Source organism: Billgrantia bachuensis (assembly GCF_011742165.1).
Lineage (GTDB): Bacteria > Pseudomonadota > Gammaproteobacteria > Pseudomonadales > Halomonadaceae > Halomonas > Halomonas bachuensis.
This window is the reverse complement of the sequence record NZ_JAAQTO010000016.1, coordinates 1-46,710: the sequence shown is the minus strand read 5'-3', so window position 1 is coordinate 46,710 and position 46,710 is coordinate 1. Positions and strand designations below refer to the sequence as shown.

General features: G+C 65.2%; 41 protein-coding genes and 1 pseudogene. 25 read left to right on the top strand and 17 right to left on the bottom strand.

What is annotated here, in order from left to right; genetic code table 11:
- Window positions 1-205: 205 nt before the first annotated feature.
- Together accA and tilS are read left to right on the top strand one after the other, a co-directional pair.
- A complete protein-coding gene (gene accA / locus HBJ55_RS06825) occupies window positions 206-1,159 on the top strand; it encodes an acetyl-CoA carboxylase carboxyl transferase subunit alpha (RefSeq protein WP_167112402.1) in 954 nt (317 codons plus the stop codon).
- A complete protein-coding gene (gene tilS / locus HBJ55_RS06820) occupies window positions 1,143-2,447 on the top strand; it encodes a tRNA lysidine(34) synthetase TilS (protein ID WP_167112399.1) in 1,305 nt (434 codons plus the stop codon). Before accA ends, tilS begins: the two co-directional genes overlap by 17 nt.
- A 22-nt stretch (window positions 2,448-2,469) precedes the next feature.
- On the opposite strand, the pseudogene ppx reads toward tilS, so the two are convergent.
- Window positions 2,470-3,426 (bottom strand): annotated as a pseudogene (ppx, locus tag HBJ55_RS06815) (exopolyphosphatase); the annotation flags it as partial.
- A gap of 446 nt (window positions 3,427-3,872) precedes the next feature.
- Here ppx and rho point away from each other — a divergent pair.
- From rho to HBJ55_RS06780, 8 genes are all read left to right on the top strand, one after another.
- Complete coding sequence (rho, locus tag HBJ55_RS06810) at window positions 3,873-5,132, top strand: transcription termination factor Rho (RefSeq protein WP_167112395.1); 1,260 nt, start codon at window positions 3,873-3,875, stop codon at window positions 5,130-5,132.
- Window positions 5,133-5,205: 73 nt separating this feature from the next.
- Window positions 5,206-6,705, top strand: a complete 1,500-nt coding sequence (ubiD, locus tag HBJ55_RS06805) for a 4-hydroxy-3-polyprenylbenzoate decarboxylase (RefSeq protein WP_167112393.1) — start codon at window positions 5,206-5,208, stop codon at window positions 6,703-6,705.
- A complete protein-coding gene (locus HBJ55_RS06800) occupies window positions 6,702-7,481 on the top strand; it encodes an NAD(P)H-flavin reductase (RefSeq protein WP_167112391.1) in 780 nt (259 codons plus the stop codon). Before ubiD ends, HBJ55_RS06800 begins: the two co-directional genes overlap by 4 nt.
- Window positions 7,478-8,191, top strand: a complete 714-nt coding sequence (gene folM / locus HBJ55_RS06795; protein ID WP_167112389.1) for a dihydromonapterin reductase — start codon at window positions 7,478-7,480, stop codon at window positions 8,189-8,191. The genes HBJ55_RS06800 and folM overlap by 4 nt, the downstream gene beginning before the upstream one ends.
- 40 nt (window positions 8,192-8,231) lie before the next feature.
- Entirely contained in the window at window positions 8,232-8,357 is a 126-nt protein-coding gene (locus tag HBJ55_RS22535; protein WP_277345592.1) for a hypothetical protein, read from the top strand.
- Window positions 8,358-8,677: 320 nt separating this feature from the next.
- Complete coding sequence (locus HBJ55_RS06790; RefSeq protein WP_167112387.1) at window positions 8,678-8,842, top strand: hypothetical protein; 165 nt, start codon at window positions 8,678-8,680, stop codon at window positions 8,840-8,842.
- A 2-nt stretch (window positions 8,843-8,844) separates the two neighbouring features.
- Entirely contained in the window at window positions 8,845-9,927 is a 1,083-nt protein-coding gene (locus HBJ55_RS06785; protein WP_277345591.1) for a 3-deoxy-7-phosphoheptulonate synthase, read from the top strand.
- A 76-nt stretch (window positions 9,928-10,003) separates the two neighbouring features.
- Window positions 10,004-10,516, top strand: a complete 513-nt coding sequence (locus tag HBJ55_RS06780) for a DUF3087 family protein (protein ID WP_167112383.1) — start codon at window positions 10,004-10,006, stop codon at window positions 10,514-10,516.
- A 2-nt stretch (window positions 10,517-10,518) separates the two neighbouring features.
- Here the strand turns inward: HBJ55_RS06780 and hemB are convergent, their stop codons facing one another.
- Window positions 10,519-11,517 (bottom strand): porphobilinogen synthase, encoded by a 999-nt coding sequence (hemB, locus tag HBJ55_RS06775; RefSeq protein ID WP_422674173.1) that lies wholly within the window; start codon window positions 11,515-11,517, stop codon window positions 10,519-10,521.
- A 241-nt stretch (window positions 11,518-11,758) separates the two neighbouring features.
- On the opposite strand from hemB, the gene elbB reads away from it, so the two are divergent.
- Window positions 11,759-12,421 carry an isoprenoid biosynthesis glyoxalase ElbB gene (elbB, locus tag HBJ55_RS06770; RefSeq protein ID WP_167112378.1) on the top strand — a complete coding sequence of 221 codons (663 nt, stop codon included), beginning with the start codon at window positions 11,759-11,761 and terminating at the stop codon, window positions 12,419-12,421.
- An 81-nt stretch (window positions 12,422-12,502) separates the two neighbouring features.
- Here the strand turns inward: elbB and tatC are convergent, their stop codons facing one another.
- The 13 genes from tatC to HBJ55_RS06705 all read right to left on the bottom strand — a co-directional run bounded on the left by tatC (window position 12,503) and on the right by HBJ55_RS06705 (window position 24,864).
- Window positions 12,503-13,288, bottom strand: coding sequence for a twin-arginine translocase subunit TatC (gene tatC, locus HBJ55_RS06765; RefSeq protein WP_167112376.1), 786 nt, complete (start codon window positions 13,286-13,288; stop codon window positions 12,503-12,505).
- A complete protein-coding gene (gene tatB / locus HBJ55_RS06760) occupies window positions 13,285-13,722 on the bottom strand; it encodes a Sec-independent protein translocase protein TatB (RefSeq protein WP_167112374.1) in 438 nt (145 codons plus the stop codon). Before tatB ends, tatC begins: the two co-directional genes overlap by 4 nt.
- A gap of 6 nt (window positions 13,723-13,728) precedes the next feature.
- Window positions 13,729-13,998: a Sec-independent protein translocase subunit TatA gene (gene tatA / locus HBJ55_RS06755; RefSeq protein ID WP_167112371.1), complete on the bottom strand. Its 270-nt coding sequence runs from the start codon at window positions 13,996-13,998 to the stop codon at window positions 13,729-13,731.
- Between the two features lie 46 nt (window positions 13,999-14,044).
- A complete protein-coding gene (locus tag HBJ55_RS06750; protein WP_167112369.1) occupies window positions 14,045-14,380 on the bottom strand; it encodes a phosphoribosyl-ATP diphosphatase in 336 nt (111 codons plus the stop codon).
- Between the two features lie 30 nt (window positions 14,381-14,410).
- Complete coding sequence (gene ubiB, locus HBJ55_RS06745) at window positions 14,411-16,033, bottom strand: ubiquinone biosynthesis regulatory protein kinase UbiB (RefSeq protein ID WP_167112406.1); 1,623 nt, start codon at window positions 16,031-16,033, stop codon at window positions 14,411-14,413.
- The gene (locus HBJ55_RS06740) at window positions 16,033-16,671 is read right to left on the bottom strand and encodes a ubiquinone biosynthesis accessory factor UbiJ (RefSeq protein ID WP_167112367.1); all 639 of its coding nucleotides are present in this window, start codon (window positions 16,669-16,671) and stop codon (window positions 16,033-16,035) included. Before HBJ55_RS06740 ends, ubiB begins: the two co-directional genes overlap by 1 nt.
- Before the next feature lie 7 nt (window positions 16,672-16,678).
- A complete protein-coding gene (gene ubiE / locus HBJ55_RS06735) occupies window positions 16,679-17,446 on the bottom strand; it encodes a bifunctional demethylmenaquinone methyltransferase/2-methoxy-6-polyprenyl-1,4-benzoquinol methylase UbiE (RefSeq protein ID WP_167112365.1) in 768 nt (255 codons plus the stop codon).
- 105 nt (window positions 17,447-17,551) lie between these two features.
- On the bottom strand, window positions 17,552-17,932 hold the full coding sequence (locus HBJ55_RS06730) for a gamma-butyrobetaine hydroxylase family protein (RefSeq protein ID WP_167112363.1): 381 nt from the start codon (window positions 17,930-17,932) through the stop codon (window positions 17,552-17,554).
- Window positions 17,933-18,054: 122 nt separating this feature from the next.
- Window positions 18,055-19,377 carry an ATP-dependent protease ATPase subunit HslU gene (gene hslU / locus HBJ55_RS06725; protein WP_167112361.1) on the bottom strand — a complete coding sequence of 441 codons (1,323 nt, stop codon included), beginning with the start codon at window positions 19,375-19,377 and terminating at the stop codon, window positions 18,055-18,057.
- An 11-nt stretch (window positions 19,378-19,388) separates the two neighbouring features.
- The gene (gene hslV / locus HBJ55_RS06720) at window positions 19,389-19,907 is read right to left on the bottom strand and encodes an ATP-dependent protease subunit HslV (RefSeq protein WP_167112359.1); all 519 of its coding nucleotides are present in this window, start codon (window positions 19,905-19,907) and stop codon (window positions 19,389-19,391) included.
- A gap of 166 nt (window positions 19,908-20,073) precedes the next feature.
- Window positions 20,074-20,799, bottom strand: a complete 726-nt coding sequence (locus tag HBJ55_RS06715) for an SPOR domain-containing protein (protein ID WP_167112357.1) — start codon at window positions 20,797-20,799, stop codon at window positions 20,074-20,076.
- Between the two features lie 3 nt (window positions 20,800-20,802).
- Window positions 20,803-22,488, bottom strand: coding sequence for an arginine--tRNA ligase (gene argS, locus HBJ55_RS06710; RefSeq protein WP_167112355.1), 1,686 nt, complete (start codon window positions 22,486-22,488; stop codon window positions 20,803-20,805).
- Between the two features lie 138 nt (window positions 22,489-22,626).
- Window positions 22,627-24,864 carry a primosomal protein N' gene (locus HBJ55_RS06705; RefSeq protein WP_167112353.1) on the bottom strand — a complete coding sequence of 746 codons (2,238 nt, stop codon included), beginning with the start codon at window positions 24,862-24,864 and terminating at the stop codon, window positions 22,627-22,629.
- A 183-nt stretch (window positions 24,865-25,047) separates the two neighbouring features.
- On the opposite strand from HBJ55_RS06705, the gene rpmE reads away from it, so the two are divergent.
- Together rpmE and HBJ55_RS06695 are read left to right on the top strand one after the other, a co-directional pair.
- On the top strand, window positions 25,048-25,263 hold the full coding sequence (gene rpmE / locus HBJ55_RS06700) for a 50S ribosomal protein L31 (protein WP_167112351.1): 216 nt from the start codon (window positions 25,048-25,050) through the stop codon (window positions 25,261-25,263).
- Window positions 25,264-25,527: 264 nt separating this feature from the next.
- On the top strand, window positions 25,528-26,799 hold the full coding sequence (locus HBJ55_RS06695) for a malic enzyme-like NAD(P)-binding protein (RefSeq protein WP_167112349.1): 1,272 nt from the start codon (window positions 25,528-25,530) through the stop codon (window positions 26,797-26,799).
- Between the two features lie 87 nt (window positions 26,800-26,886).
- Here HBJ55_RS06695 and HBJ55_RS06690 read toward each other — a convergent pair whose 3' ends face one another.
- Complete coding sequence (locus HBJ55_RS06690; protein ID WP_167112347.1) at window positions 26,887-27,636, bottom strand: DUF481 domain-containing protein; 750 nt, start codon at window positions 27,634-27,636, stop codon at window positions 26,887-26,889.
- Between the two features lie 109 nt (window positions 27,637-27,745).
- Window positions 27,746-30,268: a penicillin-binding protein 1A gene (locus tag HBJ55_RS06685; RefSeq protein ID WP_167112344.1), complete on the bottom strand. Its 2,523-nt coding sequence runs from the start codon at window positions 30,266-30,268 to the stop codon at window positions 27,746-27,748.
- A 276-nt stretch (window positions 30,269-30,544) separates the two neighbouring features.
- Between HBJ55_RS06685 and pilM the strand changes: the two genes are divergently transcribed.
- The 12 genes from pilM to kdsA all read left to right on the top strand — a co-directional run.
- On the top strand, window positions 30,545-31,606 hold the full coding sequence (pilM, locus tag HBJ55_RS06680) for a type IV pilus assembly protein PilM (RefSeq protein ID WP_167112342.1): 1,062 nt from the start codon (window positions 30,545-30,547) through the stop codon (window positions 31,604-31,606).
- A complete protein-coding gene (locus tag HBJ55_RS06675; protein ID WP_167112340.1) occupies window positions 31,603-32,178 on the top strand; it encodes a PilN domain-containing protein in 576 nt (191 codons plus the stop codon). The genes pilM and HBJ55_RS06675 overlap by 4 nt, the downstream gene beginning before the upstream one ends.
- Window positions 32,175-32,798, top strand: a complete 624-nt coding sequence (locus tag HBJ55_RS06670; RefSeq protein ID WP_167112339.1) for a type IV pilus inner membrane component PilO — start codon at window positions 32,175-32,177, stop codon at window positions 32,796-32,798. Before HBJ55_RS06675 ends, HBJ55_RS06670 begins: the two co-directional genes overlap by 4 nt.
- Entirely contained in the window at window positions 32,795-33,319 is a 525-nt protein-coding gene (locus HBJ55_RS06665) for a pilus assembly protein PilP (RefSeq protein ID WP_167112337.1), read from the top strand. Before HBJ55_RS06670 ends, HBJ55_RS06665 begins: the two co-directional genes overlap by 4 nt.
- Window positions 33,320-33,375: 56 nt before the next feature.
- Entirely contained in the window at window positions 33,376-35,487 is a 2,112-nt protein-coding gene (locus tag HBJ55_RS06660) for a type IV pilus secretin PilQ (RefSeq protein WP_167112334.1), read from the top strand.
- On the top strand, window positions 35,487-36,029 hold the full coding sequence (gene aroK, locus HBJ55_RS06655) for a shikimate kinase AroK (RefSeq protein WP_167112332.1): 543 nt from the start codon (window positions 35,487-35,489) through the stop codon (window positions 36,027-36,029). The genes HBJ55_RS06660 and aroK overlap by 1 nt, the downstream gene beginning before the upstream one ends.
- 3 nt (window positions 36,030-36,032) lie before the next feature.
- Complete coding sequence (gene aroB / locus HBJ55_RS06650) at window positions 36,033-37,145, top strand: 3-dehydroquinate synthase (protein WP_167112330.1); 1,113 nt, start codon at window positions 36,033-36,035, stop codon at window positions 37,143-37,145.
- A gap of 474 nt (window positions 37,146-37,619) precedes the next feature.
- The gene (gene gltB, locus HBJ55_RS06645) at window positions 37,620-42,071 is read left to right on the top strand and encodes a glutamate synthase large subunit (RefSeq protein ID WP_167112328.1); all 4,452 of its coding nucleotides are present in this window, start codon (window positions 37,620-37,622) and stop codon (window positions 42,069-42,071) included.
- Between the two features lie 23 nt (window positions 42,072-42,094).
- Window positions 42,095-43,516 carry an FAD-dependent oxidoreductase gene (locus HBJ55_RS06640; protein WP_167112326.1) on the top strand — a complete coding sequence of 474 codons (1,422 nt, stop codon included), beginning with the start codon at window positions 42,095-42,097 and terminating at the stop codon, window positions 43,514-43,516.
- Window positions 43,517-43,637: 121 nt separating this feature from the next.
- Window positions 43,638-44,192 carry a cupin domain-containing protein gene (locus HBJ55_RS06635; RefSeq protein ID WP_206022292.1) on the top strand — a complete coding sequence of 185 codons (555 nt, stop codon included), beginning with the start codon at window positions 43,638-43,640 and terminating at the stop codon, window positions 44,190-44,192.
- A gap of 113 nt (window positions 44,193-44,305) precedes the next feature.
- Window positions 44,306-45,961, top strand: a complete 1,656-nt coding sequence (gene pyrG / locus HBJ55_RS06630; RefSeq protein ID WP_167112324.1) for a CTP synthase — start codon at window positions 44,306-44,308, stop codon at window positions 45,959-45,961.
- A gap of 5 nt (window positions 45,962-45,966) precedes the next feature.
- Window positions 45,967-46,710 (top strand): 3-deoxy-8-phosphooctulonate synthase (kdsA, locus tag HBJ55_RS06625; protein WP_167112321.1); only part of this gene is annotated, 744 nt, incomplete at its 3' end.

Here is a 46,710-nt window from a genome sequence, read left to right as displayed (position 1 = left end):
GTCTTTTGCCATGGATGGCAAAAGTAGCGCCCAGGGATGGGTTCACAGCGCCTCCGCAGAGACCTGTCGCCGGAAAAGCCGCTGTTCCGCGCCTTGCGCCGTGCGTTGAGGGTGCGATAATGCCCGACACTCGATTTTATGGCTTCCGGGGCGAACAGCGTTCATCATGCCCCGGCGACAGCAAAGACAAGGCGGCCCAGCCACTATGAATCCAAATTACCTCGATTTCGAACAGCCCATCGCCGAACTCCAGGCCAAGATCGAAGAACTGCGCCTGGTCGGCAATGACAGCAAGCTCAACCTCAGCGATGAGATCGGTCGCCTGGAGGAAAAGAGCCGCAAGCTCACCGAGTCGATCTTCAAGGACCTGAGCCCCTGGCAAGTGTCGCAGCTCTCGCGCCACCCCCAGCGCCCCTATACGCTCGACTACCTAGAGCATGTCTTTACCGATTTCGATGAGCTGCACGGTGATCGCCGCTTCGCCGACGACCCGGCCATCGTCGGCGGCATCGCCCGCCTCGACGACCGTCCGGTAATGATCATTGGCCACCAGAAGGGCCGCGACGTGAAGGAGAAGGTGCGGCGCAACTTCGGCATGCCGCGTCCCGAGGGCTATCGCAAGGCGTGCCGCCTGATGGAGATGGCCGAGCGCTTCAAGATGCCGGTACTCACCTTCATCGACACGCCGGGGGCCTATCCTGGCATCGACGCTGAGGAGCGCGGCCAGTCCGAGGCCATCGCCTACAACCTGGCGGTGATGTCGCGGTTGAAGACTCCGATCATCTCCACCGTAGTGGGAGAGGGCGGCTCCGGCGGGGCGCTGGCCATCGGCGTATGCGATGAGCTGGCCATGCTGCAGTACTCCACCTATTCCGTGATTTCCCCGGAAGGCTGTGCGTCGATCCTGTGGAAGAGCGCCGAGAAGGCCGCCGAGGCTGCCCAGGCTATGGGCATCACCGCTGAGCGCCTGCAGGAGCTGGGCTTCGTCGACACTCTCATCGAGGAGCCGCTGGGGGGCGCCCACCGTCACCCGCAGACGACGGCAGAGCGGGTCAAGGAGGCGCTGCTGGCAAGCCTCGAGCGGCTCGAGGCGATGGATACCGAAGCGCTCCTGGAACGTCGCTATGAGCGCCTGATGAGCTATGGCGCCCCGGCATAAGAGAGAGTCACTACAAGCTCTGATCGATCGCGCCCTGGCGGAGACCCCGCCGGGGCGTGTCGTCTGGGTGGCGCTCTCCGGCGGGCTGGATTCGAGCCTGCTGTTGACGCTGGCGGCCGAGGCGTGTCGCCGCCATCCCCGCCCGCTACATGCGCTGCATATCCACCACGGGCTGCAACCTGCCGCCGCCGGCTTCGAGGTTCACTGCCGCCGGCTCGCCTCGCGGCTCGGCGTGCCGCTGTTCGTCGAACGTGTGGCGGTCGACCGCGACGCCGGGCTGGGGCTGGAGGGGGCGGCCAGGGAGGCGCGCTACGCCGCCTTCTCCCGCCGCGTGGTGCCGGGCGAGACGCTGTGGCTGGCCCAGCACCGCGACGATCAGGCCGAGACCTTCCTGCTGGCCGCGCTACGTGGCAGCGGCGTGCGTGGCCTGGCAGGCATGCCGCCAGGCCGCGAATGGCAGGGCAGACGCCTGGAGCGCCCCCTGCTGTCACACGCCCGCACCGAACTCGAAGCCGAGGCCGAGCGGTCAGGACTCGCTTGGATCGACGACCCCTCCAACGCCGACGAAGCGCTCGATCGCAACTTCCTGCGTCATCGCGTGCTGCCGCTGCTGGCGCAGCGCTGGCCGCATGCGGCCGAGGCGCTGGCGAGCAGCGCGCGCTACGCCGCCGAAGCCGACACACTGATCGAAACGCTCGCCGAAAGCGACCTGGACGCCCTCGGTGGCGATCCCGCCCGCGTGCCGCTGACGGGACTCGTGGCGCTTGCCCCGGAACGCCAACGTACCCTGGTTCGCCATGTCTGCCGCCGGCTGGGGCTGGCGGGGCCGCCAGCGGTGCGTCTCGCCAGCCTGTTGGCACAGCTCGAGGCTCGTCCGGACGCCCGGGTGCGGGTCGACTGGGGAAATGCCGAGGCACGGGTATGGCGAGGCTGCCTCTATCTGCGGCCGAAGAGCACCATCATGGCGTCGGATTGGCGTACCGAGTGGAATGGCATGGCACCGTTGCCGTTGCCCGGGGGAGAGCTGCACGCTGCATTGGCTCCAGCCGACGGCCGCCCGGTAGCACTGACCCTGGCGGTACGACAAGGGGGAGAGTGGCTGCGTCTGGCGGGGCGGGGAGGACGGGATCTCAAGCGCCTGTTGCAGGAGATGAGCGTGCCGCCCTGGGAGCGTGAGCGGCTGCTGGTGGCCTGGTACGACGATACGCCCGTTGCGGCGTTTCAGCCCGATTCGGCCCGCTGGCTGGCGGTGGCTGAAGGTTGGCGAGCGTCGGTAGGCGAGGAGTGAGGGCTCAGTACTGGCGTAAGAGGTCGCGGGCCAGCATGTCGTACAGCACGCCTTCGCGCAGCGCGCCATCGGCATAGCGCATCGTGGTCAGCTCGAGGGCCTCGAAAATCGCTCCGAGAATCGCCACGCCGGCGGGAAAGATACGCGCGCGGTCGGGCTTGAGCCCCTCCAGGGCGACCCGATCGAGATGCCCGCATTCGATCAAACGCTGACGCAGCTGCAGCAAACCGTTCCGGCTGATCTCACCGGGAGTGCCGCCACTGGCGGCAAGCACCGAGGCGGCCGCCTTGATGGTGCCGCTGGAGCCTAGCGCCTCGTCCCAGCCCAGTTCACTGTAACTCATCCGGAGTGACGCAAGCTGTGCCAGAACGTCCGCTTCGGCCTGGTCCATGCGCGCTTCGCTCAGCTGGCCATCGGCGAAATGACGCTGGGTATGAGTGACGCAACCGATGTCGAGGCTTTCCAGCTTCAGCGGTTTCAGCTGCTCGCCGACGATGAACTCTGTGGAGCCACCGCCGATATCGACGACCAGGCGACGGCCGTTCTCGGCCAGGGCGTGAGCCGCGCCCAGGTAGATCAGGCGGGCTTCCTCCTGCCCGGGGATCACCTCGATACGACAGCCCAGCAATGCTTCGGCACGCTCAATGAAAGTTTGACGATTGCGAGCCGTACGCAGCGCACTGGTGCCTACCACGCGCAAGCGCTCGGCAACCACGCCCTCCAGCAGCGGGGCGAAGCGGGAGAGACATGCCATGGCGCGCTGCATCGAGGCTTCGTCCAGATGGTTGGCGGCATCCAGGCCGGCGGCCAGCTGTACCTTCTCGCCCAGTCGGGCTACGACCTCAAGCCGATCGTCCCGGTAATGCGCCACCAGCAGATGAAAACTGTTGGAACCCAGATCGATTGCGGCCAGGCGCTGTTCCTGGTGCACACCGGAGGCGTCGCTGACGAGGTTGGGCCGTTCCGTGGGTGAGTTCATCGAAGCATCCTGATAGCGAATGGCTAAAGGGTGCGGCGACTCACGGAGCGTGTCAATCGCACAAGGTTGATCTACGGGGTTGCGTTCCTCGCCGGCCTTGACTAACATCGGGTCGTTCGCCTGTTCCGAATGCTTTCCGACCGCGTCGCGGTCAACATCAAGTCGTCAGACAGCCCCTTCTTGTCGCTCGTTGTCATGTGCCGTAGCCATGGTGGCACCTGAAACGCACCAGGCGATGAATTCAGGTGACAAAGAAGCGCTGCTCCCTCGAACACGATACCGTGCGACGATCCCTTCGCAGAGTGGTCGTACAGCCACGAGCATCGCTCATGAGCGGCAGCTCTCCCGGGCTCTGAACGCACCCAAGCGGCGCACCGTTCTTTTTTCGCAACACTCCCACGGCCGCCGTGCCGCCACGCTGACATGAGCAACTTCCGAACGCACCGATGAATCTTACCGAACTCAAGCAAAAATCCGTGCCGGACCTTCTGGAGATCGCCCGTGAAATGGGCATCGACAACCTGGCCCGCTCGCGCAAGCAGGACATCATCTTCGCCATCCTCAAGAAGCACGCCAAGAGCGGCGAGGACATCTACGGCGATGGTGTACTGGAAATCCTCCAGGACGGCTTCGGCTTCCTGCGCAGTGCCGACAGCTCCTACCTGGCCGGCCCCGACGACATCTACGTCTCACCGTCGCAGATACGTCGCTTCAACCTGCGCAAGGGCGATTCGATTTCCGGCAAGATTCGTCCGCCGAAGGAAGGGGAGCGCTACTTCGCGCTGCTCAAGGTCAGCCAGATCAACTTCGACAAGCCGGAAAACGCCAAGCACAAGATCCTGTTCGAGAACCTCACGCCGCTGTTCCCCCAGGAACGGCTACGCATGGAGATCGGCAACGGCTCCACCGAGGATCTCACCGCACGCATCATCGATCTCACCGCACCCATCGGCAAGGGCCAGCGCGGCCTGATCGTCTCGCCGCCCAAGGCGGGCAAGACGCTGATGCTGCAGAACATCGCCACCTCGATCACGCGCAACAATCCCGAGTGCCACCTGATCGTGCTGCTGATCGACGAGCGCCCGGAAGAGGTAACCGAGATGTCGCGCACCGTGCGCGGCGAGGTGGTCGCCTCGACCTTCGACGAGCCGCCGGCACGCCACGTGCAGGTCGCCGAGATGGTCATCGAGAAGGCCAAGCGCCTGGTCGAGCACAAGAAGGACGTGGTGATCCTGCTCGACTCCATCACCCGCCTGGCACGCGCCTATAACACCGTGGTGCCGAGCTCCGGCAAGGTACTCACCGGCGGTGTCGACGCCCACGCCCTGGAAAAGCCCAAGCGCTTCTTCGGTGCCGCACGTAACATCGAGGAAGGCGGCAGCCTGACCATCATCGCGACCGCGCTGGTCGACACCGGCTCGAAGATGGACGAGGTGATTTTCGAGGAGTTCAAGGGCACCGGCAACATGGAAGCCCATCTCGACCGCAAGCTTGCCGAGCGCCGCGTCTATCCGGCCCTCAACATTCGCCGCTCGGGTACCCGCCGCGAGGATCTGATCGCCTCCGAGGACGAGATGCAGCGCATGTGGATCCTGCGCAAGCTGCTCAACCCGATGGACGACACCGCGGCGACGGAATTCCTCATCGACCGCTTGAAAGATACCAAGACGAACCTGGAATTCTTCGAGGCAATGAAGCGCCGCTAGGCAGGATCGGGCGGTGCGCAAAGGGGCGGCATGCTATGCTGCCCCTTTCGTCGTTCCGGAAACGGGAAATCGAATGAAGTACAACGACCTGCGCGACTTCATGAAGGCCCTGGAGGCCCAGGGCGAGCTGATACGCGTGACCGCCGAGGTGGATCCGTACCTCGAAATCACCGAGATCTGCGACCGCACCCTGCGCGCCGGCGGCCCGGCGCTGCTGTTCGAGAACGTCAAGGGCCACGACATGCCGCTGCTGGGTAACCTGTTCGGCACGCCGAAGCGGGTCGCCATGGGCATGGGCCAGGACTCGGTCTCGGCTTTGCGCGAGGTAGGCGAACTGCTTGCCTTCCTCAAGGAGCCCGAACCGCCCAAGGGCTTCCGCGACGCCTGGGACAAGCTGCCGATCTTCAAGCAGGTGATGAGCATGGGGCCGAAGACGGTACGCTCGGCGCCGGTGCAGCAGGTGGTGCTCGAAGGCGACGACGTCGATCTCGATCGCCTGCCGATCCAGCACTGCTGGCCGGGCGATGCCGCCCCGCTGATCACCTGGCCGCTGGTGGTCACCCGCGGGCCGCACAAGAAGCGCCAGAACCTGGGGATCTATCGCCAGCAGAAGCTTTCCAGGAACCGCTTGATCATGCGCTGGCTATCCCATCGCGGCGGGGCGCTCGACTTCCAGGAATTTCAGCAGACGAACCCCGGCGAGCCCTTCCCGGTGGCGGTGGCGCTGGGCGCCGACCCGGCCACCATCCTCGGCGCGGTGACCCCGGTGCCGGATTCGCTCTCCGAGTACGCCTTTGCCGGGCTGCTGCGCGGTTCACGCACCGAGCTTGTCAAGTGCGGGCATGCCGACCTCGAAGTGCCGGCCTCGGCCGAGATCATCCTCGAGGGTTTCATCTACCCCGACGACATGGCACCGGAAGGGCCCTACGGCGATCATACCGGCTACTACAACGAGGTCGATGAGTTCCCGGTGTTCACCGTGACGCGCATGACCATGCGCCGTGACGCCATCTACCACTCGACCTACACCGGGCGACCGCCCGACGAGCCGGCGATACTGGGCCTCGCGCTCAACGAAGTGTTCGTGCCGATCCTGCGCAAGCAGTTCCCCGAGATCGTCGACTTCTACCTGCCGCCGGAGGGTTGTTCCTACCGCATGGCGGTGGTGACCATGAGAAAGCAGTACCCAGGCCACGCCAAGCGCGTGATGATGGGCGTGTGGAGTTTCCTGCGCCAGTTCATGTACACCAAGTTCGTGGTGGTGCTCGACGACGACGTCGACGCCCGCGACTGGAAGGACGTGATCTGGGCCATTACCACCCGCATGGATCCGGCCCGTGATACCGTACTGGTCGAGAACACACCCATCGACTATCTCGACTTCGCCTCGCCGGTGGCGGGGCTTGGGTCCAAGATGGGGCTGGACGCCACCGGCAAGTGGCCCGGCGAGACCGATCGAGAATGGGGCACGCCCATCGTCATGGACGAGGCCGTCAAGGCCCGTGTCAGCGAACGCTGGAACGAGCTGGGTATTCGCCTGTCCCCACACCCTGACGACAAGAGGCCTGCATGACCCCGAGGACCCTGAGCTGCCAGGTAACGGCAGTGGAGGACCTGACCCCCGATGTGTTCCGCGTACGCCTGGAAGGGCGCGCCGAGGCCATGGCCCACGATCCGGGCCAGTATCTCGAACTCAAGCTGGATGACGAGACCTGGGTACCGTTCTCCATCGCCAGTGCCCATGCCGGTGACGGCACCCTGGAGCTGCATATCCAGCATTGGCCGGAGCGCGAGAACTCTGCCCGCCTGCGCGAGATGATCGTCGTGGCACATCACCTGACGGTGCGCCTGCCGGGCGGTGACTGCGTACTGGATTCGGCCAGCCGGCGGCCGCTGCTGCTGATCGCGGCCGGCACCGGCTTCTCTCAGATGAAGGCCATCGTCGAGGCCTCGCTGCATGAAGCGCCGGAGCGATCCATCGAGCTATGGTGGGCGTCCCGCGAGCGGCGCGACCTCTATCTGGAAAGCCTGCCGCGGGAGTGGGCCGAGCAGCATGACAACGTGCATTTCCATGTGGTCACCGAGGTGACGCCGGAACCGCCGGTGACCGGTGTGCGCGTCGAGGGGCATCAGGGGCGCATCGACCAGGCGCTGGCCACCGCGCTCGACGACGTCAGCGGCCACGACGTCTACCTGTCCGGCTCGCCGGGCATGGTCTATGCTTGCGTCGATGTGCTGGCCACGTTGGGTCTCGAGCCCTCACGGGTCTTTTCCGACGTCTTCGCTTACGCGCCACGACAGCCGCTGGTGCCCACCGTCGGTGTGCTGCGTCGGGGAAATGCCGGATGAGTGCCGCGCCGATCCTCATCACCGGCGGCGCCAAGCGCTTGGGGCGCCACTGTGCCGAGCGATTGTTCGACGACGGTCATCCGGTAATCATCAGCTACCGCCGTGAGCGCTCCGAGCTCGAGGCGTTGCGGAGCCGTGGCATCGTCACCCTGCAGGCGGATTTCGCCACCGAAGCGGGTATTTTCGATTTCATCGCCCGGCTCAAGGCCGAGACGTCGAGGCTCAGGGCCATCGTGCACAACGCCGGCGACTGGGCACCCGACGGCGCGGGCGATGAAGCCGGTGCCGACTTCGAGCGGCTGTTCCGCGTGCACATGCTGGCGCCCTACTTGATCAACCTGCACTGTCGCGAACTGTTAGATGCCTGCGGCGAGCCTCAGCGCGACATCGTACACATGACCGACTACGTGGCGCGGAAGGGCTCGAGAAGGCACGCCGCCTATGCCGCCACCAAGGCCGGGCTCGAGAACCTGACGCTTTCGTTCGCGGCCATGTATGCGCCGACGATCCAGGTCAATGCCATCGCGCCGGCCTTGATCATGCTGGGCGAGAATGATGATGCGGACTACGCCGAGCAGGCCAGGGCCAAGTCGGCGATGGGCACGGTCCCGGGGCCGGGCGTGATCTACCAGAGCCTGCGCTACCTGCTCGACAACCGCTATGTCACCGGTATCACGCTGCCGGTCGATGGCGGACGCCACCTCCGCTAGAATATGCTTCCCCCTGATAATTCGAGAACGAGGAGCCGACATGGCGAATGACCATGACTTCAAGGATGACAGCGGTCTGCTGTCGATAGTGCTGGGCCTGGTGGTGTTGGTCAGCATGAGCGCGCTGCCGGCCACGATCGGCTGGTACCAGGTGGTCGCGGGCTGACGGCCACGCTTGCCAAGCCTGCCCTGATCGGGCACGATGAAGGCAGAACACCGGGAGACGACCATGACACCGAACCGACACACGACAGCAACCGCTTTCGACCGCGCCCCTGGCGCGGTACAGGCGTTTGGCGTCAACGGTCAGTATGGGTATTGGTTTAGTGCCGGTGTGCCCGTGGCCGGGTCCTGAGCCAGGACAGCTACGCAGGCACACCCTAACCGGGTTGCCTCCCCCTAAACCCCCGGTCGGCAACCCCGACCGGGGGTTTTGCGTTGGTCCCCGGTATTCGCCCGACACCATTCAACCAGAGGAGATGCACCATGACCGTACACCGCGCCACTTTCGCCGCCTATGCCCGTCACGCCTATTACGGCTGGGACTATGGCTGGCGATTTAGCGCCGTGCGGTCGGCCCAGTGCGCCACCTCCGACCGTGAGATGACCGGTGGCATGACGACACGATGTTTGCCGACCTCACGGAGTTGACCATGAACGCCCCCGAATACCTCTCTGAACGTCTGGCTGAAAGCCAGGCCAGTCTTGCCGAGAATGCCCCCGTCAGGGTGAACATGACACTACCCACCCCCGGCGAACTGCGGCAGTGCCTGCCCGTCTCGACACAGGTGGCGGAGCGCCTTCCGGCCCAGCGACGAGCCATACACGATATCGTCCGCGGTCGCGACGACCGTATGTTGGTGGTGGTCGGCCCCTGCTCGATTCATGATCCTCTGGCCGCACTGGAGTATGCTCGCCGACTGGCCGAACTCTCGCCGCGGATTTCCGACCGCCTGCTGCCGGTCATGCGTGTCTACGTAGAGAAGCCACGTACCACGGTGGGGTGGAAGGGGCTCGCCTACGACCCTGACCTGGACGGCAGTGGCGATATGGCCCGCGGCCTGCACCTTTCGCGCCACCTGATGCACGAGGTCGCCACGCTCGGTCTGCCGGTGGCCACCGAGGTATTGCAGCCGATGCTTGCTGCCTACCTCGACGACTTGCTGGCGTGGGTCGCCATCGGGGCCCGCACTACCGAGTCGCAGCTGCATCGCGAGCTTGCCAGTGGCCTCGAGGCGGCGGTGGGCTTCAAGAACGCGACCAGCGGCGACGTGGGCGTTGCGGTAGACGCCATCCATGCCGCGGCACATCCGCATCGCCATTTCGGTCTCGACGAGCGGGGCCGGCCCGCGCTGTGCGAGACCATGGGCAATTCTCATGCGCACGTGGTACTACGCGGGGGTCACCGTGGGCCCAACCACGATAGTGTCTCGGTACGTGCCGCCCGCGCAGCGCTGGAGGGTGCCGGCCTGCCGGCACGGCTGATGGTCGACTGCAGTCATGCCAACGCATGCAAGGATCATCGTCGCCAGGCCGAGGTGCTGCGCGACGTGGTGGCTCAGCGCGCAGCAGGCGAAACCTCATTGATGGGACTGATGCTCGAGAGCCACCTGGAGGAGGGACGCCAGGAACTGGTTCCCGGTGCGCTGCGCCACGGCGTCTCGGTGACCGACCCCTGCCTGGGCTGGCAGGCCACCGAGGCCTTGCTGCTGGAGGCGGCCGAGCGACTACGCTGACTCGGTCGCGGGGCGACTGTACCTCGGCGGGCGATGCCGGGATAATCCCGGCATCGCATCGCCACAGGAGCCCCGCATGCCGTTCACCTTCGAATATCACGACCCCGAGACCTACCGCCACAAGGCCAGGATCATCAGCATCGCCATGGCCGGCCAGTTGATCGTCTTCGGCCTGGTGTTTTCCCAATTGCTGGTGGCGAGCTTCGGCTCCAGCCTGTGGCTCAACGCGTTGGGTGTATTTCTCGGACTGCTGTTCACCAGCCTGACCTTCGCCGTGCTGCGCGAGCGTCCATGGATGAGTGAGATGCGCTATGTCTGGCAGCTCAAGCATCATCTCTCCCGGCTCAGCGGTTACCTCGCCACCCTGCGCCGCGAAATGGACCAGGGCAACGGCGTGGCCCTGCATCTGATGACCGCTTACCATCAGGGCATGGCCCAGCTGGCCGAGCTCAACGGTCGCACTCTCGATGACGACGCCGAGTTGGTCGGCGAGCGGGCCAGGATCGGCCGGCTTCGCGAAGAGCGCGGATTGCCCGCTCAGGTCGAAGGCTTCGACCCCCACGACCTGGCGGCCTTCAAGCGCAGTTGAGACTAGCCGGCCAGCAGGCGAGCGGCGCGCTTGGCGAAATAGGTCAGCACTCCATCGGCGCCGGCGCGTTTGAAGCAAGTCAGTGACTCCAGGATGACCTCGTCGGCCTCGAGCCAGCCATTGTCGAAGGCGGCCATGTGCATGGCGTATTCACCGCTCACCTGATAGGCGTAGGTAGGTACTCGGAGCTCATCCTTGACGCGCCGCACTACGTCCAGGTAGGGCATGCCGGGCTTGACCATCACCATGTCGGCTCCCTCGGCCAGGTCCAGCGCCACTTCGTGCAGCGCCTCGTCGCTGTTGGCCGGATCCATCTGGTAGGTGCGCTTGTCGGCCTTGCCCAGGTTGGCAGCCGAGCCCACCGCGTCGCGAAAGGGACCGTAGTAGCGCGAGGCGTACTTGGCGCTGTAGGCCATGATGCGCACGCTGTGCAGGTGCTCCTGCTCGAGCACCTGGCGGATCTCGCCGATGCGGCCATCCATCATGTCCGACGGGGCGACCACATCGGCGCCGGCCTCGGCGTGTGACAGTGCCTGCTTGAGCAGTGTCTCAACGGTGCGATCATTGAGGACGTAGCCACTGTCGTCGATGATGCCGTCCTGGCCGTGAATGGTATAGGGGTCGAGGGCCACATCGGTGATGATACCGAGTTCCGGCACGGCGGCCTTGAGCGCACGTACGCTGCGCTGGACCAGGCCATTGGCGTTGTAGGCCTCCTCGGCCAGTTCGCTCTTCAGCGTTTGGTCCACGACCGGAAACAGGGCCAGGGCCGGGATGCCGAGATCAAATGCTTCGCGTGCTTCCTCGATGAGAAGGTCCAGCGACAGCCGCTCCACGCCCGGCATCGAAGGTACGGCCTCGCGACGCTTTTCGCCGTCGAGGATGAACACCGGCCAGATCAGGTCGGCGGCGGTCAGGGTCGATTCGCGCATCAGGCGGCGCGAGAAATCGTCGCGGCGCATACGCCGCATGCGCGTGGCAGGGAACTGGCGTGTGGTCATGAAACTCAAGATGTTCTACTCCGGCTGTGGGGCGCCGCTGCGCCACTGACCATGGCGTAACGGAAGTGTGCCCCGGCAAGGATGACAGTGCGATGCGTTCGAATGCGTTTCATCGAGTATATCAGCGCCACCCTGCGCGGGAAGTCACGCCTTGTCGCACCCGGCCCGACTCTCTAAAGTGTTGGCTTCAGGATTCAGGCAGAGCCCTTCATTCGAGGCGCCTCATTACAAGGAGAAAGGCATGAGCAAACAAGTGGCGGTCATACTGTCGGGCTGCGGTGTCCAGGACGGTTCGGAGATCTACGAGACTACTCTGACCCTGTTGCGGCTGGATCAGTTGGGCATCGGCTATCGCTGCTTCGCCCCCGACATCATGCAGCTTCACGTGATCGATCACCGTAGCGGCGAGACCGTCGAAGGCGAGCCGCGCAGCGTACTGGTCGAATCGGCTCGCCTGGCACGTGGCAACATCGCGCCGCTGGAGGAACTGGAGGTCGACGAGTTTGACGCGGTGATTCTGCCCGGTGGGTTCGGTGCGGCCAAGAATCTGTCGAATTTTGCCGAAGCCGGCAGCGACATGGAGCCGCTGCCGGAACTGGTCGAGGCGCTGGCGCCGTTTTACCAGGCACGCAAGCCCATCGGCCTGATGTGCATTACACCTGCCCTGGTGCCCAAGCTGCTGGGTCCCGGCATCGCCGTGACCGTCGGCCACGATCCCGGCGTCTCCGGTGCGATCAGCTCCATGGGCGGCTTGCATCGCAGCTGTGGCGTCGAGGATATCGTGGTGGACTTCGAAAACCGTGTGGTGACCACGCCGGCCTATATGTTGGCCACGCGTATCGGCGAGGCCGCCACGGGGATCTTCAAGCTGGTCGACCGTATCGACGAGCTGATGGATCTCTGAGTACCGTCAGTCGCTATGCCAGACGCCCCCGCTGCAGTCGAGCGGGGGCGTCTTGCTTGGTGAGAACGACTACCCGGTCGGTCAGGCGTCGTCGCGCTCATTCAGTGATGTCGGCTCCTCCGGCCTGGACCTCCGGCGCCGCACCAGGCGACCGAACAGAATGCCCACTTCGTAGAGAAGGTACATGGGAATGGCCAGCAGGCTCTGGGAGATCACATCGGGCGGCGTCAGCAGCATGCCGATCACGAAACAGCCCAGAATGATGTAGGGCCGTTTCTTCGTCAGGCTTTCCACCGTGGTGGCGCCGGACAGGATCAGCAGAAAGGTGGCGATGGGGATTTCGAAGGCCACGCCGAAGGCGAAGAACATCTTGAGAACGAAGTTCAGGTACTGGTTGATGTCGGTCATCACCGCCACGTCCTCCGGCCCGGTCTGGGTGAAGAACTTGAACAACAGCGGAAAGACCACGTAGTAGGCGAAGGCGGCGCCTGCGTAGAACAGCCCCACGCTGGAAGCCAGCAGCGGCAGGGCCAGCGTCTTCTCGTTGTCGTAGAGCCCGGGGGCGACGAAGGCCCAGGCTTGGTGCAGCACGAAAGGAATGGCGATGAAAACTGCTACCACCAGGGTCAGCTTGAACGGAGCGAGGAACGGCGAGGCCACCTCGGTGGCGATCATCTGCGCCCCCTCCGGCAGCAAGCCCATCAGCGGCTGCGCCACGAAGGTGTAGATCTCGTTGGCGAAGGGATAGAGCCCCAGGAAGATCACGAAGACTGCCACCACGGCGCGCAGCAGGCGCGAACGCAGTTCGATCAGGTGCTCTATCAAGGGGGCCTGGCCAAGTTCCTGTTTGTCGTCGGAGTCGCTCATCGGGAAGCGGCGTCCTTGTCATCGTCGGAGGGAGAGGGCACGTTGTCCGTGGTCCTGGCCTCGGCCAAGGCGTCGTCGAGCCGCTTCGATGCCGACGGCGTTTCGCTGTCGGGCTCGTGCGCCGGCACCTCGGTCCGCTCTTCGCTGCCCTTGCGTGGCGTCGACGATGAGGTGGGCTCGGCGATGCTTTCCACGTCGCGCTTGGCCTTGTTCAGGCTCTCGTCGAGCTTGGTCTGCTGCTCCTTGAGCTTCTGACGCAGCTCCTCCGCTTCGAGCTGAGAGTTGATCTCGCGCTGCATGCTCGACACGGTGCGCTTGATCTTGCCCACCCATAGCCCCACGGTACGCGCTGCCTTGGGCAGGCGCTCGGGACCGAGCACGAGCAGGCCCACGATGCCGAGGATCAGGAGTTCGAGAAAGCCGATATCGAACATGGAGGCTTACTTGCGCTCTTCTCGTTCCTCGACGCTGTCCGCCGCCTTCTTCTCCTCGGCGCGAACGTCATAGGTGTTGGGCTGCTCTTCGTGGCTCACCTTGGCCTGCGTCTTGCCGTCCTTGTCTTCCTTGCCTTCCTCGTTGACGGCCTGCTTGAAGCCTTTGACTGCACCGCCCAGGTCGGAGCCGACGTTACGCAGCTTCTTGGTGCCGAAGATCAGGATGATAATGCCGAGTACGATCAGCAGTTGCCAGATACTGATGCCACCTAACATGGAGGTTACCTCTGAGTCGGGTTTCCGGCGGATCCGGAAGCCAATTTCACTTGGACCTTGCGGCCTTCTCTTCGTGCCCGGAGATTCCGAAGCGACGGGCCAACTCGTCTAGCACGTCCCGGTGGTCGAGTCCGAGATGCGACAGCATCACCAGGCTATGAAACCACAGGTCGGCGGTTTCGGCGACCAGTGCCTTGCGTTCGGCATCGCCACCCGCTTCGGCATCCTTGGCTGCCAGCAGAGTTTCCGTGGCTTCTTCGCCGACCTTTTCGAGTATCTTGTTAAGCCCCTTGTCATGCAAGGCGGCCACGTAGGATTCGGCGGGGTCGGCGCTGCGGCGTTGGCTCAGCACGTCGAAGAGTTCATCGAGAATATCATGCATGCAGGCGATTCCCATTGCGATGGATCAAGTTCACTGCCAGGCCAGCAGCACGAGGCCAAGCAGCCCGGCGGCAAGCACTGGCCAGGGTTGGCCCGCGGCCCATTCGGTCAGTGGCTGCCAGGCCAGTGCCAGCCCGGCCAGCAGCACCCCCAGGCGCATGCGGCGCCCGCCGCGGCGGCCTTCGCGAAGCTGGTGCTGGATACCGCCCAGAGCCTGGGCCTGGCGGCGGCGCTGACGATGTTCGTGTTCGATGCGGCTGAGTGCGTGGTGGGCCACGCTGGGCAGCTCGGGGAGCTGGCGTGACAGCTCCGGTGCCTGGCGCTTGAGGGACTCCCACAGACCCACCGCCCCGGCGCGCTCGTGCATCCATCGCTCCAGGTAGGGCTTGGCGGTGCTCCAGAGGTCGAGGTCGGGATACAGCTGACGCCCCAGCCCCTCGATGTTGAGCAGGGTTTTCTGCAGCAGCACCAGCTGTGGCTGAACCTCCATGTTGAACCGCCGTGCGGTCTGGAACAGCCCCAGCAGCACCTGGCCGAAGGAGATGTCCTTTAGCGGCTTCTCCAGGATCGGTTCGCACACTGTGCGGATGGCGGCGGCGAACTCGTTGGCCCGGGTATCTTCGCCCACCCAGCCCGATTCGATGTGCAGCGCGGCGACCTCATAGTAATCCTGACGGAAGAAAGCGAGCAGGTTGCGTGCCAGGTAGTCCTGGTCCTCGCGGGTCAGGCTTCCGACGATGCCGCAGTCGATGGCGATGTACTGGGGGTCGTGGGGGTGCTCGCGGGCGACGAAGATATTGCCCGGATGCATGTCGGCGTGGAAGAAGTTGTCACGGAATACCTGGGTGAAGAAGATCTCCACGCCGCGTTCGGCCAGTCGCTTGAGGTCGGTGCCCTGGGCTCTCAGCGTGGCGATGTCGGCCACCGGGATGCCGTGAATGCGTTCTTGTACCATGACCCGGCGGCGGGTATGCGACCAGTGCACCGTGGGCACGTGAAGCAGCGGCGAATCCTTGAAGTTGCGCTTGAGCTGCGAAGTATTCGCCGCTTCCTTGAGCAGGTCGAGCTCGTCGAACAGGGTCGCCTCGTAGTCGCGCACCACTTCCACCGGCCGCAATCGACGCGCTTCGGGAATCAAGGTCAGCAGGCCGGCCACGCGGTACATCAGCGCCATGTCCTGGCGCATGACGCGATCGATGGCCGGGCGGATGATCTTGACCACCACATCTTCGCCGCTGTGCAAACGGGCGGCGTGCACCTGGGCGATGGAGGCCGACGCCAGCGACTCGGGCTCGAAGTGGGCAAAGGCGACGTCCAGCGGCATGCGCAGCTCGGACTCCACCAGCGCCCTGGCTTCTTCACCGGGGAAGGGCGGCACCTGGTCCTGCAGGCGCCTCAGTTCGTTGGCGATCTCCTCGGGTAGCAGGTCGCGGCGTGTGGAGAGCAACTGGCCGAATTTGACGAAGATCGGGCCCAGCGACTCCAGCGCCAGACGCAGACGCTCGCCACCCGTGCGACGTCCCACCGGCACCAGGCGCAGCGGCGAGAGCAGGAAGGCCAGGCGCAGCCACCAGGGCAGGCGCTGCAGCGGCAACAGGGTATCGAGGCGGTAGCGGGTGATCACCCACATGATGCGCAGCAGGCGAAGCCCCATCATGACGCGGCCTCGTGTTCCAGTCGGCGTCGCAGCCTGGCCAGGCGGGCCTCGAGACGATCCGTGGCCACCTCCAGCTCGGTGAGATGGTCGCGCAGGGCCTCGAGCTGGTGACGTCCGGGTAACAGGCGCGCTTCCTCGAACACATATTCGGCGATATCGGCACGCATCTCCTGCTGAGCGCGCAGACCCCAGCGAGCCATGCGTCTGAGTCCCTCGGCCAGGCTATGGGCAGGCACGTCACCCAGCCACTGGGCGAGTTCGCCCTCCCAGTCGATATCGAGATCGAGAAACAGGTCGCGAACTTCCTCGAGCAGGTGCACCCGCCCACGCACCGCCAGGCGTCCACGGAACATCAATCGCTCCATCGATTCGCCGCCCAGCAGCTCACCCAGCGTCTCGACGTCGAGCTCGACCACAGCGTCGGCGTCGCCCTCGTCGGGCGCTTCCTGGCGCATCAGGTCGACGCCATGCGGATGGAAGCACAACAGAAGGGTCAGGGAGGGGTGCTCCAGGCGCAGCAACAGCCGGCTGCCGGCCAAGCGGGCGAGGCGAGTGGGTGCGGCCAGGTCGCGGGCGAGCAGGGCATTGAGGGTGCGCTCGATGCCGGCCAGCAGCAGGGGCGGGGTCAACGTCATCACGACCTCAAAGCTTGATGCCGCGATGCAGGGCGACGATGCCCCCGGTGAGATTGGTGTACTCGACCCGCTCCAGGCCCGCCGCTTCCATCATGCTCTTGAGCGTTTCCTGATCGGGGTGCATGCGAATCGACTCGGCCAGGTAGCGATAGCTGTCGGAGTCGCCCGCCACCATCTGGCCCATGAAGGGCAGCAGGCGGAAGGAGTATTCGTCATAGGCGCGGGTCAGCACGGGGTTGTTGGGCTTGGAGAATTCCAGCACCAACAGGCGGCCGCCGGGCTTTAGCACGCGAGCCATGGAGCGCAGCGCGGCGTCCTTGTCGGTGACGTTGCGCAGGCCGAAGGCGATGGTAATGCAGTCGAAGCTGTTGTCGGGAAACGGCAGGCATTCGGCGTTGGCTTGCACATACTCGACGTTACCGCCGACGCCGTTGTCGAGCAGCTTGTCGCGGCCGACCCGCAGCATCGATTGGTTGATGTCGGCCAGTACCACCCGGCCGCGAGGCCCGACCATGCGTGAAAACTTCAGCGTCAAATCGCCGGTGCCGCCGGCGATGTCGAGTACGCTGTGTCCGGGGCGTACCCCGCTGCGCTCGATGGTGAGGCGCTTCCACAGCCGGTGGATGCCCAGCGACATGAGATCGTTCATGACGTCGTAGCGCGCCGCCACGGAGTGGAAGACGTCGGCCACGCGCGAGGCCTTTTCCTCTATCGGCACTTCCTGATAACCGAAGTGGGTGGTGCGCTGGTCCCCGGGGGTGGAGTGAGGGCTCATGCGAAAAAGGCTCCCGAATCGCTGCGGAAAGGTGAGGACAGGGCCTCTCGTTGCGCCACATTGTAGCCTTCCCTCGGCATCCTTGTCTTTGACCTGCTAGAGCTACTATAGCTGCTTGATCTCGATGCCCAGCGGCTCGCGGCTGGCGCCGGCTTTCTCCAGGCGCTCGAGATAATCGGCCCAGTAGGCCTCGCGGTTCTGAATCAGCTCGTAAAGATATTCCCAGCTGTACAGGCCGCTGTCGTGTCCATCGTCGAAGGCGAGCTTGACGGCGTAGCGACCTACCGGCTCGACGTTCTTGAGGCCGACGTCCTTCTTGCCCACCTGTAGCACGGCCTGGCTGGGATGGTGGCCGCGCACCTCGGCGGAGGGGGAGTAGACGCGCAGGTATTCCACCGGCAGCCGATGGCTATCGCCGTCGTAGGTGAGCTCCAGCTCGCGGGCCTTCTTGTGGTAATGGATCTTGCTCGGGATGGGGGCAGTCATGGGGCACCTCCGGTGAGACGTAAGACAGAAGAGCGGCGCTGCGCGCCTGGAAGAGGGAAGAGCATGGCACTGCTTCCCTCTTCCTTCTTCCCTCTTTTCTCTTCGCGCGGTGTAGCCGCGCTTTAAAGAATATACCGCGACAGGTCCTCGTCCATGGCCAGCTCGCCGAGCTGGGAGTCGACATAGGCGGCATCGACGGAAAGAGGGCTGCCGAAATCGGCGCCCTTGAACGAGGCGTCTTCCAGCAGCCGCTCCATCACCGTATGCAGGCGCCGTGCGCCGATATTCTCGGTGCCTTCGTTGACCTTCCAGGCGATCTCGGCGATGCGCTCGATCCCATCCTCGGTGAACTCGACTTCGAGCCCTTCGGTGGCCAGCAGCGCCTTGTACTGCTTGGTCAGGGCGGCGGAGGGCTCGGTGAGGATGCGCTTGAAGTCCTCCGGCGTCAGCGCCTCGAGTTCGACGCGGATCGGCAGGCGGCCCTGCAGTTCGGGAATCAGGTCGGAAGGGCGCGACAGGTGAAAAGCGCCGGAGGCGATGAACAGGATATGGTCGGTCTTGACCATGCCGTACTTGGTCGAGACCGTGGAGCCCTCGATCAGCGGCAGCAGGTCGCGCTGCACGCCCTCGCGGGAGACTTCGCCGCCGCTGGACTGGCCGCTGCCCTTGGCCACCTTGTCGATCTCGTCGAGGAAGACGATGCCGTTCTGCTCCACGGCATCGATGGCGCGGTGCTTGATCTCCTCCTCGTTGACCAGCTTGGCGGCTTCCTCGTCGCGCAGCAGGGCGAAGGCGTCCTTGACCTTGACCCGCCGGGTTTCGGTCTTCTGCCGGCCCATGTTGGAGAACAGGCTCTGCAGCTGGTTGGTCATCTCTTCCATGCCCGGCGGGGTCATGATGTCGATGCCCGGTCCCTGCGGGGTGATCTCGATGTCGATTTCCTTGTCGTCGAGGTCGCCCTCGCGCAGCTTCTTGCGGAAGACCTGGCGCGTCGAGCTGTCGCTGCGCGGGCTGTCCTCCTGGCCGCGCGGCGGCGGCAGCAGGGCGTCGAGGATGCGATCCTCGGCGGCGTCCTCTGCGCGGTGGCGTACTTCGTCCTTGGCCTGCTCGCGCACCAGCTTGATGGCGGCCTCTGTGAGGTCGCGGATGATCGACTCCACGTCGCGACCGACGTAGCCCACCTCGGTAAACTTGGTCGCCTCGACCTTGATGAAGGGGGCGCGGGCGAGCTTGGCCAGGCGCCGGGCGATCTCGGTCTTGCCCACCCCCGTGGGGCCGATCATCAGGATGTTCTTGGGCGTGACTTCGGGGCGCAGGTCGTCGTCGAGCTGCATGCGCCGCCAGCGGTTGCGCAGGGCAATGGCGACGGCGCGCTTGGCGTCCTGCTGGCCGACGATGAACTGGTCCAGGGCGTGGACGATCTCGCGTGGGGTCATCTGGGACATGATGGCGGCCTTCAGAGCGTTTCGAGGGTGACGTGATGATTGGTGAACACGCAGATATCGCCAGCGATTTCGAGCGATTTTTCGGTAATTTCCTGGGCCGAGAGCTCGGTGTTCTCGAGAAGCGCGCGGGCGGCGGCGAGGGCGAAGTTGCCTCCCGAACCGATGGCGATGATGCCACGCTCCGGTTCCACCACGTCGCCGTTACCGGTAATGATCAGCGAGGCGTTCCTGTCGGCCACCGCCAGCAGTGCCTCGAGCCGGCGCAGGGCGCGGTCGGTGCGCCAGTCCTTGGCTAATTCCACGGCCGCCTTGACCAGATTGCCCTGGTACTTTTCCAACTGCGCCTCGAAGCGCTCGAACAGGGTGAAGGCGTCGGCGGTGCCACCGGCGAAACCGGCCAGCACCTGGCCGCGATAGAGGCGGCGCACCTTGCTGGCATTGCCCTTCATCACGGTATTGCCCAGCGATACCTGGCCGTCGCCGGCCAGGGCAACCTGGTCACCGCGGCGAACGGAAACGATCGTGGTCATGGAGATAACTCCGTAACGGGGAGCCTCGACTCCCGGTGACTTTCGGCGCCCTGGGGCGCCGTGAATGAGCGTTCAAGTTAGGTGTGGGCAGTGGCCGCCGAATTCAAGCATCAACGAGCAGGGCCGGCGAATCGCGAAGCGATCCTTCGGTGGCGGTGCTCGTTCCTCAGTTGGTGGCGCGGTGCCGCAGCGGCGTGATTCCCTGGGTCGTCATCAGATCCTCGGCGCGGTTGAGTTCGCGGGTGTCGTCGTAGGGGCCTACCATCACCCGGTGCCAGGTCTGGCCATCGGCAGACTGTACCTGGCTGACCTGGGCCATCAGGCTCAGGTTGCGCAGGCGCTGGCGCAGCTGCTCGGCATCCTCCGACTGGCGAAACGATGCCGCCTGCAGCATGTAGCGCGTGCCTGCCGGAGCTTCCGCTTCATTGGTCGGTGTGGCATTCACTTCGTCGCGCAGGTTGGCGGCGATCACCTGGGCGATGGGGTCGTCGGCCGGTGCCGGCTCGGCGGCGGCGCTGGTGTCGATGGGCGGAGGTACCTCGACCGTCGGCTCCGGCGGCGAGGCGGTTGACGCGACCTCCTTCGGTGCCACGACCTCCTCGGGAAGAAGAGTATAGAACTCGAAGGTGGGCATGGGCGGTTCGCGCGGCTCGATGGTGGGCGCGGGTTCGCTCACCTCGGAGGGCGTGCGCGGGATCAGCTTGGCCAACGGCGAATCGCTACCCGGCTGCCACGGGGCGGTGCCGTGCTGATGCTGGGCCAGCAGGAAGCCTACGACGAGGCCGCCCAGACCCCATACCCAGCCGGGCAGGCGAAAGCCCTGGCGCTGAGTGGAGGCGCGCTTGCGGCTGGTGGTGGCGCCACGTTTCTTGGGCGTGCGACGGGCGGCCATGGCTTACATCTCCTCCGGGGCGCTGACGCCCAGCAGGTCGAGGCCGTTGCGTACCACTTGGCGTGTGGCCAGGCCCAGGGCCAGACGGGCATTGCGCAGCTCGTCGTCGTCGACCATGACTTTCACCGCGTTGTAGCAAGAGTGGAACTCCGCGGCGAGATCCAGCAGATACTGGGCCACCTGCTGTGGCTCGCGGCAGTCAGCGGCATGTGCGACCACCTCGGGGAAGCGCGCCAGGCGATTCATTACCGCCTTCTCCTGGTCCTCCTCGAGCTTCGCCAGGCTGACCATCGCCAAGTCGTGGTCGAAGCCGAGTTCCTGGGCCTTCGCCTTGCGCAGCATGCTGCACACCCGGGCGTGAGCGTATTGTATGTAGTAGACCGGGTTGTCGTTGGACTGCGAGCGGGCCAGGTCTATGTCGAAGGTGAGCTGCGAGTCGGCGCGGCGCGCGGCGAGGAAGAAGCGCGTGGCGTCGCGACCAACCTCGTCGATCAGGTCGCGCACGGTGACGTAGCTGCCGGCGCGCTTGGAGAGCTTCACCTCGACGCCCGAGCGCGTCACCATCACCATCTGGTGCAGCACGTAATCGGGCCAGCCCTGGGGAATACCGACCTCCAGCGCCTGCAGGCCGGCACGTACCCGCGTGACCGTGGAGTGGTGGTCGGCGCCCTGCTCGTTGATCACTGTTTCGAAGCCACGCTGCCACTTGTTCAAGTGATAGGCGACGTCGGGCAGGAAATAGGTGTAGCTGCCGTCGGACTTGCGCATCACCCGGTCCTTGTCGTCGCCGAAATCGGTGGTGCGCAGCCACAGGGCGCCGTCCTGCTCGTAGGTGTGGCCCTGCTCGATCAGCCGCTCGACCGTCTCCTCGACCTTGCCCTCGCGGTAGAGTGAGGATTCCAGGAAATAGACGTCGAAGGAAACGCCGAAGGCCTTGAGGTCGAGATCCTGCTCGCGGCGCAGCCAGGCCACGGCAAAGTCGCGGATGGCATCGAGGTCATCGGGATCGGTCTTGGCGGTAACGTGGCGATCGTCGGCGTGCACCGTCTCGCCGGCCAGATAGTCGTTGGCCACTTCGGTGATGTAGTCGCCGCGGTAGCCATCGGCGGGCCAGGCCTCGTCGTCGGGGGTGAGGCCCTTGGCGCGGGCCTGGACGGACAGCGCCAGGTTGACGATCTGGGCGCCGGCGTCGTTGTAGTAGAACTCGCGGGTCACGTCATGACCGGTCGCTTCGAGCAGCCGCGAGATACAGTCGCCGATGGCCGCGCCGCGACCGTGACCCACGTGCAGCGGCCCGGTGGGGTTGGCGGAGACGAATTCCACCTGGACCTTCCGGCCGCGCCCGATCAGGCTGCGACCGAAGGCGTCGCCGGCATCGAGTACCTGGCGCACGACCTGTGCGGCGGCATCGGCGGCGGCGAAGAAGTTGACGAAGCCGGGCCCGGCGATCTCGACCTTGACCACCGCATCGCTCTCAGGCAGGGCGGCCACCAGCGCTTCGGCCAGCTCGCGCGGCTTCTTGCCGGCCGGCTTGGCCAGCATCAGCGCCAGGTTGGTGGCGTAATCGCCATGGGCCTTGTCCTTGGTCGGGTCGACCTTGATGGTGGGCGCGGTGTCGGCGGGCAGCGTGCCCTGCTGCTTGAGCGTATCGAGGGCATTCTCGAGCAGGGTGATGATCGTCTCTTTCATGAAGCGGTTATGTCCTGTAGCGGCGGGCGCACGAGGTGATGACGAAGCCTGAGGCACTCGCGAACGAAAAGGCGCGGCCACGAGAATTGGGCTGGTCGGCCATTATCGGCAATTGTGCCGCCGCTTTAAAGGCCGCGTTCAGCTCAGTGTCTGCGGGTCGACGTCCAGCGACCAGCGCACCCGGCGCGCCTCGGGCGACGCCTCGAGCCAGGCGGTCAGTTGAGCGCAGGCTGCATGCAATTGGCTGCGCCGGCCGGCGCTCAGCATCAACTGGACATGATAGCGGTTCTGGCGCCGCTCCATGGGCGCGGGCACCGGGCCCAGGCAGCTCACGTCGGGAGCGTGCTCGCTGGTCCACGGGCGTAGCATGGCCGCCGCCTCGCGGCCAAGCGTCATGGCGGCTTCCTCGCGGGGGCTCTCCAGGCGCAGCAGCGCCATGAAGCGGAAGGGTGGCAAGGCGGCGGCACGGCGTTCGGCGAGCAGTTGCTCGGCCAGCGCGTCGTAGCCGCGCTCGGCGAGCAGCCGCAGGTGCGGGTCGTCGGTGTGCAGGGTCTGGACCAGCACGCGTCCGGGATGCGCGGCGCGGCCGGCGCGGCCGGCTACCTGGATCAGCAGCTGGGCGCTGTGCTCCAGGGCGCGAAAGTCGCTGGCATAGAGTCCGGCGTCGGCATTGACTACCACCACCAGGGTGACATGGGGCAAGTGGTGCCCCTTGGCCAGCATCTGGGTGCCCACCAGCAGGCAGGGCTCGCCGCGCCTGACCTCGCCGAGCGTCTGCTCGAAGGCGTCGCGGCGGCGCGTGCTGTCGCGGTCGATGCGGTGAACCGGTACCTTGGGGAACAGTGCCGCCAGAGTCTCCTCGGTGCGTTCGGTACCGCTGCCCAGCGGGCGGAGGTCCGCGCTGCCGCAGCCGGGGCAGGCGTCCGGTACCGGGCGATGCTTGTCGCAATGGTGGCAAGCCAGCATCGGCGGCTGGCGGTGCAGGGTCATGCGCGCATCGCAGTGGTCGCAGTCGGCCATCCAGCCGCAGGTGTGGCAGGCCAGGGTGGGAGCGAAGCCGCGGCGGTTGATGAACACCAAGACTTGGTGGCCGGCTTCGAGCGTTTCGCGAATCGCCTCGATCGCCGGCGGGATCAGGCCGCCCTGGCGTGGGCGGCCGCGCAGATCGATCAGTTCCAGCCGTGCCGGAGCATGCCGGCTGGCGCGCCGAGTCAGGCGCAGGTGGCGATAGTTGCCGCGCTCGGCGTGGTAGAGGCTTTCCAGCGACGGCGTGGCGCTGCCCAGCAGCAGCGGAATGGCGTGATGCTTGGCTCGCGCCACGGCCAGGTCGCGGGCGTGGTAGCGCAGCCCCTCCTGCTGCTTGAACGAGCCGTCGTGCTCCTCGTCGACGATGATCGCACCGGGCCGCGCCAGCGGTGTGAAGATCGCCGAGCGGGTACCGATGACGATCGGCGCACGACCGCTGGCTACTGCTTCCCAGGCGTCCAGACGCTCGTTGTCGGTGAGCCCCGAGTGCAGCGCCACCACCGGCACCCGGAAGCGTTTGCGAAAACGCGCCAGGGTCTGTGGCGTCAGGCCTATTTCCGGCACCAGCAGCAGGGCCTGGCGGCCGCGGGCGACGACCGCCTCGATCAGTTGCAGGTAGACCTCGGTCTTGCCGCTGCCGGTCACGCCGTGCAGCAGGCAGGGATGAAAGCCGTCGAGGCGCTCGTGGAGTGCCGCCAGTGCCGTGACCTGTTCGCGGTTGAGCGGCAGGGCCGGCTCGGCGAGCAGTTGCTCGGTGGCAGGCTCGGCGGCGCTCAGGGGAATCTCCTGCCGGGCGACGAACCCCTTTTCCATCAGCGTCAGCAGTTGCTCTCGCGAAAAGCCCTGGGCCACTACCGCCTGGGTGGGTAGCCCATGGGCATGCTGACGCAGCATGCCCAGCAGCTCGGCCTGGCGAGGCGCACGCCGCAGGCGCGGGTCGTCATCGCCCGGGGGGGCCAGGGCTTGCCAGTGTTCGCGCATGCGCCCGGCCAGTGGGCGGCCCTGGCGCAGCAGCACGGGCAGGGCCTGGTGCAGGGTATCGCCGAGCGAATGCTGGTAATAGCGTGCAGTGAAACGGCACAGCCACAGCCAATCCTCGGGCAGGGGGACGGCATCCAGCCAGGCCTCCACCGGCTTTAACTGGGTCAGCGCCAGGTCGCTGTGATCGCGGCACTCCATCACCACTCCGACCACTTGGCGGCGACCGAACGGTACCCGCACTCGCAGGCCGGGCTGCCAGCCGCCGGGCGGGGTGTCGCGGCTCGGCAGGTAGTCGAACAGGCGTCGCAGCGGGGTGGGAATCGCCACGCACAATATACGGGGCGGGGGCGAAGAGATGGAATCGGGCAATTTGCCTCCGGCGTCGACTCTGCTAGAATATCCGGCCGTCGTGGCACCTGGCTCGTGAATCAGGCCTGGCGGCTACCGGTTGGTTGAACGACCTGACGTTGAACGAATAGCGACGACAGACAACCCTGTATGCGGTGCCTGGCAATGGATCAGGTGGCGGCATAGCGCTCCATGAGGCTCAAGATGAAACAAGGTATTCACCCGGATTACAAGATGGTCACCGCGACTTGCTCCTGCGGCGCGACCTTCGAGGTTGGCACCACCGCCGGCCATGACCTGTCACTGGATGTCTGTTCCCAGTGCCACCCCTTCTACACCGGCAAGCAGAAGCAGGCGACCACAGGTGGTCGCGTCGAGCGCTTCAACAAGCGCTTCGGTGCCGCCGTCAAGCGTGGCTGATTCGCCCTCGCAGCGACACGGTATCGCCCCGGAAACCCGCCTTCACGGCGGGTTTTCTTTTGCTCTTGATTCGTTCCTCCCGGCGGGTGAGAGCGAGGATAAGGAAATGGTTATGGCTGCGATGAATAGTATAAGTTGCAGCAAATAGCTTCGAATGGTCATGAACTAACACTGAAAATGCACGAACGGGCGTTTTGTTGAGTTGTGGAATCTTTTTCTATATTGTAGGTGGCCCCTCCTAAAGATGGACACCGGATTCTCAGCATGACAGACGCCAAGAAGCAGGCAGCGCTGGATTATCACGCCAAGCCGATTCCCGGAAAGCTCTCCGTGGAGCTGACCAAGCCCACCGCTACCGCCCGTGATCTCTCCCTTGCCTATAGTCCTGGTGTCGCCGAGCCCGTGCGCGAGATCGCTCGTGACCCCGAGAATGCCTATCGCTATACCGGCAAGGGCAATCTGGTGGCGGTGATCTCCGACGGCAGTGCCATCCTCGGCCTGGGCAACCTGGGACCGCTGGCCAGCAAGCCGGTCATGGAGGGCAAGGGTGTGCTGTTCAAGTGTTTTGCCGGCATCAACTCGGTGGACGTCGAGGTCAATGCCGAGAGCCCGCAGGCCTTCGTCGACACGGTAGCGCGCATTGCCGATACCTGGGGAGGTATCAACCTCGAGGACATCAAGGCGCCTGAGTGCTTCGAGATCGAGCAGGCCCTCATCGAGCAGTGCAATATCCCGGTATTTCATGACGACCAGCACGGCACTGCCATTGTCACGGCGGCCGGCATGCTCAATGCCCTGGAGATCGCCGGCAAGCGGCTCGAAGAGGCCAGGATCGTCTGCCTGGGCGCCGGCGCGGCGGCCATCGCCTGCATGAAGCTGCTGGTGGCCTGCGGTGCGCGTGCGGAGAATCTGGTAATGCTCGACCGGCGTGGCGTGATTCATGCCGGCCGCGAGGGGCTCAACCCTCACAAGGCGGTGTTTGCGGTGGATACCGACAAGCGCACGCTGGACGATGCCATCGATGGTGCCGACGTCTTCATCGGGTTGTCCGGTCCCAATTTGATGACCGCCGAGCACATGCGCAAGATGGCGCCGAATCCCATCGTCTTCGCCTGCACCAACCCCGACCCCGAGATCCAGCCCGACGTGGCGCGCGAGGCGCGGCCCGACGTGATCATGGCCACCGGTCGTTCCGACTATCCCAACCAGGTCAATAACGTGCTGGGTTTCCCTTTCATCTTCCGCGGGGCGCTGGACGTGCGCGCCACGCGCATCAACGAAGAGATGAAAGTCGCTGCCGTGCACGCGCTGAAGGATCTGGCCCGCGAGCCGGTGCCTCAGGTGGTGCTCGATGCCTACGAGCGCGATCACATGGAGTTCGGCCCCGAATACATCATCCCCACGCCGGTCGACGTCCGCCTCCTGGAGCGGATCCCGGCGGCCGTGGCCCAGGCGGCAGTGGACTCCGGCGTGGCGCGTCGTCCCTACCCCGCCCACTACCCGCTGAAGACGGTGGACGACGTCTACGGTAGCTGATCGACTCGCCCCGGCAATGCCGCGAACGATTGCGCCGGCCTTCGGGCCGGCGCAGTCGTTCATGGCTTCGGTGCGTATCGTCGCGGGTTACCAGGTATAGAGAAGAGTCGCGTTGGTGGTCTGGTCGGTATGCGCGTCCGCCGTCTCCGGCGGGTCGGAGTCGTGCTTGATCTCGTGCGAGAGGCGCAGCGACAGGCGCGAGTTGAGGCGGGCGGTAAGTGACGATACCGACCTCGACGTAGTGTTCGCGTCGGTCGCTTCCACGGACATTTCCTGGCGCACATGGGAATACTCGGAAAATGTCCACTGGTAGTCGAGTGCGCTGTAGATGACCCCCAGGTTATTGTTCTCGTCACCGTCGATCCGATCATGGCGATATCCCGGGCCGGCCTCGAGCGACAGCCGATGGGGATCGCGGTCGATCAGTTGGCGACCGTAGCCGCCGATGGTGGTGAACTGCTGGTCGTAGCCGCTGAAGCGATCCTTCTCCCAGCGGGCGAAGCCGAAGAGGTAGTGAGGGCCGTCGAAGTCATAGCGCTCGCGGCCGGAAATCAGGTACTGCTCGGCGCTGGTATCCTCGTTGCGGGAAACGTTGCGCACCTCGCCGCGCAAGGTGTGCGTCCAGTAACGGCTGGTCAGCCAGGTCAGGCGGCTCTTGCCGATCAGGGTTTGGCTGTCGGTGTTGCCGCTGAGCTGGGTGTACCCGAACTCGGCTTCGCCGCTGAAGGTGGGGCTGTCTTCCTCGGGCTGCGGAGGGGCATAGAAGATGCTGGCGGCAAGGGCGGTGCCCGGCAATAGCGTCAGGCCAATGACGCTCCATGGCATCAATCGTGACATAGCAACGAACCTGTCCTGTTGTCCCGATGGCGGGCCGCCTCGAGAAGCGGCTGTATGGCGTTGGCAAGACGGGGAGCGGCGTCCTTGCCGCTCCCGGGGTACATCCGTATCAGAAGATCGCTTCGTAGCTTCCCGTGCCCTGCGAGCCGCTACGCTGCTCTATCTCCTGCTCGATGCGATGCGGCTCCATGTCCGGCAGATGGTCGGGGTGAAAGATCTCGGAGATTCCGCCCGACTGTCCGTCGCTCAGGCGGCGTCCGGTCTGTTCGTCGACGCGCGCCGTGACCAGCTGCTCGGGCGGCTCCGGCATGGCCTCGGGTCTGCCCTCGAGCGCATTGCGCATGAAGTCGATCCAGATCGGCAGGGCGGCGTTGCCGCCATATTCGGCGATCGACTCGTTGTTATCCTTGCCGACCCACACCGTGGCCACCAGCTCGTCATTGTAGCCGGCGAACCAGCCGTCGCGCTGATCGTTGGTGGTGCCGGTCTTGCCCACCACGTCGCTGCGCTCAAGCGACAGCGCGGCGCGTCCGGTACCGCTCTCGATCACGTCGCGCAGCATGTCGCGCAGAATGTAGACCGCGGTTGGGTCGGCCACGCGAGGAGCTACGTCGTAGCGCTTGCCGTCGACCTCGACCTCGGTCTGGCCTTCGCGGCAGTCGCGACAAGCGATGGCCGGGCGAGCCTCGCTGATGACCTGGTCGTCGCTGCCACGGGTGACGCGCTCGATGAACCAGGGGGAGACCTGAAAGCCGCCGTTGGCCAGCACGGCATAGGCATTGGTCATTTCCAGCGGAGTCAGGCTGGCGCTGCCCAGCGCCAGCGACAGGCCATGCGGCAGCCGGCTAGGGCTGAAGCCGAACCCTTCCAGGTACTCGATGGTATTGTCGAGCCCCAGGGTCTGCAGGACGCGAATCGTGACCAGGTTGCGCGAGCGTGCGAGTGCCACGCGCAGGCGGGTCGGGCCGAGGAAGTCGCCGCTGGAATTCACCGGACGCCACAGGCTGCTGCCGTCGTGCATAACCACCGGGGCGTCGTTGACCACGGTGGAGGCGGTCATCAGCCCGGTGTCCAGTGCCGCCAGGAAGACGAAGGGCTTGAAAATGGAGCCCGACTGCCGCTGCGCCTGTACCGCCCGGTTGAACTTGCTGGCGTTGAAGCTGAAGCCACCCTGCAGGGCGAGGATGGCGCCGTCGGCGGGGTTCATCACGACCAGCGAACCCTCGGCGTCGGGGCGCTGCGAGAGTCGCCAGCTGCCGTCGTCGCGCTGCAGGATCCGCACCAGGTCGCCGGTGTCGGCGATCTCCGCGGCAGAGCCGGGCTCCGCGCCACGCGCCCGCGGGCTGCGGTACTCGCGCGCCCAGGAGAGGCCCTCCCAGTCCAGAGTGACGAGCTCGCCGCTACGGCTCAGCACCCGCATCTCGCGGCCCTCGCTCTCCACTACGATGGCTGGCTGCAGCGGGCCGAAGCCCGGGGTGCGCTCCAGTACGCGCAGCCAGTTGCTGACGTCGCCGTCGATGCCTTCGACTCTCGTCTGGCTGCGCTCCGCCGCCTGTCGGGCGGTCTCCATGATTTCGGGTGACTCGTCGAGTTCCTCCTCCAGCCCGCGTCGCTCGGTGCGCTCCTGCGCCTCGGCGAGACTGGCGGGAATGTCACGCTCCTCCGGTCCGCGCCAGCCGTGACGGGTGTCGTAGTCGATCAGGCCGCGAGCCAGGGCCTGCCGGGCGAAGGGCTGCAGGTCGCTGTCCAGGGTGGTGTGGATGCGATAGCCGCCGGTATAGGCATCCTCGCCGAAGCGCTCGACGGCATATTGGCGTGCCATTTCCGCCACGTAGTCGGCATCGACCTCGACCTGGGCCACGTAGCGGCGGGCGGTGGTCGGCTCCTGGACGGCGTTCTCGTAGGTCTCCTGGTCGATGTGACCGAGCTCGCGCATGCGGTAAAGAATCCAGTTGCGGCGAATCAACGAGCGCTCGGGGTTGGCCAGCGGATTGAACGAGGATGGCGCCTTGGGCAGGCCGGCGATCATGGCCTTCTGCGCCAGGGTGAGTTCGTCGAGCGGCTTGTTGTAGTAGATCTCGGCAGCGGCGGCGATACCGTAGGCGCGATGGCCGAGGAAGATCTTGTTGACGTAGAGCTCGAGGATCTCCTCCTTGGACAGGATCTTCTCCATCTGCAGCGCCAGGAGAATCTCACGAATCTTGCGGGTGAAGGTTCGGTCGAGCGTCAGCAGGTAGTTGCGTGCCACCTGCATGGTGATGGTGGACCCCCCCGACTGTATGTCGCCGCTGGAGGCGAGCTCCAGGGCAGCACGCGCCAGGCCCTTGGGATCGACGCCGCGATGATCGAAGAAGGAGGCGTCTTCGGCGGCCAGTAGGGCCTGGATGAAGTCTTCGGGAATCTCGTCGAAGGAGATTGCCATGCGCCGTTCCTCACCGTACTCGCCGATCAGCTTGCCGTCGCGGGTGAAGATGCGCAGTGGCGTGTGTAGCTCGAAATCCTGTAGCTGGCGGACGTCGGGCAGGCCCGGCGAGAAATAGAGTGCCGCGCCGGCCACGCTGAGCAGGGCCGCGGCAGACAGCGATACCAGCAGCCAGAAGACTGAGAAAACCAGGGTTTTGATCCACTTCATGAAAAGGCGTTATCCGTGGTGAGAGCAGGAAGGGGATGGCGATGAAAGAGAGCCTTCACTGGCGTGGTGGCCATTATAGAGAACCTGAGCCGCTCGCCACCAGCGTTGAGGCGGCACCCCGGCCAACTTTGTGTGCAGTGGCGAAATATCATGTAACCTCATTCCTAGTCATGCGAGTATGATCTTTCTCAGCCTTAATGCTCAGGCGCGCAAGGCATACAAGAGCAAGATTATAACTAGCGTTTATCGCGACGGCTTACGCAAGGGCAACGATTGATGCGACTCGGACCCTCCGGAAAGGGGTTGATCGGTGTCGATATTACTTCGGCAACGGTCAAGCTGATCGAGCTCAAGCGGGTGGGCTCCCATTACCAGATCGAAAGCTATGCCGTCAGGCCGTTGCGCGAAGGTGCCGTGGTCGAACGCCGCATCCGCGACATGGGCGAGGTGGCCGATGCGCTGCGGCGTGCGGTCGAGAGCGCCAGGCCGTCCTCCCGGCTCGCTGCGGCCGCGGTGCCGGCCAGCGCCGCCATCACCAAGACCCTGACGTTTCCCGCTTCGCTCAACGATGACGAGATCGAAGCGCGTATTCAACTCGAATCAGACAAGCACATACCGTTTCCGTTCAGCGAAGTCGCCTTCGACTTCCAGCGCCTGGGGCTCAATGCCCGCTATGGCGACCAGCAGGATGTCCTGCTGGTTGCCTGTCGCCAGCAGGACGTCAACCAGCTCACCGATGCCCTGCATCAGTCCGGCCTGGCGCCGGCAGCGGTGGACGTCGAAACCTTCGCCATGGAGCGTGCCTTCGGGGAGTTGCGCCAGCAGTTGCCACCGGCCGCCGGCGACGATGACTGCGTGGCACTGGTCGACATCGGGGCCACCATGAACGCCTTCCATGTGCTGCGCGGCGGGCGCATCGTCTATAGCCGCGACACCGTATTCGGCGGGCGCCAGCTCACCGAGGAGATCAGGGCGCGTTATGGGCTGACGCTGGAGGAAGCCGGCTTGGCCAAGAAGCGTGGCGGCCTGCCGGAGGATTACCGAACCAGCGTGCTCGAGCCTTTTATCGATACCTTGGTCCAGCAGGTGGGGCGCTCGCTACAGCTCTACTACACGGCGGGGCGCAAGCACGAAGTGCGGCGCATGGTGCTGGCCGGCGGGTCGAGCGTCATTCCCGGTCTTGCCGAACGGCTCGCTCGCGAGAGCGCGATGCAGGTGGTCATCGCCAACCCCTTCCTGCGCATGAGGATCAACTCCCGCATCGATGTTCAGACCCTGGCCAGCGACGCGCCGGCCATGGTGACTGCATGCGGCCTGGCCATGAGGTCGCCGACATGAGCATCGAAATCAACCTGCTGGCCTGGCGCGAGCAGCAGCGGGCACGGCGTAGCCGCCATTTCTATCTGGCCCTGGTGGTCATGGCACTGCTCGGCGCGGCGGGCGGCCTGGGGCTGACCTATTTCTACGACGCCGAGATGGATGCCCAGCGCGAGCGCAATGCGCACATTCTCGAACGTATGCAGCAGCTCGACGGCGACATTCGTTCGATCGACGAGTACGAGGCCATCCGCGAGCGCATGATCGGCCAGGTTCAGGTCTTCGGTGACCTGCAGCAGGGGCGCTCGCAGACGGTGCGCATCTTCCGAGACCTCACCTTGAGTCTGGTCGACGGCGTGCACTACACCCAGATGAGCCGCCAGGGCGACCAGTTGCGCCTGACCGGGCGCGCCGAGAGCAACCATCGAGTCTCGGAGCAGATGCGGGCCCTGGATGGCGCACCCGCCTTCTCCGAACCGGTGCTGTCGGAGGTCGAGTCCGATGGCGGTGAGCGGCGGCGCTTCAGTCTCAGCGTGACGCAGCTCATGGAGGGTACGCCGAGCATGCAGGAAGCCAGGGGGGGCGAAGAATGAACCTGCGGGCCGAGATGCGTCGCCTCCGCGAACTCGACTGGCGCGGGCTGGACCTGAAGGAGTCGGGCTCCTGGCCGCTGCTGCTGCAGTGGCTCTGCTGCCTGCTGGTGCTGGGCCTGACCTTTGCCGGTACGCACTGGTACCTGGCCGGCCCCAAGGCGGACGAACTGCAGCGCGCCGAAGCGGAGGAGGAACGACTGCTGCTCGACTATCGCAATCGTGCCGCTCAGGCGGCGCGACTGCCCGACATGCTCGAGCAGATGGCAATGCTCGAGTCGCGCATGGACGAACTCATGGCGATGCTGCCTTCCGGTGCGGAGATTCCTTCACTGATCGACAGCATCAGCGAGAGTGCCCTCGACCACCGCTTGACCATCGACTTCATTCGTCTGCGCAGTACCGTCGAGCGTGACTTCTACATAGAGCGCCCATTCGATCTTCAGGTGGAGGGGGATTACCACCATATCGCAGGCTTTCTCGCCAGCGTGGCGGCCCTGCCGCGTATCGTGACGCTGCACGACTTCGTGCTGGCGCCGGTGGAAGATAGCGATCGCCTGCGCCTGTCGATGCTGGCGCGAACCTACAGCTATCGGCCGCTGGACGGGGAGGAAGAGCGATGAAGCGGCGCTCGACGATGGTCCTGCTGGCCCTGCTGCTGGCGGGTTGTGCCGATCCACGGTTGGGTGAGCTGGATAGCCGTCTGACCGATATTCGCACCAACCCGGGGGCGCCGCGAGTGCTGGAAATGCCGGAAGTGCCCAGCTATGAATCGACTCCCTACCAGGCCAGCGATCATCGCAGCCCTTTCCGGCCGCAACTACCGGAGCCGGAGGAGGCGCCAGCGGGCAGCAGTGATCTGGCACCCGATCTCGAGCGGGCCCGCGAGCCGCTCGAGGCGTTTGACCTCGAAGCGCTGAGGCTGGTGGGCATACTGACCATGGGTGGCCAGACCCATGCGCTGGTCAGGGCGCCGGAGGGAGAGGTATATCGGTTGCGCACCGGTAACTACCTGGGCCGTAACCACGGCCGCATCGTCAGCATCACCGACTCGACGGTACAGCTGGTGGAGCTGGTGCCCACCGGCGGGGGCGGTTGGATGGAGCGCACGACAAACTTGGCCTTGGAAGAGACGAGGCGCTGAAAGCATTGCGTCAGCTTGTGGCAGGGCACTGGCAACAGGCAGGAGTAGGGGCAACGATGAAACAAGTGATTCGCACATTGACGGTACTCTGCCTGGCTTTGGCGGCAATGCCTGCCCTGGCGGTGACCACGCTGACCGATCTGGACTTCCGCCAGGGCGAGCGCGGTGAGCTGCTGGTCGACCTGACCTTCAGCGGGGGCGTGCCGGAAGTCCGCGGCTATCGGCTCGACGAGCCGGCGCGGCTGACCATTGACTTGGTGGACACGGCCAATGCGCTGGAGCATCGCCGCATCGACCTGGGTGTCGGTGGGGTCGAGCAGGTCACGGCGCTGGAGGCCGGATCGCGCACGCGCCTGGTCTTCAACATGGAAGGCCCGTTGCCCTATGACACGGTGCAGCAGGGCGACCGTCTGAGGCTGGCCATTGGCGGCAGTGGGGCCGCCTCGGTCGCGAGCACCGAGCCGGCGACTCCTGGCCGGCCTGCAGCGACGGCGAGCGCCGAGCCGACCATCAGTGATATCGACTTCCGTCGCGGCGAGGAGGGGGCGGGCCGTCTGGTCGTCACCTTCGACCGTGCCGGCGTCGATACCAGGGTGCGAGAATCGGGCCGCAATCGCATCGTGGCCGAGCTCATTGGGGTTGAACTGCCGCAAGCGCACAATCAAGTACTCGACGTGAGCGACTTCGGCACCCCGTTGCGACGTATTACGCCGCGTGCCGGTCGCGACGGGGTCACCCTGGAGATCGAAGGCAGCGACGAGTTCGCCATGCTTTCGACCCAGAGCGGGCGGCAGCTCATCATCGAAGCCCAGCCCGTCACTCAGCAGGAGCGCGAGCAGCGCGTGCGCCAGCAGTTTCCCTACACCGGGGAGCGCATCACGCTCAACTTCCAGGACATCGAAGTACGCTCGGTTCTGTCGATTATCGCCGACTTCACCGGCCTCAATCTGGTGGCCAGCGACAGCGTAACCGGCCAGGTGACGCTCAACCTGCAGGACGTACCCTGGGATCAAGCTCTCGACCTGGTGCTCAAGAGCCATGGCCTGGCCAGTCGCCAGGAGGGCAACGTGATCGTGGTGGCGCCGGCCAGCGAGCTGGCCAATATAGAGCGCCAGGAGCTCGAGGCACGAGCCCAGGCCGAGACGCTGGCGCCGCTGGTGTCGGAGTACGTTCAGGTCAAGTACGCCCGGGCCGAAGACCTGGCTCAGTTGCTGCGCGGCGGCGAAGGCTTCGGCCTGCTCTCGGAGCGTGGCCGGGTGGCGGTGGATGCGCGCACCAACATGCTGCTGATCCAGGATACCGCCGAACAGATTCAGGAGATCATCGCCACGCTCGGCCAGCTCGACGTGGCCGTGCGTCAGGTACAGATAGAGGCACGTATCGTCATCGCACGGGACGGCGTGACCCAGGAGCTCGGCGTCAATTGGGGGGCATCCGGTGGCGGTAGCCGGTTCAACCTGGGTGGCGCCTCCACCGGTACCCCGATTGCCGGCTACGGCGACGGCCTCACCGGCCAGCGCGACGGTCGTGGGCAGTTCACCGGCGAGTTCGACGACCCCACGGGCAGCCGCTTCCAACGCGGCGGGCTGGCAGTCGACCTGGGCAGTGCCAACCCCATGACCAGTTTCAGCTTCGGTTACCTCTCGGGCGATATCCTGCTCGACCTGGAGCTGCGCGCACTGGAGAGCGAGAACAAGAGCCAGACCATCTCGCAACCGCGGGTGATCACCGCCAACCAGCGCAAGGCGACCATCATCCAGGGTGAGGAGCGTGCCTTTCAATCCATCGGCGAGGGCAATGTGCCGCAGACCGAGTTCAAGGAGGCCGAGCTGTCGCTGGAGGTGACCCCGCAGATTACTCCCGACAATCGCATCATCATGGACCTGGTGATCAAGAACGACAGTTTCCGCGAGGCCGCGGCGGGGCAGGCGCCGCCGATCGACACCAACCGTATCGAGACCCAGGTGCTGGTCAACAACGGCGAGACGGTGGTGCTGGGCGGCATCCTGACCACCGAACAACTGAGCCGTCTGGCCAAGACGCCGTTCTTCGGTGACCTGCCTGTGCTGGGTAGGCTTTTCCGGTACAATGAGTCGAGCAACCAGAAAGTGGAGCTGTTGGTATTCATCACTCCACGGATACTCGAGGACGGCCTGGCGATTCGCTGATGCAGGATTTGCCCAATCTGATATTGGTCGGCCCCATGGGGGCCGGCAAGAGCACCATCGGCCGCCTTCTGGCGGCCGAGCTTTCACGTGATTTCCTCGACAGCGACCACGAAATCCAGGCGCGCTGTGGTGCCGATATTCCCTGGATCTTCGACGTCGAGGGCGAAGAGGGCTTTCGTCTGCGCGAAGTGCAGATGATCGAGGATCTGACCGCACGCGAGGGCGTGGTTCTCGCCACCGGTGGCGGAGCGGTGCTGCGCGAGCAGAATCGTCGACGCCTGCGTGAAAGGGGGAGCGTGATCTACCTGTTCACCACCGTCGAGCAGCAGCTCAAGCGTGTCGCCAAGGATCGAAATCGCCCCCTGCTGCAGCGCCCCGATCGCGAGCAGGTCCTGCGCGAGATGTTCGAGTTGCGCGACCCTCTTTATCGCGCCACGGCCGATATCGTGGTACGCACCGACCGGCGCAGCCCGCGGGCGGTGGTCAATGAGATCGTGCGTCGCGTGCAGCGGCTGGTCGATCCCCTACAAGCCAAGGCCTGAACCATGTCAAAGAGTGAACCCTCCTCGAGCCGGCGCAGCCTGCAGGTGGCGCTCGACGAGCGCAGCTACCCCATCCATATCGGCCCTCGGTTGCTTGGCGACCCCGCCTGGCTCACGCCCTACCTGGCCGGACAGCAGGTCATGGTCGTCACCAACGAGACGGTGGCGCCTCACTACCTGGCGCGGCTGCGCGAGGGGCTCCCCGCGGAGTTGACGGTGCGCGAGCTGATTCTGCCCGACGGTGAGTCGACCAAGACGTTCGCCAGCGTGACCCGTATCTGGGATGCCCTGCTCGAGGCCGGTTTCAACCGCCGTTGTACGCTGATTGCCCTGGGTGGCGGCGTGATCGGCGACATGGTCGGCTTCGCCGCCGCCTGCTACCAGCGCGGCGTGGCCTTCATCCAGGTGCCGACGACGCTGCTGTCACAGGTGGGCTCCTCAGTAGGTGGGAAAACCGGCGTCAACCATCCGCGGGGCAAGAACATGATCGGTGCCTTCTGGCAGCCGCGCGCGGTACTGATCGATACCGACACCCTGCTGACGCTGCCGGAGCGGGAACTCTCGGCGGGCTTGGCCGAGGTGATCAAGTACGGACTGATCCGCGATGCCGAGTTCCTGGCCTGGCTCGAAGGTGAAATGTCGGCGCTGAGGGCGCTGGAGCCGCAGGCGCTGGCGTGGGCCATCGAGCGCAGCTGTCGGCTCAAGGCCGACATCGTCGCCGAGGACGAGACCGAGCAGGGCGTGCGTGCCCTGCTCAACCTTGGGCACACCTTCGGTCATGCCATCGAAGCGCACCAGGGTTACGGCAACTGGCTGCATGGCGAGGCGGTAGGGGCGGGCATGCTGATGGCCGCTGAGCTGTCACAGCGTCTCGGCTGGCTGTCCCGAGCCGATGTCGAGCGTACCGCGGCAATTATCGCGGCGGCCGGCTTGCCGCTGACGGCTCCCGCCGACATGACGGTTGAGGATTTTCTCGACCGGATGCGCCTGGACAAGAAGAACGTCGACGCGCGCCTGCGTCTCGTCCTGCTCGAGGCGCTGGGCCGGGGCGTGATTCACGACGAGACGCCCCAGCCGGTGCTGGAGGAGTTGCTGGCGACTTTTCCGCGGCGCTGATTACGCGCCACGCTCCCGCTGCCACGCCCCGCTGCTTGGCACGACACCCGATGCAGGCCGCACGAAGCGTTTCGTGCGGCCTTTCTTCGTTATGCCTCCGGCTGCCGTCGCCTGTTGCTGCATGCAGCATCAAATTCGCATGCCTCATGCAGTATCGGTATGGGGAAAAAGAGCATAACTAGACTAAAGTCTTATTCTTCTTTTTGAGCTTCGGAAACTCGCCTGCGTGTGGCGCAAGTCCTTGAGCTGGTGGTTTTTTTTGCTTTGTCTTGTCCAGCAAGTTGCGGATTTGCCGGGAGTTTTGCGGGATTTGATGAGGTGGGAAGATTGCGCGGCAGGGTAGGAAGTGTCTATGCTGGGCGTCCTTTTTCCCGTGACGTCAGCAGGCTGCCCTTGGCAGCTTAAATAAAAGAAAACCGGTAAAAATACATAAAAGCTGACGTGTAGTCAATAGCCATTCTCTGAGGCACGCCCATGAACCAAGGCCTTCATCATCCAGGCGAGTTCCGTGACAACTGTGGATTCGGCCTGATCGCGCACATGGAGGGGCAGGCCAGCCACGACCTGCTGCGTACCGCCATCGAATCGCTCACCTGCATGACCCATCGCGGCGGTATCGCCGCCGATGGCAAGACCGGTGACGGCTGCGGTCTGCTGCTCAAGATGCCCGAAGGGTTCATGCGTGAAATCGCCGCCGAGGCGCTTGGCGTCGAGCTGGGCGAGCAGTTCGCCGTGGGCGCAGTGTTCCTGCCCGACGACGATGCCAAGGAGGCGCGGGCGCGCGGTATTCTCGAAGGCGAGCTGCGTGCCTGCGGCCTGGTGATCCGCGGCTGGCGCGACGTGCCGGTGGACCCCTCCTACTGCGGCCCCATTGCGCGTGCCTGCCTGCCGCGCATACGTCACTTGTTCGTCGAGCCGGGCAAGCTCGGCGATGCCGCACGCTTCGACGTCGATCTGTTCATGGCGCGCCGTCGCGCCGAGCAGATGCTGCGCGACGAGGAGGACTTCTACGTCTGCTCGCTGTCGTCGCAGGTACTGTCGTACAAAGGCCTGGTGATGCCGGTCGATCTGCCCACCTTCTACCAGGACCTGGGTGACGAGCGACTGCAGACGGCGATCTGCGTGTTCCATCAGCGCTTCTCGACCAACACCGCGCCGCGCTGGCCGCTGGCCCAGCCTTTCCGCCTGCTGGCCCACAACGGCGAGATCAACACCATCGAGGCCAACCGCAGCTGGGCGAACTCGCGCAAGGAGAATTTCGTCAACGAGCGGCTGCCCGACATTGCCGAGCTCGACGAGATCGTCAATACCGTGGGCTCCGACTCATCGAGCATGGACAACATGCTCGAGGTGCTGCTGATGGGCGGCATGGAGCTGCACCGTGCGGTGCGCATGATGGTGCCGCCGGCGTGGCAGAACGTCGAGACCATGAGCGGCGAGCTGCGCGCCTTCTATGAATACAACTCCATGCACATGGAGCCGTGGGACGGCCCGGCCGGCGTGGTCATGACAGACGGCCGCCAGGCGATCTGCATGCTAGACCGCAACGGCCTGCGTCCGGCGCGCTGGGTGATCACCAAGAACGGCTACATCACCCTGGCCTCGGAGATCGGCACCTACGATTACAAGCCCGAGGACGTGGTGGCCAAGGGTCGCGTCGGCCCCGGCCAGATCCTGGCCGTGGATACTCATACCGGTGAGGTGCTGCACACCCGGGACATCGACGAGCGTCTGCAGTCCGCTTATCCCTACAAGCGCTGGCTGAAGGAGGAGGCGCACTATCTGGAGTCGGCGCTGACCGAACTTGCCAGCTTCCAGAACATGGATTCCGACGCGGTCAAGACCTGGCAGAAGATGTTCCAGGTCAGCTTCGAGGAGCGCGACCAGGTGCTGCGTCCGCTGGCCGAGAGCGGCCAGGAGGCGGTGGGCTCGATGGGCGACGACACGCCCATGGCGGTACTGTCGCGCAAGCAGCGACTGCTGACCGATTATTTCCGTCAGAAATTCGCCCAGGTCACCAATCCGCCCATCGATCCGCTGCGCGAAGCGATCGTGATGTCGCTGGAGACCTGTATCGGTGCCGAGCTCAACGTGTTCAAGGCCACGCCCGAGCATGCCCATCGCATCATCCTGACCACGCCGGTGCTGTCGCCGCGCAAGTTCACCGCGCTGCTCGAGCAGGACGACCCGACCTTTTCCCATCATCGGCTGAGTCTGGGCTACGACCCGGAGCAGATGGGGCTCAAGGCGGCGCTTGTCGAGCTGTGCCGTCAGGCCGAGGCCGCGGTGCACGACGGCAAGGTGATCCTGGTGCTGTCGGACGCCAACCTGGAGCAGGGGCAACTGCCGATCCACGCCGCCCTGGCGGTGGGAGCCGTGCATCATCACCTGGGCAAGCTGGCGCTGCGCCCGCGTGCCAACATCGTGGTCGAGACAGGCTATGCGCGCGACGCGCACCAGATGGCGGTGCTGTTCGGTGTCGGCGCCACTGCGGTGTTCCCATGGCTGGCCTATCAGGTCATGGCCGACATGCATCGCACCGGCGAGCTCACCGGCAACCCGGCGGACGCCCGCGAGAATTACCGCAAGGGCATGCAGAAGGGGCTCTACAAGATCCTCTCGAAAATGGGCATTTCGACGCTGGCCTCGTATCGTGGCTCGCAGCTGTTCGAGGCGGTAGGGCTCTCCTCCGAGGTGATCGAGTTGTGCTTTTCCGGCATGGCGTCGCGCATCGAGGGCACCGGGTTCAGTGAGCTGCAGCTGCAGCAGGAGCTGCTGGCCCGCGAGGCGTGGACGCCGCGCAAGGGTATCAATCAGGGCGGGCTGCTCAAGTACGTGCACGATCACGAGTACCACGCCTACAACCCGGATGTGGTCAAGTCGCTGCAGGAAGCCGTGCAGGAGGGCGACTACCGCAAGTGGAAGAAGTTTGCCCAACTGGTCAACGAGCGTCCCGCCGCGACTATCCGTGACCTGCTGGGGCTCAAGCCCGCCGAGACGGCCTTGCCGATGGAAGAGGTGGAGTCCATCGACGATCTGCTCCCGCGCTTCGACAGTGCCGGGATGTCGCTCGGTGCGCTGTCGCCGGAGGCTCACGAGGCGCTGGCCCAGGCCATGAACGAGGCCGGCGGTCGTTCCAACTCCGGCGAAGGCGGCGAGGATCCATCGCGCTACGGCACCATCCGCAGCTCAAAGATCAAGCAGATCGCCTCGGGCCGCTTCGGCGTCACTCCGGCCTACCTGGTCAACGCCGAAGTGTTGCAGATCAAGGTGGCCCAGGGCGCCAAGCCTGGCGAGGGCGGCCAGCTGCCCGGCGGCAAGGTCAACGATCTGATCGCCAGGCTGCGCTACTCGGTGCCCGGCGTGACATTGATCTCGCCGCCGCCGCACCACGACATCTACTCCATCGAGGATCTGGCGCAGCTGATCTTCGACCTCAAGCAGGTCAACCCGGAGGCGCAGGTGTCGGTCAAGCTGGTCTCCGAGCCCGGCATCGGCACCATCGCCACCGGCGTGGCCAAGGCTTACGCCGACCTGATCACCGTGTCCGGCTACGATGGCGGCACCGCGGCCAGCCCGCTGACCTCGATCAAGCACGCCGGCAGCCCCTGGGAGCTGGGCCTGCCCGAGGTGCACCAGGCGCTGCGCATCAACGGCCTGCGCGACAAGATCCGCCTGCAGACCGACGGTGGCCTGAAGACCGGTCTCGACGTGGTCAAGGCCGCGATTCTCGGTGCCGAGAGCTTCGGCTTCGGTACCGCGCCGATGGTGGCGCTGGGCTGCAAGTACCTGCGCATCTGCCACCTGAACAACTGCGCCACCGGCGTGGCCACTCAGCATCAGTACCTGCGCGACGAGCATTTCCGCGGCACCGTGGACATGGTCAAGAATTACTTCCGCTTCATCGCCGAAGAGGTGCGCGAGCTGCTGGCGATGCTGGGCGTGCGCAAGTTGACCGACCTGATCGGCCGCACCGACCTGCTCGAAGTGCTGGAGGGCGACACCGCCTCCCAGCGCAGGCTCGACCTGACGCCGCTGCTGGCCAACGACTTCGTGCCGGCCGACGCGCCGCAGTTCTGCCAGGTGAGTCGCAACGTGCCCCACGACCCGGGCACCAAGAACCAGGAGGTGCTGGCGGCTATCGAACAGGCCATTGCCGACAAGAGCGGCGGCGAGTTCGAATTCACCATCACCAACTGCGACCGCTCGGTTCCTGCGCTCTCCTCGGGAGCGGTGGCCAAGCACTATGGCGAGGCCGGGCTCGAGGACGCCCCAATCACACTGCGCTTCACCGGTGTGGCCGGGCAGAGCTTCGGCGTGTGGAACGCCCGGGGGCTCAACCTCTATCTCGAGGGAGATGCCAACGACTACGTCGGCAAGGGCATGAACGGGGGTAAGGTGGTCATCGTACCGCCGCGCGGCAGCCGCTTCGAGAGCCACAAGACGGCGATCATCGGCAATACCTGCCTGTACGGGGCTACCGGCGGCAAGCTGTTCGCCGCCGGCACCGCCGGCGAACGCTTCGGTGTACGCAACTCCGGTGCCCATGCAGTGATCGAGGGGGCCGGCGACCACTGCGGCGAGTACATGACCGGCGGCATGCTCTGCGTGCTCGGCGAGACCGGCGTCAACTTCGGTGCCGGCATGACCGGTGGCTTCGCCTACGTACTCGACGAGGATCGCTCCTTCGTCGACCGCTACAACCATGAACTGGTGGAGATCCATCGGGTCAATACCGAGGCCATGGAGGCCTACCGGCGTCACCTGCGGGAGACCATCGAGGAGTTCGTGGCCGAGACCGGCTCCGCCCGGGGACGCGAGATTCTCGACGACTTCAGCGATTTCGCCCGCCATTTCTGGCTGGTCAAGCCCAAGGCGGCGAGCCTGAACAGCCTGCTCGACGAATCGCGCAGACGTCCCGAGTGAGCCGGATTCCAGGAGATACGAATATGGCCAACCGTTTGACCAGAAACGACTTCCAGTTCATCGACGTGGGGCGTCAGGATCCGCAGAAGAAGGATGCCCGCAAGCGTGCACGTGAGTTCGGCGAGATCTACGAGCCGTACAAGCCGCAGGAGGCGGCCAGCCAGTCGCACCGCTGCCTGCACTGCGGCAATCCGTACTGCGAGTGGAAGTGCCCGGTGCACAACTACATTCCCAACTGGCTGCAACTGGTCACCGAGGGCAATATCCTCGAGGCCGCCGAGCTGTCGCACAAGACCAACTCGCTGCCCGAGGTGTGCGGCCGCGTGTGCCCGCAGGACCGCCTGTGCGAAGGCGCCTGCACGCTCAACGACGGCTTCGGCGCGGTGACCATCGGCTCGGTGGAGAAGTACATCACCGACACGGCCTTCGCCATGGGCTGGCGCCCCGACATGTCCCAGGTCACCTGGACCGACAAGAAGGTCGCCGTCATCGGCGCCGGCCCTGCGGGTCTCGGCTGTGCCGATATCCTGGTGCGCAACGGCGTGCGGCCGGTGGTGTACGACAAGTACCCCGAGATCGGCGGCCTGCTCACCTTCGGCATACCCGAGTTCAAGCTCGACAAGACGGTGATGGAGCGTCGCCGCGCGGTGTTCGAGGAAATGGGCATCGAGTTCCGCCTCAACGTCGAGGTGGGCAAGGACATCGACTTCGACACCCTGCTCGAGGAGTACGACGCGGTATTCCTCGGCATGGGCACCTACAAGTACATGACCGGCGGCTTCCCCGGTGAGGACCTGCCCGGCGTGCACAAGGCGCTCGACTACCTGATCGCCAACGTCAACCATTGCCTGGGCTTCGAGAAGGATCCCGCCGACTACGTCTCGCTGGAAGGTCAGAAGGTGGTGGTGCTGGGCGGCGGCGATACCGCCATGGACTGCAACCGTACGGCGATTCGCCAGGGTGCTGCCACGGTGACCTGTGCCTATCGCCGGGACGAGGAGAACATGCCCGGCTCCAAGCGCGAGGTGGCCAACGCCCGCGAGGAGGGCGTCGAATTCCTGTTCAACCGCCAGCCGGTGGCGGTGGTCGGCGAAGGCAAGGTCGAGGGGGTGAAGGTCGTGCGCACGCGCATGGGCGAGCCCGACGAGAACGGGCGCCAGCGCCCCGAGGTGGTGCCGGGCTCAGAGGAAATACTGCCGGCCGACGCCGTGGTCATCGCCTTCGGCTTCCAGCCGAGCCCGGCGTCCTGGTTCGACCGGGTCGGTATCGAGCTCGATGAGCGCGGCCGCGTGCTGGCGCCGGAGAAGGGCACCTACCCCTTCCAGACCACCAACGAGAAGATCTTCGCCGGTGGCGACATGGTGCGCGGCTCCGACCTGGTGGTCACTGCCGTGTTCGAGGGCCGCGAAGCCGGCGAGGGAATCCTCGACTACCTCGGCGTGTAAGCGCTGCCAAGCAGTTAGCCGCTAACACGATTCGCCCCGGCCAAGTGCCGGGGCGTTTACGTCCTGCGGTTTCTTTTTCTAGACTCTTGGCAGGACCATTACAGACCAACGAGGAGCGATCATGGACGAGACGCGAATGGATCTGGGGCTTGCCGATGCGCAAGGCGAGCCGGTTGTCCCCGAGCGGCTGATCTTTGCCGATGACGGGCGCATTCCCAACAGCCGGCTGGCAACACTGGCCTTTCGCTCACGCGGCGTGAACCCGGTGCTCGACCGTGAAGCGATCGCCGCGCGCTTCGAGACGCTGTTCAGCGCCAACGACTGGCGACCGAGCTGGCGCGGCGGCGTCTACGACTACCACCACTATCACTCCATTGCCCACGAAGCGTTCGGTGTGCTTTCGGGCTGGGGCAAGCTGCGGCTGGGCGGCGAGCAGGGCGAGGACGTCGAGTTGCGCACCGGCGATGCCCTGGTGCTGCCGGCGGGCACCGGCCACTGCCACCTCGAGGCCAGCGACGACTTCCTGCTGCTGGCGGCCTACCCCGAGGATCAGCGCGAGCTCGACCTGCTGCGGGCCGACCCCGCCGAGCACGATGCGGCGGTGGCGCGCATCGCCCGGGTCACGCGGCCTACGCACGACCCGTTGGGCGGCGAGACGGCGCGCTGGTGGTCGTGAGTCCCGCTCCGCTGGCGTCAAAATTGAGCCATTGGTCGTAATCTGCTACGCTGTCGTCCCATCCTGGCGCGGCTTTCTGTCGTGCCTCATGATCACGTTTCGACAGGTTCTTCATGACACGATATATCTTCGTGACCGGCGGCGTTGTGTCCTCACTCGGCAAGGGCATCGCGTCGGCCTCGCTGGCGGCGATACTCGAGGCGCGCGGCCTCAAGGTCACCATGCTCAAGCTCGATCCCTACATCAACGTGGATCCGGGCACCATGAGCCCGTTCCAGCACGGCGAGGTGTTCGTCACCGAAGATGGCGCCGAGACCGATCTCGACCTGGGCCACTACGAGCGCTTCATTCGTACCAAGATGACCCAGGGCAACAACTTCACTACCGGCCGCGTCTACGAGCACGTGCTGCGTCGCGAGCGCCGCGGTGACTACCTGGGCGGCACGGTGCAGGTGATTCCGCACATCACCGACGAGATCAAGCGCCGGGTCTATGCCGGTGGCGAGGGCTTCGATGTGGCGCTGGTGGAAATCGGCGGCACCGTGGGCGACATCGAGTCGCTGCCGTTCCTCGAGTCGATCCGCCAGATCAGGAGCGAGCTCGGCGCCAGCCGCGCGCTCTTCATGCACCTGACCCTGGTGCCCTACATCAAGACCGCCGGCGAGACGAAGACCAAGCCGACCCAGCACAGCGTCAAGGAGCTGCGCTCGATCGGTATCCAGCCGGACATTCTGATCTGTCGCAGCGAAGTGGAGCTCGAGGAGACGGAGCGGCGCAAGATCGCCCTGTTCACCAACGTCGAGGAGCGCGCGGTCATCCCGCTGCAGGATGCCGACACCATTTATCGCATCCCGCTGATGCTGCACGAGCACGGCCTCGACGAGATCGTCTGCGACAAGCTGCGCCTCGAGGCCGAGCCGGCCGACCTGACCGAGTGGGTCCACGTACTCGACGCCAAGCTCAACCCGCTGAAGTCGATCAATATCGCCATGGTCGGCAAGTATATGGAGCTGCTCGACGCCTACAAGTCGCTCAACGAGGCATTGATCCACGCCGGCATCCAGACCCGGATCAAGGTCAACGTCGACTATATCGACTCCGAGGACATCGAACGCCACGGCACCGATCGCCTGGCCGGCAAGGACGCGATCCTGGTGCCGGGCGGCTTCGGCGAGCGCGGCGTGGAAGGCAAGATCGAGACGGCCCGCTATGCCCGCGAGAACGGCATTCCCTACCTCGGCATCTGCCTCGGCATGCAGGTGGCGGTGATCGAGTTCGCACGCCACGTGGCCGGCTGGGAGGATGCCAACTCCACCGAGTTCACCCACGACACCCAACATCCGGTAGTGGGCCTGATCACCGAATGGATCAACGCCGAGGGCAAGATCGAATTGCGCGACGAGGCCTCGGACCTGGGCGGCACCATGCGCCTGGGCGGCCAGGTCTGTCATCTCGAGCCCGGCACCAGGGCGCTCGAGGCCTACGGCAGCGACGAGATCGTCGAGCGCCACCGCCATCGCTTCGAGGTCAACAACCAGTTCGTCGAGGAGCTGGTGAAAGCCGGCCTGGTGGTTTCCGGCAAGAGCGTCGACAATTCCCTGGTGGAGATGGTCGAGCTGCCCGACCACCCCTGGTTCGTGGCCTGCCAGTTCCATCCCGAATTCACCTCCACGCCACGCGACGGGCACCCGCTGTTCACCGGTTTCGTCAACGCGGCGCTGGAGCACAAGGCGGCGCGCACCCGCGCCCACACCGCGCACCAGGAGTGACGACGATGTCCATACCTGAACGCGATATCTCTTTTGCCGGCCTCACCGCCGGCAATTCTTTGCCGCTGATGCTGCTCGGTGGCATGAACGTGCTGGAATCCCGCGAGCTGGCCCTCGAAGTGGCCGAGGCCTATGTCGACGTCACGCGCCGGCTCGGCATGCCCTACGTGTACAAGGCCAGCTTCGACAAGGCCAACCGCAGCTCGATCCACTCCTTCCGCGGCCCCGGCCTGGAGAAGGGGCTCGAGATACTGGCCGAGGTGAAGTCGCGATTCGGCGTTCCGGTCATCACCGACGTGCACGAGCCGTGGCAGGCCGAGCCCGTGGCCGAAGTGGCCGATATCATCCAGTTGCCGGCCTTCCTGGCGCGCCAGACCGATCTGGTGGTGGCCATGGCCCGCACCGGTGCGGTGATCAACATCAAGAAGCCGCAGTTTCTGGCGCCCCACGAGATGCGCCACATCATTCGCAAGTGCGAAGAGGCCGGTAACGATCGCGTACTGCTCTGCGAGCGCGGATCGAGCTTCGGATACAATAACCTGGTGGTCGACATGCTCGGCTTCGGTGACATGAAGCAGACCGGTTGCCCGGTCTTCTTCGATGTCACTCACTCCCTGCAGCGCCCTGGGGGGCGAGCCGACAGCGCCGGCGGTCGCCGCCAGCAGGTAGCCGAGCTGGCGCGTGCGGGTGTGGCCGTAGGGCTGGCCGGGCTGTTCCTCGAAGCCCATCCGGATCCCGACAACGCCCTG

Bases quoted from the DNA above. Each gene is read 5' to 3' on its own strand.
- ubiE (WP_167112365.1), bottom strand. From the start codon at position 17,446: ATGAGCCCTCACTCCACCCCCGGGGACCAGCGCACCACCCACTTCGGT.
- pyrG (WP_167112324.1), top strand. From the start codon at position 44,306: ATGACACGATATATCTTCGTGACCGGCGGCGTTGTGTCCTCACTCGGC.
- HBJ55_RS06660 (WP_167112334.1), top strand. From the start codon at position 33,376: ATGAAACAAGTGATTCGCACATTGACGGTACTCTGCCTGGCTTTGGCG.
- ubiB (WP_167112406.1), bottom strand. From the start codon at position 16,033: ATGGGGCTTCGCCTGCTGCGCATCATGTGGGTGATCACCCGCTACCGC.
- aroK (WP_167112332.1), top strand. From the start codon at position 35,487: ATGCAGGATTTGCCCAATCTGATATTGGTCGGCCCCATGGGGGCCGGC.
- HBJ55_RS06740 (WP_167112367.1), bottom strand. From the start codon at position 16,671: ATGACGTTGACCCCGCCCCTGCTGCTGGCCGGCATCGAGCGCACCCTC.
- HBJ55_RS06730 (WP_167112363.1), bottom strand. From the start codon at position 17,932: ATGACTGCCCCCATCCCGAGCAAGATCCATTACCACAAGAAGGCCCGC.
- argS (WP_167112355.1), bottom strand. From the start codon at position 22,488: ATGAAAGAGACGATCATCACCCTGCTCGAGAATGCCCTCGATACGCTC.
- HBJ55_RS06695 (WP_167112349.1), top strand. From the start codon at position 25,528: ATGACAGACGCCAAGAAGCAGGCAGCGCTGGATTATCACGCCAAGCCG.
- aroB (WP_167112330.1), top strand. From the start codon at position 36,033: ATGTCAAAGAGTGAACCCTCCTCGAGCCGGCGCAGCCTGCAGGTGGCG.
- HBJ55_RS06670 (WP_167112339.1), top strand. From the start codon at position 32,175: ATGAACCTGCGGGCCGAGATGCGTCGCCTCCGCGAACTCGACTGGCGC.
- hemB (WP_422674173.1), bottom strand. From the start codon at position 11,517: ATGACCACACGCCAGTTCCCTGCCACGCGCATGCGGCGTATGCGCCGC.
- hslU (WP_167112361.1), bottom strand. From the start codon at position 19,377: ATGTCCCAGATGACCCCACGCGAGATCGTCCACGCCCTGGACCAGTTC.
- HBJ55_RS22535 (WP_277345592.1), top strand. From the start codon at position 8,232: ATGGCGAATGACCATGACTTCAAGGATGACAGCGGTCTGCTGTCGATA.
- HBJ55_RS06690 (WP_167112347.1), bottom strand. From the start codon at position 27,636: ATGTCACGATTGATGCCATGGAGCGTCATTGGCCTGACGCTATTGCCG.
- HBJ55_RS06800 (WP_167112391.1), top strand. From the start codon at position 6,702: ATGACCCCGAGGACCCTGAGCTGCCAGGTAACGGCAGTGGAGGACCTG.
- HBJ55_RS06715 (WP_167112357.1), bottom strand. From the start codon at position 20,799: ATGGCCGCCCGTCGCACGCCCAAGAAACGTGGCGCCACCACCAGCCGC.
- accA (WP_167112402.1), top strand. From the start codon at position 206: ATGAATCCAAATTACCTCGATTTCGAACAGCCCATCGCCGAACTCCAG.
- tilS (WP_167112399.1), top strand. From the start codon at position 1,143: ATGGCGCCCCGGCATAAGAGAGAGTCACTACAAGCTCTGATCGATCGC.
- HBJ55_RS06675 (WP_167112340.1), top strand. From the start codon at position 31,603: ATGAGCATCGAAATCAACCTGCTGGCCTGGCGCGAGCAGCAGCGGGCA.
- HBJ55_RS06635 (WP_206022292.1), top strand. From the start codon at position 43,638: ATGGACGAGACGCGAATGGATCTGGGGCTTGCCGATGCGCAAGGCGAG.
- HBJ55_RS06750 (WP_167112369.1), bottom strand. From the start codon at position 14,380: ATGCATGATATTCTCGATGAACTCTTCGACGTGCTGAGCCAACGCCGC.
- gltB (WP_167112328.1), top strand. From the start codon at position 37,620: ATGAACCAAGGCCTTCATCATCCAGGCGAGTTCCGTGACAACTGTGGA.
- ubiD (WP_167112393.1), top strand. From the start codon at position 5,206: ATGAAGTACAACGACCTGCGCGACTTCATGAAGGCCCTGGAGGCCCAG.
- hslV (WP_167112359.1), bottom strand. From the start codon at position 19,907: ATGACCACGATCGTTTCCGTTCGCCGCGGTGACCAGGTTGCCCTGGCC.
- tatA (WP_167112371.1), bottom strand. From the start codon at position 13,998: ATGTTAGGTGGCATCAGTATCTGGCAACTGCTGATCGTACTCGGCATT.
- HBJ55_RS06640 (WP_167112326.1), top strand. From the start codon at position 42,095: ATGGCCAACCGTTTGACCAGAAACGACTTCCAGTTCATCGACGTGGGG.
- HBJ55_RS06685 (WP_167112344.1), bottom strand. From the start codon at position 30,268: ATGAAGTGGATCAAAACCCTGGTTTTCTCAGTCTTCTGGCTGCTGGTA.
- tatB (WP_167112374.1), bottom strand. From the start codon at position 13,722: ATGTTCGATATCGGCTTTCTCGAACTCCTGATCCTCGGCATCGTGGGC.
- pilM (WP_167112342.1), top strand. From the start codon at position 30,545: ATGCGACTCGGACCCTCCGGAAAGGGGTTGATCGGTGTCGATATTACT.
- rho (WP_167112395.1), top strand. From the start codon at position 3,873: ATGAATCTTACCGAACTCAAGCAAAAATCCGTGCCGGACCTTCTGGAG.
- elbB (WP_167112378.1), top strand. From the start codon at position 11,759: ATGAGCAAACAAGTGGCGGTCATACTGTCGGGCTGCGGTGTCCAGGAC.
- HBJ55_RS06790 (WP_167112387.1), top strand. From the start codon at position 8,678: ATGACCGTACACCGCGCCACTTTCGCCGCCTATGCCCGTCACGCCTAT.
- rpmE (WP_167112351.1), top strand. From the start codon at position 25,048: ATGAAACAAGGTATTCACCCGGATTACAAGATGGTCACCGCGACTTGC.
- HBJ55_RS06780 (WP_167112383.1), top strand. From the start codon at position 10,004: ATGCCGTTCACCTTCGAATATCACGACCCCGAGACCTACCGCCACAAG.
- tatC (WP_167112376.1), bottom strand. From the start codon at position 13,288: ATGAGCGACTCCGACGACAAACAGGAACTTGGCCAGGCCCCCTTGATA.
- folM (WP_167112389.1), top strand. From the start codon at position 7,478: ATGAGTGCCGCGCCGATCCTCATCACCGGCGGCGCCAAGCGCTTGGGG.
- HBJ55_RS06665 (WP_167112337.1), top strand. From the start codon at position 32,795: ATGAAGCGGCGCTCGACGATGGTCCTGCTGGCCCTGCTGCTGGCGGGT.
- HBJ55_RS06785 (WP_277345591.1), top strand. From the start codon at position 8,845: ATGAACGCCCCCGAATACCTCTCTGAACGTCTGGCTGAAAGCCAGGCC.